Annotated in this window: 56 protein-coding genes, 2 tRNA genes and 1 pseudogene (1 of these 59 cut by a window edge); 28 read left to right on the forward strand and 31 right to left on the reverse strand. The window is 72.2% G+C overall.

All coding sequences use genetic code 11. The annotated features are described in order from the left end of the window. The first annotated feature begins 144 nt into the window (after positions 1-144). Positions 145-1368 carry a LanC-like protein gene (locus tag G5B56_RS18720; protein ID WP_164964221.1) on the forward strand — a complete coding sequence of 408 codons (1224 nt, stop codon included), beginning with the start codon at positions 145-147 and terminating at the stop codon, positions 1366-1368. Between the two features lies 1 nt (position 1369). Here G5B56_RS18720 and G5B56_RS18725 read toward each other — a convergent pair whose 3' ends face one another. After that, the gene (locus G5B56_RS18725) at positions 1370-2410 is read right to left on the reverse strand and encodes a quinone-dependent dihydroorotate dehydrogenase (protein WP_164964222.1); all 1041 of its coding nucleotides are present in this window, start codon (positions 2408-2410) and stop codon (positions 1370-1372) included. A gap of 56 nt (positions 2411-2466) precedes the next feature. On the opposite strand from G5B56_RS18725, the gene rpiA reads away from it, so the two are divergent. Both rpiA and G5B56_RS18735 read left to right on the forward strand, forming a co-directional pair. After that, positions 2467-3129 (forward strand): ribose-5-phosphate isomerase RpiA, encoded by a 663-nt coding sequence (rpiA, locus tag G5B56_RS18730; protein WP_164964223.1) that lies wholly within the window; start codon positions 2467-2469, stop codon positions 3127-3129. A gap of 114 nt (positions 3130-3243) precedes the next feature. Continuing rightward, positions 3244-3432, forward strand: coding sequence for a hypothetical protein (locus G5B56_RS18735; RefSeq protein WP_009855328.1), 189 nt, complete (start codon positions 3244-3246; stop codon positions 3430-3432). Here G5B56_RS18735 and mnmC read toward each other — a convergent pair whose 3' ends face one another. The 3 genes from mnmC to earP all read right to left on the reverse strand — a co-directional run bounded on the left by mnmC (position 3433) and on the right by earP (position 7191). Beyond that, positions 3433-5352, reverse strand: coding sequence for an FAD-dependent 5-carboxymethylaminomethyl-2-thiouridine(34) oxidoreductase MnmC (gene mnmC, locus G5B56_RS18740; RefSeq protein ID WP_164964224.1), 1920 nt, complete (start codon positions 5350-5352; stop codon positions 3433-3435). 141 nt (positions 5353-5493) lie between these two features. Continuing rightward, positions 5494-6048 (reverse strand): elongation factor P, encoded by a 555-nt coding sequence (gene efp / locus G5B56_RS18745; protein WP_009855330.1) that lies wholly within the window; start codon positions 6046-6048, stop codon positions 5494-5496. 123 nt (positions 6049-6171) lie between these two features. Next, entirely contained in the window at positions 6172-7191 is a 1020-nt protein-coding gene (earP, locus tag G5B56_RS18750) for an elongation factor P maturation arginine rhamnosyltransferase EarP (protein WP_164964225.1), read from the reverse strand. Between the two features lie 35 nt (positions 7192-7226). Between earP and uvrC the strand changes: the two genes are divergently transcribed. The 9 genes and pseudogenes from uvrC to G5B56_RS18795 all read left to right on the forward strand — a co-directional run bounded on the left by uvrC (position 7227) and on the right by G5B56_RS18795 (position 15610). Then, the gene (gene uvrC, locus G5B56_RS18755; RefSeq protein ID WP_206023554.1) at positions 7227-9254 is read left to right on the forward strand and encodes an excinuclease ABC subunit UvrC; all 2028 of its coding nucleotides are present in this window, start codon (positions 7227-7229) and stop codon (positions 9252-9254) included. Then, complete coding sequence (locus tag G5B56_RS18760; protein ID WP_009855333.1) at positions 9241-9720, forward strand: hypothetical protein; 480 nt, start codon at positions 9241-9243, stop codon at positions 9718-9720. Before uvrC ends, G5B56_RS18760 begins: the two co-directional genes overlap by 14 nt. A 44-nt stretch (positions 9721-9764) precedes the next feature. After that, on the forward strand, positions 9765-10328 hold the full coding sequence (gene pgsA / locus G5B56_RS18765) for a CDP-diacylglycerol--glycerol-3-phosphate 3-phosphatidyltransferase (protein ID WP_009855334.1): 564 nt from the start codon (positions 9765-9767) through the stop codon (positions 10326-10328). Positions 10329-10439: 111 nt separating this feature from the next. Then, positions 10440-10727, forward strand: a pseudogene (locus tag G5B56_RS18770) (HU family DNA-binding protein); the annotation flags it as partial. A gap of 9 nt (positions 10728-10736) precedes the next feature. After that, positions 10737-10812, forward strand: a tRNA-Val gene (locus tag G5B56_RS18775). Between the two features lie 127 nt (positions 10813-10939). Next, a complete protein-coding gene (locus G5B56_RS18780) occupies positions 10940-12847 on the forward strand; it encodes a SurA N-terminal domain-containing protein (RefSeq protein ID WP_009855336.1) in 1908 nt (635 codons plus the stop codon). A gap of 40 nt (positions 12848-12887) precedes the next feature. Beyond that, a tRNA-His gene (locus G5B56_RS18785) sits at positions 12888-12963 on the forward strand. A 455-nt stretch (positions 12964-13418) separates the two neighbouring features. Beyond that, positions 13419-13991, forward strand: a complete 573-nt coding sequence (locus G5B56_RS18790) for a mechanosensitive ion channel domain-containing protein (RefSeq protein ID WP_009855337.1) — start codon at positions 13419-13421, stop codon at positions 13989-13991. A 272-nt stretch (positions 13992-14263) separates the two neighbouring features. Further along, a complete protein-coding gene (locus G5B56_RS18795; protein WP_009855338.1) occupies positions 14264-15610 on the forward strand; it encodes an anaerobic C4-dicarboxylate transporter in 1347 nt (448 codons plus the stop codon). A 115-nt stretch (positions 15611-15725) separates the two neighbouring features. On the opposite strand, the gene G5B56_RS18800 is transcribed toward G5B56_RS18795, so the two are convergent. Continuing rightward, a complete protein-coding gene (locus G5B56_RS18800) occupies positions 15726-16145 on the reverse strand; it encodes a hypothetical protein (protein ID WP_164964226.1) in 420 nt (139 codons plus the stop codon). Positions 16146-16417: 272 nt separating this feature from the next. Between G5B56_RS18800 and G5B56_RS18805 the strand changes: the two genes are divergently transcribed. Genes G5B56_RS18805 through G5B56_RS18820 form a run of 4 tightly spaced genes read left to right on the forward strand, consistent with a single transcriptional unit; the run spans position 16418 to position 22327 of the window. Then, the gene (locus G5B56_RS18805) at positions 16418-18598 is read left to right on the forward strand and encodes a TonB-dependent receptor domain-containing protein (RefSeq protein ID WP_164964227.1); all 2181 of its coding nucleotides are present in this window, start codon (positions 16418-16420) and stop codon (positions 18596-18598) included. Between the two features lie 19 nt (positions 18599-18617). Further along, entirely contained in the window at positions 18618-19643 is a 1026-nt protein-coding gene (locus G5B56_RS18810) for a Fe(3+) ABC transporter substrate-binding protein (protein ID WP_009855341.1), read from the forward strand. Then, positions 19630-21312 carry an iron ABC transporter permease gene (locus G5B56_RS18815; RefSeq protein ID WP_206023555.1) on the forward strand — a complete coding sequence of 561 codons (1683 nt, stop codon included), beginning with the start codon at positions 19630-19632 and terminating at the stop codon, positions 21310-21312. The genes G5B56_RS18810 and G5B56_RS18815 overlap by 14 nt, the downstream gene beginning before the upstream one ends. A gap of 10 nt (positions 21313-21322) precedes the next feature. After that, positions 21323-22327, forward strand: coding sequence for an ABC transporter ATP-binding protein (locus tag G5B56_RS18820; protein ID WP_164964228.1), 1005 nt, complete (start codon positions 21323-21325; stop codon positions 22325-22327). On the opposite strand, the gene G5B56_RS18825 is transcribed toward G5B56_RS18820, so the two are convergent. Beyond that, positions 22328-22702, reverse strand: coding sequence for a hypothetical protein (locus G5B56_RS18825; protein ID WP_009855344.1), 375 nt, complete (start codon positions 22700-22702; stop codon positions 22328-22330). A 167-nt stretch (positions 22703-22869) separates the two neighbouring features. Between G5B56_RS18825 and G5B56_RS18830 the strand changes: the two genes are divergently transcribed. Further along, the gene (locus tag G5B56_RS18830) at positions 22870-23238 is read left to right on the forward strand and encodes a translation initiation factor Sui1 (RefSeq protein WP_164964229.1); all 369 of its coding nucleotides are present in this window, start codon (positions 22870-22872) and stop codon (positions 23236-23238) included. Between the two features lie 96 nt (positions 23239-23334). Here G5B56_RS18830 and G5B56_RS18835 read toward each other — a convergent pair whose 3' ends face one another. Beyond that, positions 23335-23595: a hypothetical protein gene (locus G5B56_RS18835; RefSeq protein WP_138938741.1), complete on the reverse strand. Its 261-nt coding sequence runs from the start codon at positions 23593-23595 to the stop codon at positions 23335-23337. A gap of 142 nt (positions 23596-23737) precedes the next feature. Between G5B56_RS18835 and G5B56_RS18840 the strand changes: the two genes are divergently transcribed. The 6 genes from G5B56_RS18840 to G5B56_RS18865 are packed head-to-tail and all read left to right on the forward strand — an operon-like array spanning position 23738 to position 31193. Continuing rightward, the gene (locus tag G5B56_RS18840; protein WP_009855347.1) at positions 23738-25027 is read left to right on the forward strand and encodes a DUF3422 family protein; all 1290 of its coding nucleotides are present in this window, start codon (positions 23738-23740) and stop codon (positions 25025-25027) included. Between the two features lie 33 nt (positions 25028-25060). Next, complete coding sequence (bchI, locus tag G5B56_RS18845; RefSeq protein ID WP_009855348.1) at positions 25061-26056, forward strand: magnesium chelatase ATPase subunit I; 996 nt, start codon at positions 25061-25063, stop codon at positions 26054-26056. Further along, a complete protein-coding gene (locus G5B56_RS18850) occupies positions 26056-27804 on the forward strand; it encodes a magnesium chelatase subunit D (RefSeq protein WP_164964230.1) in 1749 nt (582 codons plus the stop codon). Before bchI ends, G5B56_RS18850 begins: the two co-directional genes overlap by 1 nt. Beyond that, complete coding sequence (gene bchO / locus G5B56_RS18855) at positions 27797-28630, forward strand: alpha/beta fold hydrolase BchO (protein ID WP_164964231.1); 834 nt, start codon at positions 27797-27799, stop codon at positions 28628-28630. The genes G5B56_RS18850 and bchO overlap by 8 nt, the downstream gene beginning before the upstream one ends. A 29-nt stretch (positions 28631-28659) precedes the next feature. After that, positions 28660-30189, forward strand: coding sequence for an acyl--CoA ligase (locus G5B56_RS18860; RefSeq protein WP_164964232.1), 1530 nt, complete (start codon positions 28660-28662; stop codon positions 30187-30189). Then, complete coding sequence (locus tag G5B56_RS18865) at positions 30186-31193, forward strand: 2-dehydropantoate 2-reductase (RefSeq protein WP_164964233.1); 1008 nt, start codon at positions 30186-30188, stop codon at positions 31191-31193. Before G5B56_RS18860 ends, G5B56_RS18865 begins: the two co-directional genes overlap by 4 nt. A gap of 60 nt (positions 31194-31253) precedes the next feature. Here the strand turns inward: G5B56_RS18865 and G5B56_RS18870 are convergent, their stop codons facing one another. The 4 genes from G5B56_RS18870 to G5B56_RS18885 all read right to left on the reverse strand — a co-directional run bounded on the left by G5B56_RS18870 (position 31254) and on the right by G5B56_RS18885 (position 34621). Then, positions 31254-31688, reverse strand: a complete 435-nt coding sequence (locus G5B56_RS18870) for a universal stress protein (protein ID WP_009855353.1) — start codon at positions 31686-31688, stop codon at positions 31254-31256. 77 nt (positions 31689-31765) lie between these two features. Then, a complete protein-coding gene (locus G5B56_RS18875) occupies positions 31766-32602 on the reverse strand; it encodes a sulfurtransferase (protein ID WP_164964234.1) in 837 nt (278 codons plus the stop codon). Between the two features lies 1 nt (position 32603). Continuing rightward, the gene (locus G5B56_RS18880; RefSeq protein WP_009855355.1) at positions 32604-33512 is read right to left on the reverse strand and encodes a DMT family transporter; all 909 of its coding nucleotides are present in this window, start codon (positions 33510-33512) and stop codon (positions 32604-32606) included. After that, on the reverse strand, positions 33509-34621 hold the full coding sequence (locus tag G5B56_RS18885; RefSeq protein WP_164964235.1) for an aromatic ring-hydroxylating dioxygenase subunit alpha: 1113 nt from the start codon (positions 34619-34621) through the stop codon (positions 33509-33511). The genes G5B56_RS18880 and G5B56_RS18885 overlap by 4 nt, the downstream gene beginning before the upstream one ends. A gap of 225 nt (positions 34622-34846) precedes the next feature. Between G5B56_RS18885 and xseB the strand changes: the two genes are divergently transcribed. The 4 genes from xseB to folE2 all read left to right on the forward strand — a co-directional run bounded on the left by xseB (position 34847) and on the right by folE2 (position 38863). Beyond that, positions 34847-35077: an exodeoxyribonuclease VII small subunit gene (gene xseB, locus G5B56_RS18890; protein ID WP_009855357.1), complete on the forward strand. Its 231-nt coding sequence runs from the start codon at positions 34847-34849 to the stop codon at positions 35075-35077. Continuing rightward, positions 35062-35952, forward strand: coding sequence for a polyprenyl synthetase family protein (locus G5B56_RS18895; RefSeq protein ID WP_164964236.1), 891 nt, complete (start codon positions 35062-35064; stop codon positions 35950-35952). Before xseB ends, G5B56_RS18895 begins: the two co-directional genes overlap by 16 nt. A gap of 108 nt (positions 35953-36060) precedes the next feature. Continuing rightward, the gene (dxs, locus tag G5B56_RS18900) at positions 36061-37947 is read left to right on the forward strand and encodes a 1-deoxy-D-xylulose-5-phosphate synthase (protein WP_164964237.1); all 1887 of its coding nucleotides are present in this window, start codon (positions 36061-36063) and stop codon (positions 37945-37947) included. A 115-nt stretch (positions 37948-38062) separates the two neighbouring features. Next, positions 38063-38863, forward strand: coding sequence for a GTP cyclohydrolase FolE2 (gene folE2, locus G5B56_RS18905; protein WP_009855360.1), 801 nt, complete (start codon positions 38063-38065; stop codon positions 38861-38863). A 91-nt stretch (positions 38864-38954) separates the two neighbouring features. On the opposite strand, the gene fliR is transcribed toward folE2, so the two are convergent. From fliR to fliF, 13 genes are all read right to left on the reverse strand, one after another. After that, the gene (gene fliR, locus G5B56_RS18910; protein WP_164964238.1) at positions 38955-39716 is read right to left on the reverse strand and encodes a flagellar biosynthetic protein FliR; all 762 of its coding nucleotides are present in this window, start codon (positions 39714-39716) and stop codon (positions 38955-38957) included. Positions 39717-39750: 34 nt separating this feature from the next. Further along, positions 39751-40020: a flagellar biosynthesis protein FliQ gene (gene fliQ / locus G5B56_RS18915; RefSeq protein WP_029718837.1), complete on the reverse strand. Its 270-nt coding sequence runs from the start codon at positions 40018-40020 to the stop codon at positions 39751-39753. Between the two features lie 11 nt (positions 40021-40031). After that, positions 40032-40790 carry a flagellar type III secretion system pore protein FliP gene (gene fliP / locus G5B56_RS18920; RefSeq protein WP_009855363.1) on the reverse strand — a complete coding sequence of 253 codons (759 nt, stop codon included), beginning with the start codon at positions 40788-40790 and terminating at the stop codon, positions 40032-40034. Further along, the gene (locus G5B56_RS18925) at positions 40780-41133 is read right to left on the reverse strand and encodes a flagellar biosynthetic protein FliO (protein ID WP_009855364.1); all 354 of its coding nucleotides are present in this window, start codon (positions 41131-41133) and stop codon (positions 40780-40782) included. Before G5B56_RS18925 ends, fliP begins: the two co-directional genes overlap by 11 nt. A gap of 10 nt (positions 41134-41143) precedes the next feature. Further along, positions 41144-41578 (reverse strand): flagellar motor switch protein FliN, encoded by a 435-nt coding sequence (gene fliN, locus G5B56_RS18930; protein WP_009855365.1) that lies wholly within the window; start codon positions 41576-41578, stop codon positions 41144-41146. Next, on the reverse strand, positions 41571-42575 hold the full coding sequence (gene fliM / locus G5B56_RS18935; protein WP_009855366.1) for a flagellar motor switch protein FliM: 1005 nt from the start codon (positions 42573-42575) through the stop codon (positions 41571-41573). Before fliM ends, fliN begins: the two co-directional genes overlap by 8 nt. A 10-nt stretch (positions 42576-42585) precedes the next feature. Further along, positions 42586-43179 carry a flagellar basal body-associated protein FliL gene (gene fliL, locus G5B56_RS18940; protein WP_009855367.1) on the reverse strand — a complete coding sequence of 198 codons (594 nt, stop codon included), beginning with the start codon at positions 43177-43179 and terminating at the stop codon, positions 42586-42588. Between the two features lie 159 nt (positions 43180-43338). Beyond that, on the reverse strand, positions 43339-44460 hold the full coding sequence (locus tag G5B56_RS18945; protein WP_164964239.1) for a flagellar hook-length control protein FliK: 1122 nt from the start codon (positions 44458-44460) through the stop codon (positions 43339-43341). A 15-nt stretch (positions 44461-44475) separates the two neighbouring features. Further along, a complete protein-coding gene (fliJ, locus tag G5B56_RS18950; protein ID WP_164964240.1) occupies positions 44476-44928 on the reverse strand; it encodes a flagellar export protein FliJ in 453 nt (150 codons plus the stop codon). Positions 44929-44930: 2 nt separating this feature from the next. After that, positions 44931-46340 (reverse strand): flagellar protein export ATPase FliI, encoded by a 1410-nt coding sequence (fliI, locus tag G5B56_RS18955; RefSeq protein WP_009857935.1) that lies wholly within the window; start codon positions 46338-46340, stop codon positions 44931-44933. After that, the gene (locus tag G5B56_RS18960; protein ID WP_164964241.1) at positions 46337-47062 is read right to left on the reverse strand and encodes a FliH/SctL family protein; all 726 of its coding nucleotides are present in this window, start codon (positions 47060-47062) and stop codon (positions 46337-46339) included. The genes fliI and G5B56_RS18960 overlap by 4 nt, the downstream gene beginning before the upstream one ends. Beyond that, positions 47046-48041 carry a flagellar motor switch protein FliG gene (fliG, locus tag G5B56_RS18965; protein WP_009857937.1) on the reverse strand — a complete coding sequence of 332 codons (996 nt, stop codon included), beginning with the start codon at positions 48039-48041 and terminating at the stop codon, positions 47046-47048. Before fliG ends, G5B56_RS18960 begins: the two co-directional genes overlap by 17 nt. A gap of 24 nt (positions 48042-48065) precedes the next feature. After that, a complete protein-coding gene (gene fliF / locus G5B56_RS18970; RefSeq protein ID WP_009857938.1) occupies positions 48066-49730 on the reverse strand; it encodes a flagellar basal-body MS-ring/collar protein FliF in 1665 nt (554 codons plus the stop codon). A gap of 116 nt (positions 49731-49846) precedes the next feature. Here fliF and fliE point away from each other — a divergent pair, with 116 nt between their 5' ends. Next, positions 49847-50176 carry a flagellar hook-basal body complex protein FliE gene (gene fliE, locus G5B56_RS18975; RefSeq protein ID WP_009857939.1) on the forward strand — a complete coding sequence of 110 codons (330 nt, stop codon included), beginning with the start codon at positions 49847-49849 and terminating at the stop codon, positions 50174-50176. 172 nt (positions 50177-50348) lie between these two features. Here the strand turns inward: fliE and G5B56_RS18980 are convergent, their stop codons facing one another. The 7 genes from G5B56_RS18980 to fliD form a co-directional block, all read right to left on the reverse strand. Next, positions 50349-52277 carry a bifunctional diguanylate cyclase/phosphodiesterase gene (locus tag G5B56_RS18980; RefSeq protein ID WP_029718835.1) on the reverse strand — a complete coding sequence of 643 codons (1929 nt, stop codon included), beginning with the start codon at positions 52275-52277 and terminating at the stop codon, positions 50349-50351. Next, positions 52271-52765 (reverse strand): GspH/FimT family pseudopilin, encoded by a 495-nt coding sequence (locus tag G5B56_RS18985; RefSeq protein ID WP_009857941.1) that lies wholly within the window; start codon positions 52763-52765, stop codon positions 52271-52273. The genes G5B56_RS18980 and G5B56_RS18985 overlap by 7 nt, the downstream gene beginning before the upstream one ends. After that, a complete protein-coding gene (locus tag G5B56_RS18990) occupies positions 52762-53184 on the reverse strand; it encodes a type IV pilin protein (protein WP_164964242.1) in 423 nt (140 codons plus the stop codon). Before G5B56_RS18990 ends, G5B56_RS18985 begins: the two co-directional genes overlap by 4 nt. Beyond that, positions 53181-53939: a flagellar brake protein gene (locus G5B56_RS18995; RefSeq protein ID WP_029718834.1), complete on the reverse strand. Its 759-nt coding sequence runs from the start codon at positions 53937-53939 to the stop codon at positions 53181-53183. Before G5B56_RS18995 ends, G5B56_RS18990 begins: the two co-directional genes overlap by 4 nt. 57 nt (positions 53940-53996) lie before the next feature. Then, a complete protein-coding gene (locus G5B56_RS19000; RefSeq protein ID WP_009857944.1) occupies positions 53997-54296 on the reverse strand; it encodes a flagellar protein FliT in 300 nt (99 codons plus the stop codon). 25 nt (positions 54297-54321) lie between these two features. Beyond that, positions 54322-54756 (reverse strand): flagellar export chaperone FliS, encoded by a 435-nt coding sequence (gene fliS / locus G5B56_RS19005; RefSeq protein WP_009857945.1) that lies wholly within the window; start codon positions 54754-54756, stop codon positions 54322-54324. A gap of 200 nt (positions 54757-54956) precedes the next feature. Continuing rightward, positions 54957-55006, reverse strand: partial view of a flagellar filament capping protein FliD gene (gene fliD, locus G5B56_RS19010; protein WP_009857946.1) — the 3' portion only. It continues 1387 nt past the right edge of the window; 50 of the gene's 1437 nt are visible here — the last part of the coding sequence; the start codon falls outside the window, past its right edge; its stop codon occupies positions 54957-54959.

Consider the following 55006-nt stretch of genomic DNA (forward strand, 5'->3'; position numbering starts at 1 on the left):
GTGAGCCCTCAGGACTTGTCCGGGGCTCATTCCCGCCTGGCGGGACCGGCCGCCAGGCCGTAGGGTGCCCCAGTGAGCCCTCAGGACTTGTCCGGGGCTCATTCCCGCCTGGCGGGACCGGCCGCCAGGCCGTAGGGTGCTCCAGTGAGCGTGGTTCTTCTCGACCCTTCGCGCCACGAGCCGCTGGCGGCGGCCTGGTCCGAGGCCGCGGCCCGCCAGTCGCTGGCGCGCATCGTCGCCTCGGCGCTGGACGAGGCCGACGCGCTAGGCTGGCCCGCCCACCCGCTGGACGACCCGGAGTCGCCCGACGACCACCGCCACGCGCTCTACGACGGCGCCGGCGGCGTGCTGTGGACATTGCGCCGGCTGGTGCAGGACGGCGCGATCGCCGATTCGCCGCAGCGCCGGGCGCTGGAAGACCGCCTGCTCGACGGCCTCGTCGAACGCAACGCCGCGACGCGCAAGCCCGACGAACGCGGCTCGTTCTGGCTCGGCGACACCGGGCTGGAACTGCTGGCCTGGCAGGTGACGAAAGACGCCGCGACGCTGGACCGGCTGGAGGCGCTGCTGACGGCGCAGCTCGACCACCCGTCGCTGGAATCGCTGTGGAGCTTTCCGGGCAGCGCGCTGGCCGCGGTGCACCTGGCCGAGCAGGAGGGCAGCGCACGCTGGCGCTCGCTGGCCGAAGCGGCGGTCGCGAAGCTGCTGGCGACCCGGATCTCCGACCCGGAGACCGGCACGCCGATCTGGGAACAGGACCTCTACGGCCGCCGTGTGCGCTGGCTGGGTGCCGGTCACGGGCTGGCCGGCAACGTCTACCTGGCGCTGCGTGCGCGCCGCCTGGTGCCCGAGGCCGCGGTTGCGTCGCTGCTGGACGGCGCGTACACGACGCTGGCGGCGACCGCGCTGCATGGCGAAGGCGAGCAGGCCGGCGCCTGGAACTGGCACCCGATGATCGACGCCGCGCGGGTCGCCGGCCGGCTGCCGCTGCTGCAGGACTGCCACGGTTCGCCCGGCATCCTGGCCCGGCTGGCCGACGCGCCGCGCACGTCCGAGTGGGACGGACTGCTGCTCGCCGCCGGCGAAGCGGTCTGGCTCGCCGGCCCGCTGAACAAGGGCCCGAGCCTGTGCCATGGCACCGCCGGCAACGCGCTCGCGCTGCTGCGCCTGGCCGAGCGCAGCGGCGACGATCGCTGGTGCGAACGTGGCCTGGCGATGCTGGCCCACGCCGCGGCGCAGGTGGAAGCGGCACGCGAGCACTACGGCCGCGGCCGGCCGTCGCTGTGGACCGGCGACCTGGGCGTCGCCTGGGGGCTGGCCGAGGCGCTGGCCGGGCGCGCCCGGCTGCCGCTGCTCGACGTGTTCTGAATCAGCGGCGCGCCAGCGCGCGCGCCGCTTCGCCGACCAGCGCGGAGCCGCGGTAGATCAGCCCGGTGTAGATCTGCACCAGATCGGCGCCGGCGTCGAGCTTGGCGCGTGCGTCCTCGGCGGCCATCACGCCGCCGACGCCGATGATCGGGAAACCCGCGCCCAGCGCCGCACGCAGGCGGCGGATGACGCGGTTGCTCGCTTCGGCCACCGGCCGGCCGGACAGGCCGCCGGTTTCCTCGGCGTGGCGCAGGCCCTGCACGGCTTCGCGCGAGATCGTCGTGTTGGTGGCGATGACACCGTCCAGCCCGTGCCGGCGCAGCGTCGCGGCGACGACGTCGACCTGGGCTTCGTCGAGGTCGGGCGCGATCTTCACGAACATCGGCACGCGCCGGCCCAGCGTCCCGGCGAGTGCGTCGCGGCGCGCGGCGAGTGCGCCCAGCAGCGCGTCCAGCGCCTCGTCGCTCTGCAGCGCACGCAGGTTCTTCGTGTTCGGGCTGGAGATGTTGACGGCCACGTAGTCGGCGTGCGGCGCGACGCCGTCCAGGCCGATCAGGTAGTCGTCGACGGCGCGCTCGATCGGCGTCGCGGCGTTCTTGCCGATATTCAGGCCCAGGATGCCGCCGCCGGCGCGGAAGGACTTCGCCCGCTGCACGTTGGCGACGAAGGCCGCCAGGCCGTCGTTGTTGAAGCCCATGCGGTTGATCAGCGCCTCGGCCTCCGGCAGGCGGAACATGCGCGGCTTCGGGTTGCCCGGCTGAGGCTTCGGCGTGACGGTGCCGACCTCGATGAAGCCGAAGCCCATCGCGCCCAGCGCGTCGATGCAGCGGCCGTTCTTGTCCAGCCCGGCGGCCAGGCCGACGCGGTTGGGGAAACGCAGGCCGGCGACGGTGACCGGGTCGTCGATGCGCGTCTCGCTCCAGGCGCAGCGCAGCGGCGTGTCCTGCAGCCGGGCCAGGCCGGAGATCGTCAGGTCGTGGGCGGCTTCGGGGTCGAGGCCGAAGAGGAAGCGGCGGGCCAGGCCGTAGGGCAGCAGGGACATGGGCGGCGATTGTCGCAAACGGTGTCGCGCCCGGCCGGCGCGGATAATCGGCGCCCATGACACAGGACGAACTCAAGGCCCTGGTCGCCCAAGCGGCGATCGAGCACGTCGTCCCGGGCGCGCTGGTCGGCGTGGGCACGGGATCGACGGTCAACCACTTCATCGACGCGCTCGCGAAGATCAAGGACCGCATCGCCGGCGCGGTGTCGAGCTCGGTGCAGAGCACCGAACGGCTGCGCCGCCACGGCGTCCCGGTCGTCGAGGCCGCGGCGCTGGACCGGCCGCTGCCGGTCTACGTCGACGGCGCCGACGAGATCGACCACCACGGCTACATGATCAAGGGCGGCGGCGCGGCGCTGACGCGCGAGAAGATCGTCGCCGACCTGGCCGAACGTTTCGTCTGCATCGCCGACGAGAGCAAGCTCGTCGACACGCTGGGGCGCTTCCCGCTGCCGGTCGAGGTGATCCCGATGGCCGCGCCGCAGATCGCGCGTCGCTTCGAGGCGATGGGCGCCACCGCGACGCTGCGCCTGGGCGTGACGACCGACAACGGCCAGCCGATCCTCGACGTGCGCGGCCTGAAGATCGCCGACCCGCTGGCGATGGAGACCGAGATCAACCAGTGGCCGGGCGTCGTGACGGTGGGCATCTTCGCTCGCCACAAGGCCAGCCTGTGCCTGCTGGGCACCGCCGAAGGCGTGCGCACGCTGCGTTTCTGACCGTTCCCGAGGGCGGCCGGGCGTCGAGCTTGGCCCTTCTCAAACCCGCGCCATTGCGGAGCCCGCGCCCGGTGCGCGGCTCCATAATGGCGCCCCCTGATCAAAGGACCGCCCGTGGCCAAACCCAATTACGCCTTCGAAAAGCGCCAGCGAGAACTCGCGAAGAAGCGCAAGAAGGAAGAGAAGGCCTCGCGCAAGGCCAGCCCGTCGCAGCACGACGACGCGCCTGACAACCAGGCCCAGACGGGCGAAGGCTCCGCCGACACCCCGCCGCCGGCCGCCGAAGGCCAGCGCGAAGACTGATCAGCCCCGGCGCCGCAGCGCGCGCGCCGCGAAACGCGCCGGGTCGACGGCGTCCACCAGGTCCTGCTCCAGCGGCCACGGCGCGCCGGTGGCCATCGCCGCCACCAGCCGGCCGGCCAGCGGCGCCAGCGTGATGCCGCGGCTGCCCAGCGCGGTGCAGACCATCAGCCCCTCGTGCCGCGGCCAGCGCCGCGGCTGCTCGGCACGATGCGCCGGCAGCACCGCCGGCAGCGCGCCGACGATCGGCATCCTGTCCTCCGCCACCAGACGCCAGCCGACCCGGCCGGGCCAGGGTCGTGCGTCGGCCGGCGGCTCCAGCCCGGTCAGGCGCTTCAGCTTGGCGAGGTTCTCGGCGTGGTCGGAGGCTCGCTGTGCCGGGTCTTCGTCGCCGGCCTGGCTGCTGGCGCCGAAGACGACGCCGCCGTCCGGCCCGGGCAGCGCGTAGCCGCCGCCGGCCACCGGCAGCGCCAGCGGCGCGCGTGGGCCCGTCCAGGCGCTGACCTGGCCGCGCACCCGCTGCAGCGGCCAGGCGCAGGCTTCGGGCATCCACGGCGCTGCCAGGCGCGCGGCGTCTGAAGCATTGGCCAGCACGACGATCGCCGTCTCGGCCAGCGTGCCGCCGGCGGCGTCCAGCAGGCGCCAGCGGTCGGCGCGGCGTTCCAGGCGCGCGACCTCGGTGCCGCCGACGAAGCGCACGCCGGGTGTCGTCATCCAGTGCGCCGCCAGCGCTGCCGGCGAACACCAGCCGGCCCCCGGATAGAACCAGGCCGGTGACGGCAGCGCAAGGCCGGCGAGCGCCGAGGCCTCGTCGGTGTCGAGTGCCTGCACCCAGTCGGCCGGCAGCCCGGCGCGTGCGGCTAGTGCCTGCATCGCGTCCACCGGCCCGCTGTCCAGCCGCAGCAGGCCACGCGTCGAGCCCGGCACCCGGCCGGCGTCGAACAGCGGCGAGTAAGTGCGCGTGGCCAGCAGCGCGCCGGCGCGCAGCAGCCGCGCATGCGGGCCGTCGTCGGCGTGCACCGTGCCGTGGAAGATGCCGGCCGGGTTGCCCGAGGTCTCGGCGCCCGGCGTGGCGCGGCGCTCGAAGACCGTCACCACCAACCCTTCGGCGGCCAGCGCCTGCGCGACCGCGGCGCCGGCCAGCCCGGCGCCGACGACGACCGCGTCGGCCGCCGTCGGCACGGCCGCGGCGTCGCGCGGCGGCGGAGGAGGCAGGTAACGCGGCGCGTAGCGTGCGACGCTGATCTCGCGTTTGCCGCCGATGCCGGCGCGGCGTTCGAGCTCGAAGCCGACCGCTGCCAGCCCGTCGCGCACCGCGCGTGCGACGCTCCAGGTGGCCGCCGTCGTGCCCGGCGCCGACAGCCGCGCCAGCGCCTGGAACACCGTCGCCGACCACATCGCGGCGTTGCGGCCGGGCGCAAATCCGTCGAGGTAGATCGCGTCGGCCACCAGGCGCAGCTCGGGCAGCAGCGCCGCGGCGTCGCCGTAACCCAGCAGCAGGCGCACGCGGCCGCCGTCGAAGTCGATCGGGTGCAGGCTGGGTGTCGCCGGCGGCCAGGCGGCGACGAGTTCGGCGGCGAGTTCCGGCCGCGGCGAGCCGCGCAGCGCGCGCGCGAGGTCGGCGCGTGTCGGCGGATGGCGTTCGACGCTGACGAAGACCAGCTGCGCGCAGCGCGCCGGGTCGTCGCGCCATTCGGCCCAGGTCGCGAGGAAGTTGTTGCCCAGGCCGAAGCCGGTCTCGGCGATGACGAAACGCCGCTGCCCGGCCCAGCGCCCGGGCAGGCCGTTGCCGGCCAGGAACACGTGCCGCGCCTGCTCGAAGGCGCCGACCTGGGCGTGGTAGACGTCGCCGAAGTCCGGCGCGTGCGGCAGGCCGGCGGTGTCGAACTCGATGCGCGCCGGGACGACGGGTTCGGTCTTCATGCGTGTCTGGACAACCCGGCCTGCCGCGTCATGCGCGACGGCGCCGAGACCGCCGCGTCGAAGTCGAAGGCCATGCGTCGATGATGCCCCAGCAACGACAAAGGGCACCTCGCGGTGCCCTCGGTCAGGAGCGAATACGCGTCAGACGCGCTTGCGGTACTCGTGGGTGCGGGTGTCGATTTCGACCTTGTCGCCGTTTTCGACGAACAGCGGCACCGAGATCTCGAAGCCCGTGCCGACGATCTTGGCCGGCTTCATGACCTTGCCCGAGGTGTCGCCCTTGACGGCCGGCTCGGTGATGATCTCGCGCACGACGGTGGTCGGCAGTTCGACCGAGATCGCCTTGCCGTCGTAGAAGACGACTTCCACCGGCATGTTGTCTTCGAGGTAGCTGATGGCGTCACCCATGTTCTCGGCTTCCACCTCGAACTGGTTGTATTCCGGGTCCATGAACACGTACATCGGATCGGCGAAGTACGTGTACGTGCACTCCTTCTTGTCCAGGATGATCTGGTCCATCTTGTCGTCGGCCTTGAAGACGACTTCGGCCCCGCCGCCGTTCAGCAGGTTCTTCATCTTCATGCGGACCGTGGCGGCACCGCGGCCACCGCGGCTGTATTCGGTCTTCAGCACGACCATCGGGTCCTTGCCCTGCATGATGACGTTGCCGGCGCGGATTTCCTGAGCGAGTTTCATGGCGTCGAGCGGGGCGTGCCCCCGCGGCTGGTTGATCCCCGGCGAGCGCTGCCGGGCAGCCGCTCCATCACCGGTGTAGAACTGGGCGAGCCCGACGGGCCCGTTTGCGCAAAGCCCTTGATTCTAGCATTCGGGGCCGGCTTTGCCTCGTGCGAACTGCCACAGAGCGCCGGTCAGATCAAGTCGCGACGCTTGTCCGTCGCGGAATGCGGCCATCGCGGCGGCCCAGACGCCGGCCTCGGGCAGTGGCGCCCAGGGCCCGAGACCGTTCCAGCCGCGCCAGAACTCGGCCAGCCCCGGCACCGCGGGCATGCGCGCCAGCAAGGCGTCCAGCTTGTCGGCGTGCACGCCGTCCTCTTGCGGGTAGATGTGCCAGACGAAGGGCCGGCCGGCCCAGAGCGCGCGCACCAGCGAGTCTTCGCCGCGCACGAAGTTCAGGTCCGAGGCGCGCAACAGGCGGTCGAACTCGGGCTGCGGCAGGTGGGGCAGGGCGGCGCTGCGCAAGCCGGGCGGCGTCGTGCTCACCAGCCGCTGGGCGTGGCCGGGTGTCAGCAGCAGCAGCGTCGGCTCGGCGGCCAGCGCGTCCAGCAGCGCCGGCACCGCCGGGTTGTCGTAGCAGAACAGCGTCACGACCCGTTCGCCGTCGCGCCGCGCCAGGCCGTGGGCCGCGAGCCAGGCGTCGCCGTCGAACGCGGCGTGCTCGGCCAGCAGCCCGGGCTCGCGTAGCAGGCCGCCGGTGGCCGACGTGAAGCCGGGGTGGAAGAACCACTTCGTCAGCCCCGACCGGTGCGGCGAACGCAGGCCGTGCACACGTTCGACCCAGGGCTCGGCGCTCAGGTACTCGAGGTTGATCCACACCGGCGCCGGCGTGCGCACGGCCATGCGTTCGACGAAGGCCGGCGGCGGGTCGCAGGCGAAGGCCTCGACGACGACGTCGCCGGGTTCAGCTGCGGCGTCGAAGGCGCCGACCTCGACACCGCCGGTGCCGGCGGGCGCCATCCACGCCAGCGCGCTGGCGTCGTCGATCCACAGCCGCACGCGTGCACCGCGTGCGGCGAGGTCACGCGCCAGGCGCCAGCAGACGCCGACGTCGCCCCAGTTGTCGATGACGCGGCAGAACAGGTCCCAGGTCCAGGCTCGCATCGGCCGGATTATCGGCAGCCGCGACAATAGGGCCCGTGATCCCCGAGCCCGAGTCTCCCGCCGTTCCTGATGCCGCCCCGGCCGCCGCGCCCGATGCCGTCCGCGAGCGCCTGCTGGCCGAAGTGTCCGCGCTGCCCGGCCTGCCCGGCGTCTACCGCTATTTCGACGCCGCCGGCGGCGTGCTCTACGTCGGCAAGGCGCGCAACCTGAAGAAGCGCGTCTCCAGCTACTTCCACAAGGACCACGGCGGCACGCGCATCGGCGCGATGGTCACGCGCATCGCGCGGCTGGAAACGACGGTGGTCCGCACCGAGGCCGAGGCGCTGCTGCTCGAGAACAACCTGATCAAGACGTTGAACCCGAAGTTCAACATCCTGTTCCGGGACGACAAGAGCTACCCCTACCTGAAGATCACCGGCACGCGTTCCGCCGACGGGGCGGGGGCGCTGACGGCCGCCAGCTGCGCGCGTGTCGCCTACTTCCGCGGCGCCGTCGACCGCAAGCACCGCTACTTCGGGCCGTACCCGAACGCCTGGGCCGTCAAGGAGACGATCCAGCTGATCCAGAAGGTCTTCCGCCTGCGCACCTGCGAGGACACGGTGTTCGCCAACCGCTCGCGGCCCTGCCTGCTCTACCAGATCCAGCGCTGCTCGGGCCCCTGCGTCGGCCTCGTCTCCAAGGACGACTACGCCCGCGACGTGCACGACGCCGAGCGCTTCCTGCTCGGCGAGCAGCAGGAGGTCGTCGCCGACCTGCAGGCGCAGATGATGGCCTTCGCCGAGGCCTACGAGTACGAGAAGGCGGCCGCGGTGCGCGACCGCATCGGCTCGCTGTCGCGCGTGCTGCACCAGCAGGCGATGGAAGCCAGCAGCCTGTCGGCCGGCGACAAGGACGTCGACATCCTCGCCGTGCGCGTGGCCGGAGGCCGCGCCTGCGTCAACCTGGCGATGGTGCGCGGCAGCCGCCACCTCGGCGACCGCGCCTACTTCCCGACCCACGTCGACGACGGCGCCGCGCTCAGCGCCACCGAGGCCGACGAACGCGCCGATGCGCCCAGCCCCGAGACCGCGGTGCTCGAGGCCTTCATCGCCCAGCACTACCTCGGCCAGGCGGTGCCGCCGCAGCTCGTCACCAGCCATCCGGTGGACCCGGAACTGATCGAGACGCTGTCCGAGGCCGCCGGCGTGCGTGTGCGCGCCACGCAGCAGCCGCGCGAGCAGAAGCGCATCTGGCTGGAGCTGGCCGAGAAGGGCGCCGAACTGGCGCTGGCGCGCCTGCTGGCCGAGGAAGGTTCGCAGCGCGAGCGCACACGCGCGCTGGTCGAGGCACTGGAGCTCGACGTCGAGCCCGATGCGCTGCGCATCGAGTGCTTCGACATCAGCCACACCGCCGGCGAGGCGACGCAGGCTTCCTGCGTGGTCTACGAGGCCCACGCGATGCAGAGCGCGCAGTACCGGCGCTTCAACATCGAGGGCGTGACCGGCGGCGACGACTACGCGGCGATGCGCCAGGTGCTGACGCGGCGCTACGCCCGGCTGGCCGAGGCCCGCCGCCAGGACGCCCAGGACGGCGCCGCCGACGAGGCCGCCGCGCCGGCGAAGAAGGGCACGGCGCGCCTGCCCGACCTGGTGCTGGTCGACGGCGGCCGCGGCCAGGTGTCGATGGCGCGCGAGGTCTTCACCGAGCTCGGCCTGCCGCTGTCCATCATCGTCGGCGTCGAGAAGGGCGAAGGCCGCAAGGTCGGCCTCGAAGAGCTCGTCTTCGCCGATGGCCGCGAGAAGGTGTACCTCGGCCACGACTCGGCGGCGCTGATGCTCGTCGCGCAGATCCGCGACGAGGCCCACCGCTTCGCGATCACCGGCATGCGGGCGCGCCGCGCCAGCGTGCGCACCGGCGGCAGCAAGCTCGAGGACATTCCCGGCGTCGGGCCGCGCAAGCGCTCGCGCCTGTTGCAACGTTTCGGGGGCGTGCGCGGCGTGGCCGCGGCCAGCGTCGAGGACCTGGCCTCGGTCGACGGCATCTCGCACGACCTCGCGGAGGAGATCTACCGTGCGCTTCACTGATTCCCGTGGCTGGCTGGCGAGCGTCATCGCGGCGGCCGCGGCGCTGGCCGGCTGCGCGTCCAAGCCGACGCCGAAGCCGGCGCTGCAACCCGTGCCGCCGAGCTCGGCGGCGGCGCCTGGCACGATGCCGCTGCCGCCGGCGCGCAGCTGGGACGAGTACCGGCGTCGCGCTGCCGAGCGCCTGGTCGCCGCCAACCCCGAGCGCAGCTACCTCGGCCCGGTGTCGCAGCCGCTGCTGGCGATCCCGGTGCTCGAGGTCGAGCTGGAGCACGACGGCCGCGTGCGCCAGATCCACGTGCGGCGCGTGCCCTCGCAGGCCAAGGACACGACGCAGCTCGCGATCGACGCGGTGCGCCGTGCCGCGCCCTTCGGCGACGTCTCGCACCTGCCCCGGCCGTGGGCCTTCACCGAGGTGTTCCTGTTCGACGACGAGCGGCGCTTCAAGCCCCGCACGCTGGACGACTGAACCGCCGTCAAGTCCGCGTCCGCCGCTTTCGGTACGATCCACCGATGTTCTTCACGGTCCCCACGCTGCTGACCTGGGCGCGCATCGCCGCGATCCCGCTGATCATCGGCGTGTACTACCTGCCTCTCGAATGGGGCACACGCAACCTCGCGGCCACCGTGATGTTCGTGTTCTTCGCCGCCACCGACTGGCTCGACGGCTTCCTGGCGCGCAAGCTCAACCAGACCTCGGCCTTCGGCGCCTTCCTCGACCCGGTGGCCGACAAGTTCCTGGTCTGCGCCTCGCTGCTGATCCTGGTGCACCTGGGCCGCGCCGACGTCTTCGTCGCGCTGATCATCATCGGCCGCGAGATCGCGATCTCGGCATTGCGCGAGTGGATGGCGCAGATCGGCGCGTCGCGCAGCGTCGCCGTGCACATGCTCGGCAAGCTGAAGACCACGGCGCAGATGGTCGCGATCCCGTTCCTGCTCTACGACGGCCGCGTGTTCGGCCTGGACACGCGTGTCTGGGGCTCGTGGCTGATGTGGATCGCCGCGGTGCTGACGGTCTGGTCGATGGTCTACTACCTGCAGCGTGCGATCCCCGAGATCCGTGCCAAGGTGCGCTGAAGACCGCGCCGGGTGTCGGCGCTTGGACGGCGTCCGGCGCGCCTGAACCATAATCCGCGGCCTTGCCGCTCGCCCGTCCCACGAGGCCGGGCCGGCGACCCGAACGAAACACACGAGGAAAACGACGTGAACAAGACGGATCTGATCGCCCACATCGCCCAGCAGGCGGACCTGTCCAAGGCCTCGGCCACGCGCGCCCTGGAAGCCGCGCTCGAAGGCGTGCAGACCGCGCTGAAGAACGGCGACAGCGTCGCGATCGCCGGCTTCGGCACCTTCGAGGTCTCGGAGCGCGCCGCGCGCACCGGCCGCAACCCGCGCACCGGCGAGGCCATCGAGGTCAAGGCCGCCAAGGTTCCGAAGTTCCGTCCGGGCAAGGCCCTGAAGGACCTGCTCGGCTGAAGTCCAGCCGGGTGCTTAGCTCAGTCGGTAGAGCGGCGCCCTTACAAGGCGTAGGTCGGCGGTTCGAACCCGTCAGCACCCACCAGAAAACGGCCATGGCCGCGGCATAGAATCCCGCGGCTTGCGCCGGCCCCGGAAGGCGAACCGCGGTTCGCCTTCTTTTGCTTCAGGGCTCCGGCTCCCGCCGTCCACGGCCCCCACCCCACACAACGATGTTCGATTTCGTCCGCAACCACTCGCGCCTGGTGCTGGGCATCCTGGTGCTGCTGATCTTCCCGTCGTTCATCTTCTTCGGGGTCCAGGGCTACAGCCGCTTCACCGAAGGCGGCGCGGTGACGGTGGCAGAGGTCGGCGGCCAGGCGATCTCGCGCGCCGAGTGGGACGCCGCCCACCAGAACAACATCGAGCGCCTGCGCCGCCAGCGCCCCGAGCTCGACCCCAAGCTGCTCGAGACCCCCGAACTGAAGCGCGAGACGCTGGACGGCCTGGTGCGTGACCGCGTGCTGATGGCCACCGCGCGCCAGTACCACCTCGTGCCCGACGACGCGCGCCTGCAGCGGCTGTTCGTCACCGACCCGCAGTTCGCCGGCCTGCGCAACCCCGACGGCAGCGTCAACCGCGAGATCCTGGCCGCCCAGGGGATGAGCGTCGAGGCTTTCGAGCAGCAGCTGCGCCAGGAGTTCGGCATGCAGCAGGTGCTGGGCGCCGTGGCCCAGTCCTCGTTCACGCCGCCGGCCGTCGCCGCGACGTCGCTGGACGCGCTGCTGCAGCGCCGCGAGGTGCAGATCCAGCGTTTCGACGCGGCCGCCTACCGTGCCCAGGCGACGCCGGGCGATGCCGACCTGCAGGCCTACTACGAGGCCCATTCGGGCGAGTTCCGCGCGCCCGAGCAGGCGCAGATCGAGTACGTCGTGCTCGACCTGGCCGCGCTCGCCAAGGACGTCGCGGTGCCCGAGGAAGACCTGCGCCGCTACTACGAGGAAAACGCCAGCCGCTACACGCAGGCCGAGGAGCGCCGCGCCAGCCACATCCTGATCCGTGTCGACCCGTCGGCGCCGGCCGACGAGAAGAAGGCCGCCAAGGCGCGTGCCGAGCAGCTGCTGGCCGAGGTGCGCCGGTCGCCGAACTCGTTCGCCGAGGTCGCGCGCAAGAACTCGCAGGACCCGGGCTCCGCGTCGCGCGGCGGTGATCTCGACTTCTTCGGCCGCGGCATGATGGCCAAGCCCTTCGAGGACGCCGTCTACGCGATGAAGACCGGCGAGATCAGCAACGTCATCGAGACCGACTTCGGCTATCACGTCATCACGCTGACCGGCCTGCGCGGCGGCCAGAAGAAGGCCTTCGACACGGTGCGCGCCGAGATCGAGCAGGAGGTTCGCCGCTCGCTGGCGCAGAAGCGCTACGCCGAGGCCGCCGAGACCTTCACGAACACCGTCTACGAGCAGTCCGACAGCCTGCAGCCGGTGATCGACAAGCTGAAGCTGCAGAAGCAGACCGCCACCGTGCTGCGCCAGCCGGCGCCGGGCGCCAGCGGCGCGCTGGCCTCGGCCAAGCTGCTCGACGCCGTGTTCTCCGACGACGTGGTGCGCAACAAGCGCAACACCGACGCCGTCGAGATCGGCCAGAACCAGCTCGTGTCGGCACGCATCGTCACGCACTCGCCGGCGCGCACGCTGCCGCTGGCCGAGGTGCGCGACCAGGTGCGTGAGGCGGTCGTCGCGCAGAAGTCCGCCGCGCTGGCCAAGGCCGAGGGCGCCAAGCGCCTGGAGGCGCTGAAGAAGTCGCCGAACGAGGCGCTGCCGATCTCGCTGACGCTGTCGCGTGCGCAGCCGCAGGGCGCGCCGCGTGCGGTCATCGACGCCGTGCTGCGTGCCGACACCAAGCAGCTGCCGGCCATCGTCGGTGTCGACCTGGGCAGCCAGGGCTACGCCGTCGTGCGCGTCTCCAAGGTGCTGCAGCGCGAGGCCGATCCGGCCACCGACGCGATGCTGCAGCAGCAGCTCGCCCAGACCTGGGCCACCGCCGAGGCGCTGGCCTACCTGGACGCGCTGAAGCGCCGCACCAAGGCCGAGATCAAGGAAGCGGCAGTTCAGGCTGCGGCCAAGTCGACTACGCCTTGAAACCGGCGCTTTCGCGCTATACTCTCTTTTCTTTGCTGCGGTGGCTGTAGCTCAGTTGGTAGAGTCCCAGATTGTGATTCTGGTCGTCGTGGGTTCGAGTCCCATCAGCCACCCCAAAAAAATGTTCGAGAAAGAAGGCCCTTCGGGGCCTTTTTTCCTTTCCGCGGGCAGAACGGCCGCTGGCTGTTCCGGACCTGGCTCGCCACCAGCCTCGACGAGCACGACGCCCCCGGCGGACGTGGCGTGCCCGCGCACCGCTGTTCCAGCGGGCTTGCATCAGCTTCGGCCCGAAGACCGGCCACGGGACCGCGACGATGGCAGGCCACGATGGCCCCGGTCTCTCCCGACTACGGGCCGACCGGCAACGCGTTCAACGGCACGGTCAGGGGTGTCCCGCTCGCGATCGCCGAGGATGCGGAGGCCGTCGATCACCTGATCGATCCCCGGCAGGCGCTGCGCATCGCCTCGCCTCGGTGCGCCTCGGCGCGGCGCCGACGAGGCGGCCAGCGTCCCCTGTTCCGGTCGGGCCATGCGTCGACGGTCGAGACGGGGTCGCCATCATCGCGGCCCTATGGACAAGTATCTTTCGATGTTTTTCGCGCGGCTGCCGGCCTGGGCCGGTGGCGGCCTCGAGACGCTGGTGCTCGGCACGCAGGTGGCGGCCATCCTGCTGGCGGCGTGGCTGCTGATGCGCTTGTTGCGCCGCCTGCTGCGCCGGCTGGCGCAGGCCTACGCGCTGCCGACGACGCTGCTCGTGCCGGCGCGCCGGGTGATCGCGCTGCTCGTCTACACCGGCGCGCTGCTGTGGTCGCTGGAACGCATGGGCGTGTCCGGCAGCGTGCTGTGGACGGCCTTCACCGGTTTCGCGGCGGTGGGAGCCGTGGCCTTCTTTGCCGCGTGGAGCGTGTTGTCCAACCTGTTCTGCGCGCTGCTGATCTTCACCACGCGCGCCTTTCGCCCCGGCGACCTGGTGGAACTGGTCGAAGCCGGCGACAAGCCCGGCTTCAAGGGCCAGGTCGACGACATCAACCTCGTCTACACGACGCTGATCGAAACGGCCGCGGACGGCAGCCACGCCCGGCTGCAGTTGCCCAACAGCCTGTTCTTTCAGCGCGCGCTGCGGCGCTGGCCACCTGCCGGCTGAGCGGCACCCGGCGCAGCGCGTGCTCCAGAGCGCCACGGAGCCGCCGCTGTTGGCGGCGCGCTCCGTCTCGACCTGAACCGCTCCAAGGACGTCAGCGACTCCGGGGATCACGCTGCAGGGCGCGCTGGGCCTGCGCCCGGCGGCCGAGGGCGTCGCCGTCAAGCGCGCTCAATCCGGTGTCGAGTCCAGTGGGTAATCGGTGGCAACCCGCAGTTCGCGCTTATCGTCGTTCAAGTCATCTTCCAGGCGCCGCTCGCCTCGGTGCCCTGCCCATGGACCTCTCGTTTGTGCTTCAGCTGGCGCTGATCCTCGTCTGCCTCTTCTACGGCGCGCGTCGCGGCGGGCTGGCGCTGGGCCTGCTCGGCGGGATCGGTGTCGTGGTGCTGGTCTTCGGCTTCGGCCTGAAGCCCGGAAAGCCGCCGGTCGACGTGATGCTGACCATCGTCGCCGTCGTCGCCGCATCGGCGACGCTGCAGGCCTCCGGCGGGCTGGACGTGCTGTTGCAGGCCGCCGAGAAGCTGCTGCGCCGCAACCCTCGCTACGTGTCCGTCGTCGCGCCGCTGACCACCGCGGCGCTGACCATGCTGTGCGGCACCGGCCACGTGGTCTACACGATGCTGCCGATCATCTACGACGTCGCGATCAAGAACGGCGTGCGCCCGGAACGGCCGATGGCCGCGGCCTCGGTGGCCAGCCAGATGGGCATCATCGCCAGCCCGGTGTCGGTGGCGGTGGTCTCGCTGGTGGCCTTCATGGCCGCGGTGCCGGTGGCCGGCCACGCCATCGACTTCGCGACGCTGCTGTCGATCACCATCCCGTCGACGCTGGCCGGCGTGCTCGCGATCGGCGCCTTCAGCTGGTTCCGCGGCAAGGACCTCGAGCGCGACCCCGAGTTCCAGGCGCTGATCGCCACGCCCGAGGGTCGTGCGCGGGTCTACGGCGAAGGCACGACGCTGATCGGCAAGACGCTCGAGCGCGGACAGTGGGTCGCGATGTGGATCTTCGTCGGTGCCATCGCCGTCGTCGCGCTGCTCGGGGCGGTGGAGTCGCTGAGGCCGGTGGTTGGCGGCAAACCGCTGTCAATGGTGCTGACGATCCAGATGTTCATGCTGCTGGCCGGCGCGTTGATCCTGCTCGCCACCCGCACCGACGCCTCGCAGGTGTCCAAGAACGAGGTCTTCCGCGCCGGCATGGTGGCCGTCGTCGCGGTTTTCGGCATCGCGTGGATGGCCGACACGATGTTCGACGCGCACATCGACTCGCTGAAGGAAGGCCTGGCCGGCATGGTGCGCGAGCATCCTTGGACCTATGCCATCGCGCTGCTGCTCGTCAGCAAGCTCGTCAACTCGCAGGCCGCGGCGATCAGCGCGCTGGTGCCGGTGGCGCTGTCGGTCGGCGTGCCTCCCGGCTACGTCGTGGCCTTTGCGGCCGCCTGCTACGGCTACTACATCCTGCCGACCTACCCGAGCGACCTCGCGGCGATCCAGTTCGACCGCTCGGGCACGACACGCATCGGCCGCTTCGTCGTCAACCACAGCTTCATCCTGCCGGGGCTGATCGGCGTGGGTACCAGTTGCGTGGCCGGCTGGTTGCTGGCCGAGGCGCGCGGGCTGCTCTGACGGCCGTGCGCGGCGCCGAGCAGGTCGCCGGCGGCCGCGCCCAGGATGCCGACGGCGGCCGCGAGCAGGCGGTCGGTGTCGGCGATGACGATCGTGAACTGCGTGCCGTTGACGGTCAGCGCCACCGACGGCGCATGGGCCGCCCGCAGCGGCGAGCTGGCGCGGTAGCGCAGCAGGAAGAGGTTCTCCGCCGCCCGCGCAGCGAGCCGAGCGCGGCGACGATGAGCGCGTAGGCGGGCCGTTTGCGCTCCTTCAGCAGCAGCAACTCCTGCTGCCGCCGCCGCGCCACGTCGGCCTGGGCGAACCGCCCCCCCGCCTGCTCGGCCATCGCGTCCGGCTTGACGATGAGCTGCGCGCGCTGCGGCGGCGTCAGCTCGCGCGCGTCGCGGGCGTAGGCGGCATAGAAGGGCTCGTCGCGGGATGGCGAAGCCGCCTGGCGGGGGCGTGGCGGGCTGGTCCGGCGTCCGTCGGCCGGCACCGCGGTGGCCCAGACGCATGCCGCCAGCATGAACGCGATCCGGGCCTGCTTCGTCATCCTCGTCCTCCGGCTGGCAGCGGCGCCGCAGCCTGCATTGCCTCCCGCCGCTGCCAGTGTGGTGTGTCGACGTGGTCCGCGGCCGTCGCCTCCCCGGATCGAGGCTGCCGGTGGTGGCTGGCGCGCGCATTACACGGCCAACCGTCTGCTGGCAAGTGGCACGACGAAGCGAAAGGCGAATGATTCTCAACAACATTCAATAGGGATAATCCGCACAAGCTTCCAGTCGGGCATCGGCTCGACGTCAACACCACGCCACAGGAAACAAGCGCATGTCCCAGGTCTCCGTCAAACGCTGCTGCCGGCACCGCCTGACCGCCGCCGCTGCCATCGCCGCCTGCGCGGCCGCCGCACACGCCCAGGCCTCCCCCGAGACCGGCTCGCTGCCGACGCTGGTCGTCACCGCCTCGGGCTTCGAGCAGGAGCTGCGCCAGGCGCCGGCGTCGATCACGGTGATCACGCGCGAGGATCTGCAGACGCGCCAGTTCCGCGACCTGGCCGAGGCGCTGCAGGACGTCGAAGGCGTCGACGTGCGCGGCGGCACCGGCAAGACCGGCGGTCTGGACATCAGCATCCGCGGCCTGCCCAGCGAGTACACGCTGGTGCTGATCGACGGCCGGCGCCAGAACGTCGCCGGCGACGTCACGCCCAACGGCTTCGGCGCGGCGCTCAACAGCTTCATGCCGCCGGTGGCGGCGATCGAGCGCATCGAGATCATCCGCGGCCCGATGTCCACGCTGTACGGCTCGGACGCGCTGGGCGGCGTCGTCAACATCATCACGCGCAAGGTCGGCCGCCAATGGGTGGGCAGCGCCGGCGTCACCTTCGGCGTGCCCGAGGCCGGTGACGAAGGCCTGCAGCGCAAGGCCGACGTCTACCTCAGCGGCCCGCTGGTGGCCGACACGCTGGGGCTGCAGTTGCGCGGCAACGTCTACGACCGCAACGCCTCGGAGCGCATCTGGAGCCGCGGCAATGCCCGCGACCCGCGCCCCGGCGAGAGCCTGCAGACCGGCGTCGGCGCCAAGCTGACGCTGACTCCCGGCGCCGGCCACGACGTCTGGCTGGACCTGGACCAGGCGCGCACGCGCTACGACAACGCCGATTGCCGCCTCGGCGGCGTCGACTACCTGAACTGCGCCACCGGCGCGGCCACCACCACCGCCGTCGGCTACCGCGACGAGCTGCGTTTCAACCGCGACCAGGTCGCGCTGGGCCACACCAGCCGCCTGCCTGTCGGCCTGCTCAAGTCGAGCCTGACCCGCAGCGTCACCGAGACCCTGGGACGCACGATCCCCAGCGCCTCGCGCCCGGCGGGCAGCCCCGAGATCGGCCAGGACCGCGAGCTCGAGACCACCAACGTCGTGCTCGACTCCAAGCTCGTCAGCCCGCTCGGCGAGCGCCACGTGCTGAGCACCGGCCTGCAGTGGTGGAAGGCCGAGTTCCACGACAGCCTGCTGCCCGAGGACCACGAGCAGACGATGTGGGCCGTCTTCGCCGAGGACGAGTGGCAGCTCGCCGACGGCCTGACGACGACGCTGGGCGGACGCTACAACCGCCACGACGCCTTCGGCGGCGAGTTCAGCCCGCGCGCCTACCTCGTCTGGGACGCGGCGCCGGGCTGGACGCTCAAGGGCGGCATCAGCGGCGGCTTCAAGGCGCCGCGCCTGAACCAGCTGATCGACGGCGTCTCCGGCATCGGCGGCCAGGGCACGGTGCTGGCGATCGGCAACCCGAACCTCAAGCCCGAGGTCAGCCGCAGCGCCGAACTCGCCGCGCTCTACGACGGCGGCAAGGCCTGGGGCGGCTCGGTGACGCTGTTCCGCAACAAGATCAAGGACCGCATCAGCAGCGGCGGCGGCAGCTGCAGCGTCGACTGGATCTCCAGCTGCAGCGCCAACCCCGGCGCCACCTACGCGATCAACATCGACGAAGGCAAGACCTGGGGCGTCGAGCTCGCCGGCCGGCTGGCGCTGGCCGAACGCTGGGCGCTGACCGCCAACTACACCTGGACCGACAGCGAGGCCATCGTCAACGGTGTCGAGAGCGGCAAGCTCAGCGACACCGCCGAGCACGTCGCCAACGTCCAGCTGCGCTGGAACGCCAGCGATCGCTGGAGCGCCTGGCTGCGCGGCGAGTACCGCGGCGACAGCCGCCGCTTCGACGGCAAGACCTCGGCACTGGCCGGCAACGACGCGCTCGAGTACGCCGCGCTCGGCGACCTGAAGGGCTACTCGCTGTGGCACCTGGGCGGCAGCTACCAGCCGACCAAGACGCTGACGCTGAGCGCCAGCGTGCACAACCTGCTCGACAAGGACTTCGACGAGTTCCGCGCCTGGACCAACACCAGCGGCCAGGAGGTGCTCGGCAGCCCCTACTACAAGTCGACCAGCTCGGTGCGCGGCACCGCGCCCGCGGGCCGCACCTTCTGGGTCGGCGCCAACCTGACGTTCTGATCCCCCACCAGGAGAAACGATGAAGAACTGGAAGACGACGCTGGCCGTCGGCGCCGTCGCGCTCGCCGCGGCCGGCCAGGCCCTGGCGCAGGCCGCGCCGCAGCCGGTGACGGTCTACTCGTCGCGCATCGAGCAGCTGCTCAAGCCGACGCTGGACCGCTACACGCAGGAGACCGGCGTGCGCATCAACCTGCTGACCGACCGCGGCGGCTCGCTCACCGAGCGCCTGGCCGCCGAAGGCGCCAGCTCGCCGGCCGACGTGCTGATCACCGTCGACATGGGCAACCTGTGGAACGCCGCCGAACGCGGCCTGCTGCGCAAGCTGCAGTCGCCGACGCTGGACGCCAACGTGCCGGCCAGCTTCCGCGACCCCGGCAGCCGCTGGTGGGGGCTGTCGCAGCGCGAACGCACGATCTTCTACGCCGCCGGCAAGGTGCAGCCGGCGCAGCTGTCGACCTACGAGGACCTGGCGCTGCCGAAGTGGAAGGGCAAGCTCTGCCTGCGCACCGGCAAGCAGACCTACACCCAGTCGTTGGTGGCGATGATGATCGCCAAGCACGGCGAGGCCCGCGCCGAGGAGATCGCGCGCGGCTGGGTCGCCAACCTCGCGACCGACGTCTTCACCAACGACAACAGCCTGCTGAAGGCGATCGAGGCCGGGCAGTGCGAGGTCGGCATCGCCAACACCTACTACTACGGCCGCATCCTGGCGCGCGAGCCCGAGTTCAACGCCAAGGTCAAGCTGTTCTGGGCCAACCAGGGCGCAGGCGAGGGCGGGGCGCACGTCAACCTGTCCGGCGGCGGCGTGACCACGCACGCGCGCAACCCCGAGGGCGGGCGCAAGCTGCTCGAGTGGCTGTCCTCGCAGGGCGTGCAGCGCGACTACACGCACGGCACCTTCGAGAGCCCGATCAACCCGAAGGCCGAGGCCGACCCGATCGTGCAGGCCTGGGGCACGTTCAAGGCGAGCCCGCTGAACGCAGCCGACATCGGCTCGCGCCAGGCCGCGGCGATCCGCCTGCTCGACCGCGTTGGCTACCGCTGAACGCGGCCTGAACCCGCCGGCCTTCGCGCCGGCGGCGCACCGCACGCGGCATCTGCCCTGGCGCGGCGCGCTCGCCGCGCTGCCGATCGCGCTGCTGACGCTGCTGCCGCTGGGCGCGGTGCTGGTGCTGGCGCTCGCGCCGCAGGCCGACACCTGGGCCCATCTGTGGCAGCACGTGCTGCCGCGCGTGCTGGCCAACACCGCGCTGCTGATGGCGCTGGTGGCCGTCGGCGTGCTCGCCGTCGGCGTGCCGCTGGCCTGGCTGACGGCGATGTGCGAGTTCCCCGGCCGGCGCGTTTTCGCCTGGGCGCTGGTGCTGCCGCTGGCCTTCCCGGCCTACGTGCTGGCCTTCGTGCAGATGGGCCTGTTCGAGTACGCCGGCCCGGTGCAGACGGCGCTGCGCGAGCTCTTCGGCAGCAGCCGCTGGTTCCCCGAGATCCGCGGCAGCTTCTGGGGGCTGACGCTGGTGCTGGTGCTGGCCTTCTACCCCTACGTCTACCTGCTGGCGCGCGGCGCCTTCCTGACCCAGGGCCGGCGTGCGCTGGAGGCGGCGCAGACGCTGGGCTGCTCGCCGGCCGGCGCGCTGTGGCGCGTGGCGCTGCCGATGGCGCGGCCCTGGATCGGCGCCGGCCTGGCGCTGGTGCTGATGGAGACGCTGGCCGACTTCGGCGCCGTCGCGGTGTTCAACGTCGACACCTTCACGACCGCGCTCTACAAGGCCTGGTTCGACCTGCACGACCTGGGTGCGGCGGCGCAACTGGCCTCGCTGCTGGTGCTCGTCGTGCTGGTGCTGGTCGCCGCCGAGCAGCGCTCGCGGCAGGCGCAGCGTTTCGACGCCGCGGCCGGCGGCGATGCGCGGCGCGCGCTCGGGCCGCGCGCGCGCTGGCTGGCCACCGCGTTCTGCGCGGCGGTGCTCGGTGCGGCCTTCGTCGTGCCGATGCTGCAGATCGTCGCCTGGTCGCTGCAAGTCTGGCGCGAGGACCTGGACGCGCGCTACTGGGGCTTCGCCTGGAACACGCTGCGCCTGGCCGGCGCCACCGCGCTGGCCGTCACGGTGCTGGCGCTGCTGCTGTCGTGGATCCGCCGCCGCCATGCCGACGCCGCCACCGCCTGGCTGGTGCGGCTGGCGGTCGTCGGCTACGCCTTCCCCGGCGTGGTGCTGGCGGTCGGCGTGTTCGTGCCGATCGCCTGGCTCGACGAGCAGCTGCTGGCGCTGCTGAAACCCTTCGGCGTCGAGCCGCTGGCGCTGCTCAAGGGCAGCCTGGCGACGATGCTGCTGGCGCTGGCGGCGCGTTTCATGGCCGTGGGCTTCCACGCCACCGACAGCGCGATGCAGCGCGTCAGCCGCCACCAGGAGGAGGCCTGCGCCTCGCTGGGCCAGACGCCTTGGCAGACGCTGCGCCGGCTGCACCTGCCGCTGCTGCGCGGCGGCCTGCTCGCGGCCTTCCTGATGGTGCTGGTCGACGTCATGAAGGAGATGCCGATCACGCTGATGACGCGCAGCTTCGGCTGGGACACGCTGGCCGTGCGCGTGTTCCAGCTGACCTCCGAGTCGATGTGGCAGCAGGCGGCGCTGCCGGCGCTGGCCATCGTGCTCGTCGGCCTGCTGCCGGTGGCGCTGCTGGTCATGCAGACCGAACGCCGGCCCTCGTCCCGAACCCCGTCCTGAGTCGCTCACGATGCTCGAAGTCGAACACCTCACCCTGGGTTATGGCGCGACGGACGTCGTGCAGCGGGCCTCGCTGGCCCTGGCGCGCGGCGAGATCGGCTGCCTGCTGGGGCCCTCGGGCTGCGGCAAGACGACGCTGCTGCGCGCCATCGCCGGCTTCGAGGCGCCGCGTGCCGGCCGCATCCTGCTCGACGGGCGCGTCGTCGCGACGGCCGAACGCCAGCTGCCGGCGCGTGAACGCGGCGTCGGCATGGTCTTCCAGGAGCACGCGCTGTTCCCGCATCTGGACGTCGAGGGCAACGTCGCCTTCGGGCTGCGCGGGCTGGCGGCCGCCGAGCGCCGCGCGCGCGTTGCCGAGATGCTGGCGCTGGTCGGCCTGGACGGGATGCGGCAGCGCTGGCCGCACGAGCTGTCCGGCGGCCAGCAGCAGCGTGTCGCGATCGCCCGCGCGCTGGCGCCGCGGCCGGCGCTGCTGCTGCTCGACGAGCCGTTCTCCAGCCTGGACACCGGGCTGCGCGAGTCGATCGCGCGCGAGCTGCGCAGCATCCTGCGCCAGGCCGGCGCCACCGCGCTGATGGTCACGCACGACCAGCCCGAGGCCTTCGCGATGGCCGATCGCATCGGCGTCATGGCCGGCGGCCGGCTGTGCCAGTGGGCCGACGCCTTCGAGCTGTACCGGCGTCCGGCGACGCCCGAGGTCGCGGCGCTGGTCGGCAGCGGCGTGCTGCTGCCGGCGCGGCGTGTCGCCGAGGGCTGGCAGACCGTGCTGGGCCGGCACGACGCGGCGACGCCGGCCTTCGGCGACGGAGACGGCACCCGCGTGCTGCTGCGCCCGCAGGCGCTGCGCCTGGTCGACGACGGCGGGGTGCCGGCGACGGTGGCCGTGCGCATGTTCCGCGGCAGCCACTTCGAGTACGAGCTCGTGCTCGCCGACACGACGCGGGTGCTGGTGCACGGCGACACCGGGCGCGCGCACGAGGTCGGCACCGTCGTCGGCCTCGTGCCGGCGGGCTGATCAGGTCTCTTCGTCGGCCTCGATGACGAGGCGCAGGCGCTCGGCGCCGCCGCATTCGACGAAGGCCTGCAGCCGCAGCTCGCGCCCGACCGGCACGCTGCGGCGGAAGCGGAAGTCCAGGCCGTCGTAGCGGCCCGCGGGGTCGGTGGCGATGCGCCGCGACCACTGCAGCTCGCCGTCGGCGAGCACACGCAGCGCGTGCCAGGGCTCGTGCGCGTCGGCGCGCGGACGCACGCTCATCGCCACCGAGATCTCGAAGCGGCGTTCGCGGCGCGCGTCGGCGGGCACGACGAGCAGCGCGTCGGCGCGGTCGCCCGCGTCCAGGTGCCAGCGTTCGGGGCGGGCGGGATCGGCGGGGCGGGCGGTGCTGCTCAAGGCGGTGACGTGTCGGAGGCGGCGAGGGCCGCGAGCGTAGCGCAGCCCGCGCCGGCGGCGCATGGCCGTGCCCGGCGCGCGCTTATGCTCGCGGCCGTGATGAACACGATCCCGATGAACCGCCGCCGTGCCGCGGCGCGGCCGTCGCGGCACGCAGCATGGGCGCGATGAACGATCGCCGCCGTGCCGGCTCCGGCGGCCTGGTCTATTCCACCGAGGGCGGGCGCATGTGCCCGGCCTGCCGCCGGCCGCTGGCCGAGTGCGCCTGTGCTGCGCCGAAGGCGGCGCCGGCCGGTGACGGCATCGTGCGCGTCGGGCGCGAGACCGCCGGCCGTGGCGGCAAGGGTGTCACCGTCGTGCGCGGGCTGGCGCTCGACGAGGCCGCGCTGGCCGCCCTGGCCAAACGCCTGAAGGCGCACTGCGGCAGCGGCGGCACGGCCAAGGACGGCGTCATCGAGATCCAGGGCGAGCACCGCGACAAGGTGCTGGCCTTCCTACAGCAGCAGGGCTGGACGGTGCGGCGCAGCGGCGGCTGAGCCGGCGCGGTCAGCCCGCCCGGGAGCGAGCCGACGCGACAAGACGCCAGCCACGGCATGGCGCCGTGGCCGGACGGGGCAGGCGTCGACGCCGGCTCAGGTCGCCGGGGTGGTGATGCCCAGGCAGTTGTTGCAACGGCCCAGCCCGCGCAGGCGCGGGTCGGGCTTGCCGTCGCCCGTCTTGAAGTTGGCGTGGCACTTGATGCACACGTACATCTTCGAGCTGGACATCATCGGCTTGACGCCGGGTTCGGCATTGGGACGGGCGGCGGTGTACTCGGCCTGGGTCTGGCGGAGTTTCGGGCCGGGCGGGGTGGTCGGGGTCGACGGAGGTGCTGCGGAACGGCGGGTGGCCATGGCGCTATGTAGGAGGCTGCGAGAGCCTTTCGTATCGCGAACCCCTTATTGTCCCTTGAAATGAGGTCGTCTCGCTGCTTGATCCGTGTCGCCTCGACCGATCAGGGGGGATGCCATACTTCAGGCCCTCAGGTCACGACTGATGCCGCAGCTGCCTCCCGACTTTCCCGGTCGTTTCGAACTCGCCGACGAGGTCCACGCGCGCCCCCCCGAGCCGCTGGAGCTGCCGTCGAGAGCGACCTATGTCGCGGTGATGGTCGACCCGACCGACCGCGAGAGCGAGCGCGCCCACATCGTGCGCCTGTTCGAGGCCTTCGGCGCCGAGCCGCCGGACGCCTCGCTGACGCAGTTCAGCGCCTCGATCGGGCCGCTGCGCATCAAGTGGGAGCGCCATGGCGAGTTCTCCGGCTACGTCTTCCTGCTGCCCGGGCTGAGCCCGGCGCCGTTCTCCGAGCCGGCGACGACGCGGCTGCCTGCCGGCTGGCTGGAGGCCATTCCCGGCCAGACCATCGTCGCCGCGCACGCCAAGCTCGTCGGTGGCGCCGAGCCGGTGCCCGACCCGCAGGCGCTTGCCGACCACTTCGGCGGCAACATCGTCGTCGGCTCGTCGATCGGCGAGGGCGCGGGCTACGCCTTCACCGACTTCAAGATCCACGCCGACGGCTGCGCGCGTTTCGTGCTGATGGACCGCGGCCTGACGCCGCGCCAGGCCGGCCGCATGCTGCAGCGCCTGCTCGAGATCGAGGCCTACCGCATGCTCGCGCTGCTGGCGCTGCCGATGGCGCGCGAGCAGCTGCCGCGCATCGTGCAGATCGAACGTTCGCTCGAGACGCTGACCGGCGAGATCGCCCGTGAAGGCGCCGACGAGGAGCGCTTGCTGCAGGAGCTGACGCGCACCGCCGCCGAGATCGAGCACGAGCTCACCGCGACCCAGTACCGCTTCGGCGCCACGCGTGCCTACGCCGAGCTGGTGCGCACCCGCATCGCCGAGCTGCGCGAGGTGCGCATCCCCGGCACGCAGACCATCGAGGAGTTCATGGCGCGGCGCTTCACGCCGGCCGTGGCCACCTGCAACACCGTCTCGCAGCGCCTGCACGAGCTGGCCGACCGCGTCGCCCAGGCCAGCGGCCTGCTGGCCACGCGCGTGGGCATCGTGCGCGAGAAGCAGAACCAGGCGCTGCTGGCGTCGATGAACCGGCGCGCGCAGCTGCAGCTGCGGCTGCAGAAGGCCGTCGAAGGGCTGTCGATGGCGGCCATCGTCTACTACGCCGCCGGCCTCGTCGGCTACGTCGTCAAGGGCGGCAAGGCCGCCGGGCTGCCGCTGGACCCCGAGCTGATCGTCGGCCTGTCGATCCCGCTGCTGGCCGGCGTCGCCTACCTCGTGCTGCGGCGCGCCCGCCGCCACCTCGCCACCAGCGAGCGTGATTCCTGAAGATCCCCGACCCTCCTGAAAGCCCGTTTCCTCATGAAGTTGACGTATCCCTTCTCGGCCATCGTCGGCCAGGACGAGATGAAGCTCGCCATCCTCATCGCCGCGGTGGACCCGAGCGTGGGCGGGGTGCTGGTCTTCGGCGACCGCGGCACCGGCAAGTCGACCGCCGTGCGTGCGCTGGCGGCGCTGCTGCCCAAGATGAAGGCCGTCGTCGGCTGCCCCTACAACCGTGACCCGGCGCTCGAACCCGCCGGCGCGCCCAAGCCCAAGACCCACCTCGTGCCGGTGCCGGTCGTCGACCTGCCGCTGGGCGCCACCGAAGACCGCGTCGTCGGCGCGCTCGACCTCGAACGTGCGCTGTCGCAAGGCGTCAAGGCCTTCGAGCCCGGCCTGCTGGCGCGTGCCAACCGCGGCTTCCTGTACATCGACGAAGTCAACCTGCTCGAAGACCACCTCGTCGACCTGCTGATCGACGTCGCCGCCTCGGGCGAGAACGTCGTCGAACGCGAAGGCCTGTCGGTGCGCCACCCCGCGCGCTTCGTGCTCGTCGGCTCGGGCAACCCGGAAGAAGGCGAGCTGCGGCCGCAGCTGCTCGACCGTTTCGGCCTGTCGGTCGAGGTCAAGACGCCGACCGACATCCCGGTGCGCATCGAGATCGTGCGCCGCCGCGACGCCTTCGAGCGCGACCCCGAGGGCTTCACCGAGAAGTGGAAGGCCGAGGACGACAAGATCCGCCGCCGCATCCTGGCCGCACGCAAGCGCCTGGAAGACGTGCAGGTGCCCGACGCCGCGCTGGAGCGCGCCGCCCAGCTGTGCATGAAGCTCGGCACCGACGGCCTGCGCGGCGAGCTGACGCTGATGCGCGCCGCGCGCGCGCTGGCCGCGATCGACGGCGACAAGGCCGTCGGCGACAGCCAGCTCAAGCGCATCGCCGCGCCGGCGCTGCGCCACCGCCTGCGCCGCAACGTGCTCGACGACGCCGGTTCCACGGTGCGCGTGGACCGCGCAGTGCAGGAACTGTTCGCCTGATGTCCTCCAAGGCCTGGGAAGACGCCACGCTGGCGGCGGCGGTGTTCGCCGTCGACCCGGCGGGCATCGGCGGCGTGCACGTGCGCTCGCCGGCCGGCCCGGTGCGCGACCGCTGGCTGGCGGCGCTGACGCGCGCGCTGCCGACGCCGCCGCGGCGCATGCCGGTGGGCATCGCCGACGACCGCCTGCTCGGCGGCCTGGACTTGGCCGGCACGCTGCAGGCCGGGCGTCCGGTCGCGCAGCGTGGCCTGCTCGCCGACGCCGACGGCGGCGTCGTGCTCGCGGTGATGGCCGAGCGCCTGCCGCCGGGCACCGCGGCGAAGATGGCCGCGGTCATCGACCGCCACGAGGTCGTCGTCGAACGCGACGGCGTCGCGCTGTCGCACCCGACCCGGTTCGGTGTCGTCGCCTTCGACGAAGGCGGCCCCGACGACGACCCGGTGCCGGTCGCGCTGACCGACCGCCTGGGGCTCAAGCTCGACTTCACGCAGATCCCGCCGCGCGAGGCGCCCGAGATCGACTTCGGCGACGTCGCCGACGCGCGCGCGCTGCTGCCGCGTGTGCGCTGCGGCGACGAGGCGCTGCAGGCGCTGGTGCAGGCCGCCGTCGCGCTGGGCATCGCCTCGCTGCGCGCACCGCTGCACGCCTTGCGCGTGGCCTGCGCGCACGCCGCGCTGAACGGCCGCGACACGGTCGAGGCCGAGGATGCCGCGGCCGCCGCACGCCTGGTGTTCGCGCCGCGCGCGACGCAGCTGCCGGCGCCGCCCGAGCAGGAACAGGAAGCCCCGCCCGAGGAGCCGCCTCCGCCGCCGGATCAGCAGGACCCGAACCAGGACCCGCCGCCGCCGGACAACGAGCAGCAGGCCGAGGAGCTGAAGGGCCCGATGGAAGACCAGGTGCTCGACGCCGTGCTCGCGTCGCTGCCGCCGGCGCTGCTGGCGCAGATGCAGGCCGACTACGCGTCGCGCGAACGCGCGCGTTCGTCGGGCAAGTCGGGTGCGCTGCACAAGGGCGGCCACCGCGGCCGGCCGTCGGGCATCCGCCGCGGCGAACCCAAGGCCGGCCAGCGCCTGAACCTGATCGCGACGCTGCGTGCCGCCGCGCCCTGGCAACGGGTGCGCGGCGCCATCAAGCCGCGGGTGCAGGTGCGGCCCGACGACTTCCACGTCACGCACTACCGCCAGCGGCGCGAGACGACGACGATCTTCGTCGTCGACGCCTCGGGCTCGTCGGCGCTGAACCGCATGGCCGAGGCCAAGGGCGCGGTCGAGCTGCTGCTGGCCGACTGCTACGTGCGCCGCGACAAGGTGGCGGTGATCGCCTTCCGCGGCAAGGCCGCCGAGCTGCTGCTGCCGCCGACGCGTTCGCTGGTGCGCGCCAAGCGCAGCCTGGCCGGCCTGCCCGGCGGCGGCGGCACGCCACTGGCGGCGGCCGTCGACGCCGCCGGCGCGCTGGCCGAGTCGATCCGCCGCCGCGGCGACACGCCGCTGGTGGTCTTCCTGACCGACGGCCGCGCCAATGTCGCGCTCGACGGCACCGGCGGCCGGCCCAAGGCCGAGGCCGATGCGCTGGACGCCGCCAAGCGCATGCTGGCCAGCGGCGCGGCGACGATGCTGATCGACACCTCGCCGCAGCCGGCGGCGCAGGCGCGCAAGATCGCCGGTGCGATGCAGGCGACCTACATGCCGCTGCCTTACGCCGGCGCGCAGACCCTGTCGCAGGTGGTGCGCGCCCGCGCCGGTGGCTGAAGACCGCCGCTTCGTCAACGCCGCCGGCCTGCGCTGGCACGTCGAACGTTCCGGGCGCGGCCCGGGCACGATGCTGCTGCTGCACGGCACCGGCGCGTCGGCGCACAGCATGGCGGCGCTGGGCGAACGACTGGCCTGGCGCTGGCGCCTCGTCGCGCCCGACCTGCCGGGCCACGGCGAGACCAGCCGGCCGACGCCCGAGCAGCTGACGCTGCCCGGCATGGCCGCCGCCGTCGGCGCGCTGCTGGCCGAGATGAAGATCGCGCCCGACGTCGTCGTCGGCCACTCGGCCGGCGCCGCGGTCGCGGTGCGCATGGTGCTCGACGGGCTGGTGAAGCCCTCGGTCGTCGTGTCGATCAACGGCGCCTTCCTGCCGTTCGGCGGCCGCGCGGCGGCGCTGCTGTCGCCGCTGGCGCGGCTCTTGTACGCGCAGCGCTGGGTCTCGCACCTGTTCGCGCGCCGCGCCGAGGATCCGGCGGTCGTGCGCCGATTGATCGAAGGCACCGGCTCGCGCCTCGACCAGGACGGGCTGGACGCCTACCGGGCGCTGATGACACGCCCCGGCCACGCCGAGGCGGCGCTGGGCATGATGGCCCACTGGGACCTGAGCACGATGGAGCAGGACCTGCGGCGTTTTCCGGTGCCGCTGTGGCTGGTCACCGGGCTGCGCGACCGCGCGGTGCGGCCGTCGCAGGCGCGGCGCGTGGCGGCGCTGTGCCCGCGGGCGCTGGTCCTGCCGCTGCCCGGCGTCGGCCATCTCGCGCACGAGGAAGCCCCCGACGCCGTCGCGCGCCTGCTCGGGACGCTGCCGGCGCCGGCGGTATAACGCCGCGGTCCGTCCGCAAGGAGTACCCGATGCACCAGACCCTGGAGGCGCTGCTGCGAGCCGGCGCCGAAGACGCCGTCGCGCTGGCCGCGCCCGGCCGCGCGCCGCTGAACTACCGCGGCCTGCGCGCGCAGATCGCCGGCACCGTCTCGACGCTGAACACGCTGGGTGTCGGCCGCGGCGACCGCGTCGCCATCGTGCTCGCCAACGGCCCCGAGATGGCGAACTGCTTCGTCGCCTGCGCCAGCGGCGTCGCCAGCGCGCCGCTGAACCCGGCCTACCGCGCCGAGGAGTTCGAGTTCTACCTCTCGGACCTGCGCGCCAAGGCGCTGATCGTCGAACGCGGCAGCGCCTCGCCGGCGGTGGCGGTCGCCGAACGCCTGGGCGTGCGTGTGCTCGACCTCGTCGTCGCCGACGGCGCGCCGGCCGGCAGCTTCACGCTGGTGCCGCGCGATGGCAGCGCCGCCAGCACGCCGGCGGCCGACGGCGGCCCGGCCCAGCCCGGCGACGTCTCGATGGTGCTGCACACCTCGGGCACGACCTCGCGGCCGAAGATCGTGCCGCTGTCGCAGGCCAACCTGGCTGCGTCGGCGCAGCACATCCGCGACACGCTGCAGCTGACGCCGGCCGACGGCGGCCTGAACGTGATGCCGCTGTTCCACATCCACGGCCTGATCGCCGGCGTGCTGGCGCCGCTGGCCGCGGGCTCGCGCATCTTCTGCACGCCGGGTTTCGACGCGCTGAAGTTCTTCGGCTGGATGGACGAGGCCGCGCCCACCTGGTACACGGCGGTGCCGACGATGCACCAGGCGATCCTGGGCCGCGCGCGGCGCAACGCCGAGGTCATCGCGCGGCATCCGCTGCGTTTCCTGCGTTCGTCGTCGTCGTCGATGCCGCCGCAGGTGATCCGCGAACTCGAAGAGGTGTTCGGCGCGCCGCTGATCGAGGCCTACGGCATGACCGAGGCCACGCACCAGATGGCCTGCAACCCGCTGCCGCCGGCCGTGCGCAAGCCCGGCAGCGTCGGCCCGGCGGCGGGGCCCGAGATCGCGATCATGGACGAGCACGGCGCGCTGCTGCCGCGCGGCGCCGTCGGCGAGATCGTCATCCGCGGCCCCAACGTCACCGCCGGCTACGAGTCCAACCCCAAGGCCAACGCCGAGGCGTTCACGAACGGCTGGTTCCGCACCGGCGACCAGGGCACGCTGGACGCCGACGGCTACGTCACGATCACCGGCCGCCTGAAGGAGATCATCAACCGCGGCGGCGAGAAGATCAGCCCGCGCGAGATCGACGAGATCCTGATGGACCACCCGGCCGTCGCCCAGGTCGTCTGCTTCGGCATGCCGCACCCCAAGCTCGGCGAGGAGGTCGCCGCCGCCGTCGTGCCGCGTGAAGGCCAGCAGCCGAGCGAACGCGAACTGCAGGACTTCGTCGCCGCGCGTGTCGCCGACTTCAAGGTGCCCAGGCGCATCCTGTTCATGGCCGAGATCCCCAAGGGCGCGACCGGCAAGCTGCAGCGCATCGGCATGGCCGCCAAGCTGGGGCTGGGCGGATGAGGATCACGATCGTCGGCGCCGGCGCGATCGGCGGTTATCTCGGCGCGCGGCTGTCGGCCGCCGGCGAGCAGGTCAGCTTCATCGCGCGTGGCCGCAACCTGGAGGCGATCCGCGCGCGCGGCTTCCGCCTGATCCTCGAAGACGGCAGCGAGCTGGCGGCGCCCGAAGCCCGGGCCTTCGAGCGCATGGACGAGGCCGGGCCGCAGGACGTCGTCATCCTCGCCGTCAAGGCGCACCAGGTCGCCGACCTGCTGCCCGGGCTGCCGGCGCTGCTGGCGCCGCACACCAGCGTCGTCACGATGATCAACGGCGTGCCCTGGTGGTACTTCCACCAGCTCGCCGGCCCCTACGAAGGGCGGCAGCTGCAGAGCGTGGACCCGGGCGGGCGCATCGCCGCGGCGATCGCGCCGGAGCGCGTCATCGGCGGCATCGTCTACCCGGCGGCCGAGCTCGTCGAGCCGGGGCTGGTGCGTGTCGTCGAAGGCAACCGCTTCACGATCGGCGAGCCCGACGGAAGCCGCAGCGAGCGGGCCGAGGCGCTGTCGCAGGCACTGATGAAGGCCGGCTTCAAGGCGCCGGTGGCGCGCGACATCCGCGCCGAGCTCTGGGTCAAGCTCTGGGGCAACCTGTGCTTCAACCCGATCAGCGCGCTGACGCAGGCGACGCTCGAGGACATCACGCGCTTCGGCCCGACACGCGCGCTGGCCGCCGCGGCGATGGCCGAGGCCCAGGCGGTGGCCGAGGCGCTGGGCGTGCGATTCCGCATCACGCTGGAGCAGCGCCTGGCCGGTGCCGAGGCGGTGGGCGCGCACAAGACCTCGATGCTGCAGGACGTCGAACACGGCCGCGCGCTGGAGCTGGAGGCGCTGGTCGGCGCGGTGGCCGAACTCGGCCGCATCGTCGGCCGGCCGACGCCGACGGTGGATGCGCTGTACGCGCTGGCCTCGCTGCTGGCGCGCACGCTGGCCGCGCAGAACGGGCGGCTGGCGCTGCAGCCGGCCTGAGGCGGCGCCAAGAAAAACCCCGCCGGGCGGCGGGGTTCAACGCGAGACCGGAGCGTGCGTTCAGCGCACGACCAGCACCGGCAGCGTGCTGTGCGTCAGCACCTTCTGCGTCTCGCTGCCGAGCAGCAGCGCGCTGACGCCGCGGCGGCCGTGCGAGGCCATGACGATCAGGTCGCATTCCTGGTTCTTGGCGTGGTCGATGATCGCCTCCCAGGGATGCAGGGCCTCGACGGTGTGGCCGCTGCAGGCCACGCCGACAGCGCTGGCGGCTTCGATGACGGCCTTCACGCGCGACGACGCGATGCGTTCCTGCGCGTCGTAGAACTCCTGCGGCGGCACCGGCTGCATCTCGGAGATCGCGCTGTACGGGAAGGGCTCCTTGACGCCGATGACGAACATTTCGGCGCCGGCGAGCCGGGCCAGTTCCAGAGCCGTCTGGACCGCCTTGGCCGTGATCTCGGAGCCGTCGGTGGGGACCAGGATGCGCTTGTACATGGAGACTCCTTTGGGTTCGATGTTTCGAGTGTTCTGCAGGGCCGGGGTTCCTGCAAGCGGGGTTGGATTGATGGAAGTCAGCCGCGAGCGATGGGGCGCGCGGGGTCGCGGCACCACTCGCTCCACGAGCCCGGGTACAGCCGCATGCCCTCGAAACCGGCATGCGCCATCGCCAGCAGGTTGTGGCAGGCGGTGACGCCGCTGCCGCACTGCAACACCACCTGCTCGGCCGGCGTCGCCCAGCGCTCGAACTCGGCGCGCAGCGTGGCGGCGGGCTTGAAGCGGCCGTCGGCCTGCAGGTTGTCCTTGAAGCAGCGGTTCGTCGCGCCGGGAATGTGGCCGCCGACTGGGTCGATCGGCTCGACCTCGCCGCGGAAACGTTCGCCGGCGCGCGCGTCGACGAGGCGCACGTGGCCCAGCGCGGCGAGCAGCGACTCGGCGGTGATCGTCGGCATCGCCGGCTCGGGGCTCAGCGGGTAGGGCGCGCCGGCGGCCGGCGCGGTGGCCGAGCTCACGAGTTCGCCGCCGGCGGCGGTCCAGGCGGCCGGGCCGCCGTCGAGCACCGCGACCTTCTCGTGGCCCAGCCACTTCAGCATCCACCACGCGCGCGCCGCGTACGGCCCGCCCTGGGCGTCGCAGCAGACGACCTGGGTCTCGGGCGTGATGCCCCAGGCGCCGACGGTGGCGGCGAAGGCCTCGCGCGTGGGCAGCGGGTGGCGGCCGCGCCGGCCGTCGCCCTTGGGGCCGGACAGATCACGTTCGAGGTGGGCGTAGATCGCGCCCGGCAGGTGGCCGGCGGCGAAGGCACGTTCGCCGGCGGCCGGGTCGCCGAGGTCGAAACCGCAGTCGAGCACGACGACGCCGGCCGGCGCGGTGCGCAGGTCCTCGGCGCTGACAAGGGTGGTGAAGCTCATCTCAGGTCTCCGTGGAAGGGGTGAGGCGGGGCGTGCGGGCGAGCCAGGTGGCGGCGATGCCGGCGGCGACGATCAGCGCCATGCCGGCCAGCGCCGACAGCGTGACCGGGTCGTCGAACAGCCAGACGCCGAAGCCGAAGGAATAGACGATGCCCAGGTACTGCAGCACCGCGTTCGTCATCGGCTGGCCGATGGCGTAGGCGCGCGTCATCATCAGCTGCGCCACCGAGGCCAGCACGCCGGTGGCCAGCAGCAGCGCGACGCCGCGTGCGCTGTGCGCGCTGGGGCCGCCTGACGCGAACATCAGCAGCGCGCCGGCCGCCACGCCACCGGCAGCGAAATAGAAGACGATGCGCTGCTCGGGCTCACCGGCCTGGCCCAGCGAGCGCACGTGCAGCAGCGCCTGGGCCGACAGCAGCCCCGACACCAGCCCGGCCAGCCCGTGCAAAAGCTGGCTCGATTCGATCGTCGGCTTGAGCACCAGCGCGACGCCGGCGAAGCCGGCCAGCACCGCGGCCAGCAGCCGGGCGTCGAGACGCTGGCCGCCGCGCCAGGCGGCGCCGACGAGGAAGGCGGCGATCCACACCGACGAGGTGTAGTTCAGCGTCATCGCCGTGGCCAGCGGCAGCGTGCCCAGCGCGTAGAACCACAGGCAGATCGCGCCGACGCCGGCGGCGCTGCGCTTGAAGTGCAGCCCCGGCACGCGTGTGGCCAGCGGCGTGCCGCTGGCGCGCAGCAGCACGGCCATCAGCACGACGCTGACGGCCGAGCGGTACATGACGATCTCGCCGGCGCCGTACTGCGCCGACGCGAGCTTGACGCACAGCCCCATCGCCGCGAACAGGAACGCGGCGCCGGCGATCAGCAAGGGGGCACGCAGCGGGCCCGGGGCCGGCTGCGCGCGGCTCACCGCGACAGGTTCATCTGCCGCCGGTACCACTCGTGGAACTGTTGCATGCCGTCTTCCATCGGGCTCTGGTAGGGCCCGACCTCGTTGTCGCCGCGCACCATCAGCGCGTGGCGGCCGGCGTCCATTCTCTCCGCGATCTCGTCGTCCTCGATGCAGGTCTCCATGTAGGCGGCCTGCTGGGCCTCGACGAACTCGCGCTCGAACAGCGCGATCTCCTCGGGGTAGAAGAACTCGACCAGGTTCAGCGTCTTGCGCGGGCCCCTGGGGAACAGCGAGGACACGACGAGCACGTGCGGATACCACTCGACCATGATCGTCGGGTAGATCGTCAGCCACACCGCGCCCTGCGCCGGCGGCTGGCCGGCGCGGTAGGCGAGCAGCGCGTCGTGCCAGCGGCGGTAGACCGGCGAGCCCGGCCGCGCCAGCGCCTGGTGCACGCCCACCGTCTGCACCGAGTGGTGCGCGCCGAACTCCCAGCGCAAGTCGTTGCAGGTGACGAACGAACCCAGCCCCGGGTGGAACGGGCCGACGTGGTAGTCCTCGAGGTAGACCTCGATGAAGGTCTTCCAGTTGTAGTCGCACTCGTGCACGACGGCGCGGTCGAAGACGTAGCCCGAGAAGTCGAGCAGCGGCTGCGGCGCCATGCCGGCCAGGTCGGCGGCGAGGTCGCGCCCGTTGTCCTCGAACAACAGCCCGTTCCACGCGCGCAGCGGGTACTGCTTCAGGTTCAGGCAGGGGTCTTCGGCGAAGTGCGGCGCGCCGACCAACTGGCCTTGCAGGTCGTAGGTCCAGCGGTGCAGCGGGCAGACGATGCCGCCCTGGGTGCGGCCGCGGCCCTTGAGCATGATCGCCTGGCGGTGGCGGCAGACGTTGGAGACGAGTTCGATGCCGCGTTCGTGGCGCACGAGCGCGCGCCCCTCGCCTTCGTGCACGAGGGCGTGATAGTCGCCAGTGGCGGGAACGGCGAGCTCGTGCCCGACGTAGCGCGGGCCGGACTCGAAGATGAGTTTCTGTTCCTGCTGGAACAGACCCTCGTCGAAATAGTGGGTGACGGGAAGCTGAGACGTGCTTCGATCGAGAGCTTCGAGACGGATGCTCAGGTCAGACATGATCCGAGGGGATCCTCCGTGACGGATGTCCAAACCCCCGCCCGGTGGCCCCGCGGGCGGGCATGGTGACTGACGAATGCGCCCCTCGGTGGCGTCGCATGGGTTTCGTCAGGCGAACCGACCATTGTACCGGCCGGGTGGGTGGCGCAGCGGGGCAGGCGGAGTGTCCGAGCGCCGCACTGCCGTGTGTCTAGAATGCCCGGCTTGCTGTCACGTTCCCACCGAATGTCGTCCGTCCCCGCCCCGCAGGAGCCCGCCAGCTACGAGCAGGCCGTCGCCGAACTGGACCGTCTGGTCCAGCAGATGGAGACCGGCCAGATGCCGCTGGACCAGTTGCTCGACGGCTACAGGCGCGGCAGCGAACTGCTGACCTTTTGTCGCAACCGGCTGCAGGCGGTCGAGGAACAGGTCAAGCTACTTGACGATGGACAGCTGAAGACATGGAGCGCACCCTGAATTTCGATCAATGGGCGCGACGCCAGCTCGACGCGGTGGAAGCCGCGCTCGAAGCCTGGGTTCCCGACAATGCTCCCGCCGGCCTCGGCGAAGCGATGCGCTACGGCGTGCTCGACGGCGGCAAGCGGCTGCGGCCGCTGCTGGTGATGGCCGCCTGCGAGGCGCTGGGCGGCTCGCGTGAAGCCGCGCTGCGCAGTGCCTGCGCGGTGGAACTGATCCACGCCTACTCGCTGGTGCACGACGACATGCCGTGCATGGACAACGACGTGCTGCGCCGCGGCAAGCCGACGGTGCACGTGAAGTACGGCGAGGCCCAGGCGATGCTGGCCGGCGACGCGATGCAGGCGCTGGCCTTCGAGATCCTGACCCCCGACGAGGGCGTCGAGCCGGCGCTGCAGGCCAGCCTGGTGCGCCTGCTGGCGCGTGCCGCGGGCCACGCCGGCATGGCCGGCGGCCAGGCCATCGACCTGGCCAACACCGGGCGTTTGCTCGACGAGGCCACGCTGCGCGAGATGCACCGCAAGAAGACCGGCGCGCTGCTGCTGGTCAGCGTGCAGATGGGCGCGGCCTGCGGCTCGCCGGCGCCGGCCACCTGGCAGGCGCTGTCCGAGTACGGCGAGGCCATCGGCCTGGCCTTCCAGGTCGTCGACGACATCCTCGACTGCACCCAGGCCTCCGACAAGCTCGGCAAGACCGCCGGCAAGGACCTGGAGGCCAACAAGCCGACCTACGTCTCGGTGCTCGGCCTGGAGCCTGCCCGCCGTTACGCGCAGGAACTGCGCACGCAGGCGCATGCGGCACTGGCGCGTGCCGGTCTGGCCGATGTCGCGGCGCTGGCCGCGATCGCCGACAAGGTGGTGGAACGCGAGAACTGAACTGACGGCTTCATCCCCGTTGCCGGCCGTTGGGAGGCGGGCGACTTCGGGAGCGGTTCGTGGTGCCGTCACCGGCGCCGCGGCTCGTCCAGCGCGGTGGAAACTGACATGAGCAAAATCCTCGATTCGATCCAGACGCCGGCCGACCTGCGCCGCATGTCGCGCAGCGACCTGCCCGGGCTCGCGCGCGAAGTGCGCGAGTTCGTGCTGAACACCGTCAGCCAGACCGGGGGGCACCTCGGCAGCAACCTGGGCACGGTGGAGCTGACGGTGGCGCTGCACTACGTGTTCAACACGCCGCACGACCGCATCGTCTGGGACGTCGGCCACCAGACCTATCCGCACAAGGTGCTGACCGGCCGGCGCGAGCGCATGCACACGCTGCGCCAGCTCGGCGGCATCGCCGGCTTCCCGCGCCGCGACGAGAGCGAGTACGACACCTTCGCTACCGGCCACAGCTCGACCAGCATCAGCGCCGCGCTGGGCATGGCGCTGGCGGCCAAGCAGAAGGGCGAGGACCGCAAGGCGATCGCCGTCATCGGCGACGGCTCGATGACCGCCGGCATGGCCTTCGAGGCGCTGAACAACGCCGGCGTGCCGCATGCCGGCGTCAACGCCGACATCCTCGTCATCCTCAACGACAACGACATGTCGATCAGCCCGCCGGTGGGCGCGCTGAACAAGCACCTGGCGCGGCTGATGAGCGGCAACTTCTACGCCGCCGCGCGCGAGGGCGTGAAGGGCGTGCTGAAGGCTGCGCCGCCGCTGTTCGAGCTGGCGCGCCGTTTCGAGGAGCACGCCAAGGGCATGGTCGTGCCGGGCACGATCTTCGAGGAGTTCGGCTTCAACTACGTCGGCCCGATCGACGGCCACGACCTCGACGCGCTGATCCCGACGCTGGAGAACCTGCGCAACAAGAAGGGCCCGCAGTTCCTGCACGTGGTCACGAAGAAGGGCTACGGCTACAAGATGGCCGAGGCCGACCCGGTCAAGTACCACGCCGCCAGCGGCCGCTTCAACCCGGCCGAAGGTTTCCCGAAGAGCAGCGGCGGCAAGCCGACCTTCACCCAGGTCTTCGGCCAGTGGCTGTGCGACATGGCCGAGGCCGACGAGCGCCTGGTCGGCATCACGCCGGCGATGCGCGAAGGCTCGGGCATGGTCGAGTTCCACAAGCGCTTCCCGCGCCGCTACCACGACGTCGGCATCGCCGAGCAGCATGCGGTGACCTTCGCCGCCGGCCTGGCCTGCGAAGGGCTGAAGCCGGTCGTCGCGATCTACAGCACCTTCCTGCAGCGTGCCTACGACCAGCTGGTGCACGACGTCGCGCTGCAGAACCTGCCGGTGGTCTTCGCGCTGGACCGCGCCGGCATCGTCGGCGCCGACGGCCCGACGCACGCCGGCGTCTACGACATCGCCTTCATCCGCTGCATCCCGAACTGCGCGCTGCTGGCGCCCAGCGACGAGAACGAATGCCGCCAGGCGCTGACCACGGCCTATCGCCGAGACCAGCCGGTGGCCGTGCGCTACCCGCGCGGCAGCGGCTGCGGCGCCGAGATCGAGACCGGCCTCAGCGAATGGGAATGGGGCAAGGGCGTCGTGCGCCGCGAAGGCCAGCGCATCGCGATCCTGGCCTTCGGCACGCTGCTGCACCCGGCGCTGGCCGCCGCCGAGAAGCTCGGCGCGACGGTCGTCGACATGCGTTTCGTGAAGCCGATGGACGAGGCGCTGGTGCTCGAGATGGCGCGCCGCCACGAGGCCATCGTCACCGTCGAGGAAGGCTGCGTGATGGGCGGTGCCGGCAGCGCGGTGCTCGAGTGCCTGGCCGCCGCCGGCGTGACGACGCCGGTGCTGCAGCTGGGCATTCCCGACCGCTTCACCGAACACGGCGACCCGAACAAGCTGCTGTCGATGATGGGCCTGGACGCCGAGGGCATCGAAGCCTCGATCGTCAAGCGTTTCGCCAGCCGCCCGGCGCTGGCCGCGGTCAACGGCTGAGCCGGCTGCGCCCGCACCCGAAGGCCGCCTGCGGGCGGCCTTCGCCTTGATTGAACGCTGCGTGGAAACCCTTGCACCGTCCGCGCTGCCGAACGCAGGCATCATTCAGCCCGACATGACGAACCTGACCGACGCCCTCCACATCCCCGACACCCAGAGCGCGCGCGACGAGCGCCACGTCGCGATCCAGCGCGTGGGCGTCAAGGACGTTCGCTACCCGCTGCAGCTGCGTGTGGCCGGCGCGGTGCAGGCGACGGCGGCGTCGTGGACGCTGGACGTCGCGCTGCCGGCCGAGCAGAAGGGCACGCACATGTCGCGCTTCGTCGCGTGGCTGGACGCGCTCGACGAACCGCTGGACGCCGCCGCGCTGGCCCGCCGCCACGCCGCGATGCTCGACAAGCTCGGCGCGCGCGAAGGCCGTGTCGAGGCTTCGTTCTCGTTCTTCCTGAGAAAGCGCGCGCCAGTTTCCGGCCTGCAGAGCCTGCTCGACTACCAGGGCCGCTGGATTGCCGAGACGCGGCTGGACGGCGACACGCCGAAGACCACGCTGTGGGCCGAGGTCGCGGTGCCGGTGAAGAGCCTGTGCCCGTGCTCCAAGGAGATCTCCGACTACGGCGCGCACAACCAGCGCTCGATCGTCACGATCCGCGTCGAACTGCTGCAGCCCGTCGAGTGGCACGAACTCGTGCGTTTCGCCGAGGACGAGGCCTCCAGCGAGATCTGGCCGATGTTGAAGCGCACCGACGAGAAGTGGGTCACCGAGCGCGCCTACGAGAACCCGAAGTTCGTCGAGGACCTGGTGCGCGACGTTGCGCTGCGCCTGAACCGCGAGCCGCGCATCGGCCGCTACGTCGTCGACGTCGAGAACTTCGAGTCCATTCACAACCATTCCGCCTGGGCGCGCATCGAGCGCTGAGGCGAAATACTCGAAATACCGGGGTCAGGTACCAAGGTACCTGACCCCGGCGTCCGAGGTGCCTGACCCCGGCGTCCTGACCCCGGCGTCCTTACTGGAACAAGGCCAGCAGCCGCTCCAGCGCGACGGTGAACGGCCCCTGCATCGCCGGCAGCGTCAGCAGGATGCCGACGAGGCCGACGCCCAGCGTGATCGGGAAGCCGACCGAGAACACGTTCATCTGCGGCGCCACGCGCGACACCGCGCCGAGCACGATGTTGACGAACAGCAGCATCGCCAGCAGCGGCAGCGCGATCCAGACGCCGGTCGAGAAGATCTCCGCCGCCCACAGATGCGGCCGCGCCTCCTTCAGGAAGCCGAACGGCTCGGGCCCGACCGGGAAGGCGGTGAAGCTCTGCACCAGCGCGGCGATGACCAGCAGGTGGCCGTTGATGACGATGAACAGCCACGCGATCGTCGTGCCGTAGAAGCGGCTCGTCGCGGTGGCGGTGCCGCCGCGGATCGGGTCGAAGAAGGCGGCGAAGTTCAGCCCCATCTGCAGGCCGACGATCTCGCCGGCGAACTCGATGGCGGCGAAGACGATGCGCACCGCGAAGCCCAGCGACAGCCCGATCACGACCTGCTGCACGACGAGCACGAAGGCCTGCGGCGAGTCCAGCGGCACCGGCTCGACGGCCGGCAGCGAGGGCTGCGCGGCGAACGCGATCAGCCCGGCCAGGCCGATGCGCACGCGCGTGGGCACGCTGCGCGTGCCCAGCACCGGCATCGCGGTGAACAGCGCCAGCGCGCGCAGGAAGGGCCAGATCAGCGGCGTGATCCAGCCCAGGATCTGGGCCTCGTCGAAGCTGATCACGGCCGGCGCGTTTGGGTGCGGGGGCGGGCGACGTTCAGCCGACGACGCTCGGGATCGCCTGCAGCGTGCGCTGCAGGTACTCGACCAGCGTCGTGATCATCCACGGCCCGGCGAAGCCGAGCACGGCGACGGCGGCGACGATCTTGGGCACGAAGCTCAGCGTCGCCTCGTTGATCTGCGTGGCCGCCTGCAGCACGCTGACGATCAGGCCGATGGCCATCACGACCAGCAGGATCGGCGCCGACACCAGCAGCAGCAGGTACAGGCCCTGCTGGCCCATCGAGAGGACTTGTTGTGCGTCCATGGCGGCGGCTTTCAGGTGACGAAGGAGGCGGCGAGCGAACCGAGCAGCAGGTTCCAGCCGTCGGCGAGCACGAACAGCATCAGCTTGAAGGGCAGCGCCACCAGCACCGGCGACAGCATCATCATGCCCAGGCTCATCAGCACGCTCGCGACGATCATGTCGATGATCAGGAACGGGATGAAGATCATGAAGCCGATCTGGAACGCGCTCTTCAACTCGCTGGTGACGAAGGCGGGAACGAGCACGCGCAGCGGCACGTCCTCGCTCTTGACCTCGGCCGGCAGCTTGGCCAGCTTGGCGAACAGCTGCACGTCGCTCTGGCGCGTCTGCTTGAGCATGAACTCGCGCATCGGCACCTCGCCGCGCTTCAAGGCCTCGTCGAAGGCGATCTGGTTCTCGGCGAAGGGCTTGTAGGCCTGGTCGTAGACCCGGTCGAAGGTCGGCGACATGACGAAGAAGGTCAGGAACAGGCTCATGCCGATGATGACCTGGTTCGGCGGCGCGGCCTGCGTGCCCAGCGCCTGGCGCAGCAGCGACAGCACGATGACGATGCGCGTGAAGCCGGTCATCAGCAGCAGCAGCGCCGGGATGAACGACAGCGCCGTGAAGAACAGCAGCGTCTGGATCGGCACCGAGTAGCTGGTGCCGCCGGCGCCCTGGCCGACGAGCAGCGGCAGCCCGCCACCCGGCGCCTGCTGGGCGAAGGCGGCCGCCGGCAGCGCCAGCAGCGCGGCCGTGCCGAGCCCGCGCAGCAGACGGTCAGCGCGCATCGTGGTCCCCGCGGCGCTGCAGCCGGCCGAGCATCTGGCCGAAAGGCGTGCCGGTGCCGGTGGCCGGCGCCGGGGCCTCGTCCTGCGGCGCCATCGTGTGCAGCGTGCTGATCGCGCCCGGTGTCACGCCGAGCACCAGCCAGCGGCGCTCCTCGCCGCTGCCGACCTCGACGGTGACGATGCGCTGGGTGTTCGACAGCGGCAGCGCGGCGACGGTGCGCATCCCGGCCGACGAGGCGTTGCGGCCCATCGGCGTGCGCCGCAGCAGCCACAGCGCCACCGGGATCAGCGCGATGACGACGGCGAAGGAGAAGAGGGCGCCGAAACCGGCGGAAGCGTCCACGCGGGGCTCCTCAGGTGCGCGACAGCCGGCGCATGCGCTCGCTGGGCGTGACGATGTCGGTGAGCCGGATGCCGAACTTGTCGTTGACGACGACGACCTCGCCCTGGGCGATCAGGTAGCCGTTGACGAGCACGTCCATCGGCTCGCCGGCCAGCGCGTCGAGCTCGACGACCGACCCTTGCGCGAGCTGCAGGATGTGCTTGATCGGGATGCGCGTGCGGCCGAGTTCGACGGTGAGCTGGACAGGGATGTCCAGGATCATGTTGATGTCGTTGCCCGAGCCGGAAGCCGGCACCGACGCGCCGAAGTTGGTGAACGCCGCCGGCGCCACCGTCTCGGCCGGTGCCCGCACCTCCGAGGCGACCTCGGGTTCCTTGCTCTCGGCGAGCGCGGCGGCCCATTCCGCGGCCATGCGGTCCTCTTCGGACATGTTGGTGTCAGCCATGGTGGTGGTCTCCGAGCCAGCCCACGTTGGAGCTGGTCAGCAGTCGGTCGATCTTGATCGCGTAGCGGCCGTTGGTCGTGCCGTAGTGGCAGTCGAAGACGGGCACGCCGTCCACCTTCGCCTGGATCATCGGGTCGAGGTCGAGCTCGATGAAGTCGCCCGGCTTGAACGACAGCAGCTGCTCCACGGTGGCCGGGGCGTGGCCGAGCTCGGCGACGAGGTCGACCTCGGCGGCCTGGATCTGGTGCTTGAGCAGGTTGACCCAGCGCCGGTCGGGCTCGGCCGAGTCGCCCTGGATCGTCGAGTACAGGACGTCGCGGATCGGCTCCAGCGTCGAGTACGGGATGCAGAAGTGCACCGCGCCCGAGGTGTCGCCGATCTCCAGCGTGAACGCGGTGGAGACGACGATCTCGCTGGGCGTGGCGATGTTCGCGAACTGCGGCTGCATCTCCGAGCGCTGGTACTCCAGCTCGAGCGGGTAGATGCCGTGCCAGGCCTTCTTGTACTCGGCGATGATGCACTCGACGAGGCGCAGGATGACGCGCAGCTCGGTCGGCGAGAAGTCGCGCCCTTCGATGCGGGTGTGGAACTTGCCGGCACCGCCGAACAGCGCGTCGATGACGGCGAAGACGACGTTCGGGTCGCAGACGATCAGCCCGGAGCCGCGCAGCGGCTTCACCGACACGAGGTTGAAGTTCGTCGGCACGACGATCTCGCGCAGGAAGGCGCTGAACTTCTGCACCTTGATGCCGCCGATCGACACCTCGGGCGACTTGCGGATCAGGTTGAACAGGCCGATGCGGATGTTGCGGGCGAAGCGCTCGTTGATCACCTCCATCGTCGGCATGCGTCCGCGGACGATGCGCTCCTGGGAGGAGAGGTCGTAGTCGCGGATGCCGCCGGCGGTCTGCTCCTCCTGCTCGAGCTTCTGGCTCTCGCCGGTGATGCCCTGCAGCAGTGCGTCGACTTCGTCCTGCGAAAGGATCTGCTGGTTCATCGAGCGGGTGTCACTGGATGATGAAGTTGGAGAAGTGCACGGCGGAGATCGGGAGCTCCTCGGTCTTCTTCTTTTTCTTCTTCGGCTTGTCCTCGGCGGCGGCCTCGTCGTCGGGCTCCTCGACCTCGTAGCCCATCGCGCGTGCGGTCTCGCGGCGCACCTGCTCGGCGAGCTTGGCCTTGCCTTCGCGGTCGGACAGATCGGCGGCGGTCTTGTCGGCCAGCGCCATCAGGATGTTGTTGCGGATCGCCGGCATGTAGGCCTTGATGGTGTCGCCCATCTTGGCGTCGCGGACCTCCAGCGTGATGCCGACCTGGGCGTAGCGCTCGGCATCGCGGTCGGCGAGGTTCACGGTGAACGGGTCCAGCGGCACGAAGGTCGGCGCCGACTTCGGGTCGTGCTTGACCTCGGCCTTCGCCGGCTCGGCGTCCTCGGCCCCTTCCTCGGTGTCGGCGTGCGGCTTCTTCAGCAGGAACACCGCGGCGCCGCCGCCGATCGCGAGCACGGCAACGAGCGCGCCGACGATGATCAGCAGCTTCTTCTTGCCTTTTTTCGGCGCGACCGCATCGGTTGCAGCGGCTGCGGCGGGGGCGGCGGTGGCCATCGGGCGGACTCCTTCCTGTCGGGATCCCCGTCGTGGCCGATGACCGGCCATCGACGGGCTTGGAAGGAATTATTCGGGGCGCGCCGCCGGCGAAAGCGCCGATAAGCGGCCCGAAAGCCCGTCTAAAGCCCGTGGCGGCGGTGCCGCCGTCGCGGGTGATCAGGCGTAGGTGTCGAGCATGCCGCGCGTGCGCGCGCGGGCCGGCGCGGCCGCCGCGACGGACTCGTCGCCGCCGCCGTCGCCGCGTGTGCGTCCCGCGTCGGCCGTGCCGCGGCCGCCTTCGGTGTCGTCGCGGGCGGGGCCCTGGTGCTGCTCGAAGACGCCGCCGCCGGTCAGCGTCAGCCCGGCCTCCTGCAGCGCGCCGGCCAGCGTCGGCAGCGCCTGCTCCAGCGCCTGGCGCGTGTCGGCCTGCTGCGCCGCCATGACGACCTGCGCGCTGCTGCCCTCGACCTGGATGCGCACCGTGATCGGGCCCATCTCGGCCGGGTTGAGCTGCAGCCGGGCCTCCTGCAGGCCTTCGCGCAGCATCACGCTGACCTGGGCCGACAGCCCCGGCGCGAAGTCCGGCGAGCCGACCGGCGCGGCGATCTGCGCGGCATACGGCGTGGCGGTGGCCGCCGCCCGGGCTTCGGGCGTGGCCGCCTGCTGCGCCGGGCTCGTCTGGGCCGGGTTGCCGGCAGCGGCCAGCTCGGCGCGGAAGTCCGGGCGACGTTCGCCGCCGACGGCCTCGGCCACCGCGCCGCGGGCCTCGGTGGCGCCGGCCTGCAGCGCGGCGGTGGGGTCGGCCTTGCCGGCGCCGGCGCCGCCGCGGGCGCGGCCGGTGGCGGCTGCGGCATCGGCTTCGGCCTCGCCTCGGGCGCTGCCGGCGCGGGCGGCCCCTGCACGGGCGGCCGCGGCGGCGGCGCGTGCCGCCGGGTTCAGCAGCCCGGCCAGCAGCGACGAGACGTCGCCGCTCCCGCCGGCGTCCTCGTCCGCGTCGCCGCGCGTCGTGCGCTCGCCGGCCTCGGCGGTGGCCGACGCGGCATCGTCGGCGGCGTCGGTGTCCGACGCCTTGCGTGCCGCCTTGTCCGGGCCGCGCTCGGCGCGGTCGCGTTCGGCACGGTCGTTCCGTTCGGCCTTGTCGGCCTGGCGCGAGGTCTCGGCCTTGCGTGCACCCTGGCCGTCCTCGGCGGCGCGCCCGAGTTCACGGGCGAAGGCGCCGGGCTCCTTCTGCCGCGCGGCGTTCGACGGCGTCGGTGCGGCGGGGCTCGGGTTGACAGTGGCGATGGCGGCAGTCGTCATGGCAGTGGCGGATGTCTAGTGCCGGGCGGCTTCGGCCTGGCTGGCGCGCCAGCGGATCTGCTGCGCGGTCTCGTCGGTCTGGCGCTGGTCGCGGCGGGCCTGCACACGCTGCTGCTCGAGCTCGCGGCGCTCGATCAGCTTGCGCACCGAGGCGACGCGCATCTCGGCGGCGACGAGCCGCTGGCGCAGCCGCTCGACGTTGGCCTTCGCGGTCTCGATCTGCTGCTGCTGCTGCACCAGGGCCTCGTCGATGCGGTCGCCGAAGCTGCGGTAGCAGTGCAGGATCTCGACCGCGCCGAGCTGGCGGAACTGGCTCGCCCAGCGCTGCTGGTACTCGCCGCGGTAGCCGTCGAGCTGGTCGGCCTGGGCCTGGGCGCGGCGCGCGTGCTCCTCGGCGCGCTGGACCGCGGCCTGGATCTGGTCGCGCTCGGACTCGGCGTGTTCGAGCAGGGTGGGCAGGGCGCTCATGGTCAGGTCCCGACGAGGTGGAGGAGTTCCTGGCGGCTGGACTCGAGGTCGGCGCGTTCGCGCATGTCCTGCTGCAGCAGCGCGACGATCTGGCCGTGCAGGCGCACCGCGGTGTCGAGCTCGGCGTCGTGGCCGGGGGCGTAGGCGCCGAGCTGGATCAGGTCGCGCGCCTTGTTGTACTTGGCCAGCAGCTGGCGCAGCTTGCGCGCGGCGAGCAGGTGCTCCTTCGGCGCCACCGAGCTCATCACGCGCGAGACCGAACGCTCGACGTCGATCGCCGGGTAGTGGCCCGACTCGGCGAGCTCGCGCGACAGCACGATGTGGCCGTCGAGGATGCCGCGCGCCGCGTCGGCGATCGGGTCCTGCGGGTCGTCGCCCTCGGTCAGCACGGTGTAGAAGGCGGTGATCGAGCCGACGCCGTTGAGGCCGTTGCCGCTGCGCTCGACGAGCTGCGGCAGCTTGGCGAAGACGCTGGGCGGGTAGCCCTTGGTGGCCGGCGGCTCGCCGATGGCCAGCGCGATCTCGCGCTGCGCCATCGCGTAGCGCGTCAGGCTGTCCATCAGCAGCAGCACGTGCTGGCCGCGGTCGCGGAAGTGCTCGGCGATCGCGGTGGCGTAGCTCGCGCCCTGCATGCGCACCAGCGGCGGCGCGTCGGCCGGCGCGGCGACGACGACGCTGCGGCGCAGGCCGTCCTCGCCGAGGATGTCCTCGATGAACTCCTTGACCTCGCGGCCGCGCTCGCCGATCAGGCCGACGACGATGACGTCGGCGGCGGTGTAGCGCGCCATCATGCCCAGCAGCACCGACTTGCCGACGCCGGTGCCGGCGAACAGGCCCAGCCGCTGGCCGCGGCCGACGGTCAGCAGCGCGTTGATCGAGCGCACGCCGGTGTCCAGCGCGCGCCGCACCGGGTCGCGGTCCATGGCGTTGATCGGGCGGCGGATCATCGGCTGCGCGTGGGCGTCGGCGATCGGGCCGCCGCGGTCCATCGGATGGCCGTGCGAGTCGACGACGCGGCCGAGCAGGCCGTCGCCCATCGGCAGGTGCAGGCCGCGGTCCTCGCTGCGCCGCCAGGGGTGGTTCTCGACGCCGAAACGCGGCGGCACGCGCGGCGCCGGGCGCGGGATGACACGCGCGCCGCTGGCCAGGCCGTGCAGGTCGCCGGTGGGCATCAGGAAGGCGCGGTCGCCGTTGAAGCCGACGACCTCGGCCAGCACCGGCGGCTGCCCGGGCTGGCGGATCTCGCAGATCGAGCCGACCGGCACGCGCACGCCGGCGGCCTCGAGCACCAGGCCGGTGACACGCAGCAGCGTGCCCACGGCCTCCAGCGGCTGCGGCGCGCTGGCGTAGTCCTGGATGTCCTGCAGGAAGCGCGACCACTTGCGCGCGCGGGTGTCGGCCACCGGGGTCACGGCGTCGGCTCCCAGGGCTCGTCGCTGCCCATCGCCGCGGCGGCCTGCGCCCAGCGCGAGGCGATGCGCGCGTCGATCGAGCCGACGTCGGAGTCGACGAGCACGCCGCCGCGCTCGATGCCGTCGTCGGCCAGCAGCCGCGCGCCGCGCGCGGTCAGCGCCTCCTCGGCGCCCTCGGCGACCAGCGGCAGGTCGTTCGGGTGCACGCGCACGGTGATGTGGCGCGCGCTCAGCAGCACGTTGTTGACGGCCTCGGCGGCGACACGCGCCACCAGCGACGGGTCGGCCTGCAGCTCGCTGCGCAGCACCTGGCGCGCCAGCTGCACCGCGGTGCGCGCGACGGCCGTCGCGATCTCGGCGTCGAGCCGGTCGAACTGGGCGTTGAAGCTGTCGACGACGGCGCCCACCTGGGCCGTGGCCTGCGAGGCGAAGCTCTGCTTGAATCCCTCGAGCGCGACCAGGCCGTCGCGGTAGCCGTCCTGGTAGCCGGCCTGGCGCGCGGCGGCGATCTTCGCCAGCCACTCCTCGGGCGTCGGCTCGGGCGGGGCGGCCGGCTCGGGCGGCGGCGCCTCGGGTTCGGGTTCGCCGTGGAACGAGCCGGGCTTCCAGGCGGCGAAGTCGCCGAGCTCCTCGCGCGGGATGAAACGCGTGTAGGCGCTCGCCGGCTTGCTGCCCTGCGGCGGCGGGACGTTGCGGAAACCGTGTTTAGAGGAACTGCTCATCGCCACCCGTGCTCAGCATGATCTGCCCTTCGTCGGCCAGGCGGCGGACGGTCTTGAGCATCTCCTTCTGTTCGGCCTCGACCTCGGACAGGCGCACCGGGCCGCGGGACTCGAGGTCCTCGCGCAGCGTCTCGGCGGCGCGCGTGGACATGTTCTTGAAGATCTTCTCGCGCAGGCCCGGCGTGGCGCCCTTGAGCGCGACGATCAGCGACTCCGACTGCACCTCGCGCAGCAGCGCCTGGATGCCCTTGTCGTCGATCTTCTCCAGGTCGTCGAAGGTGAACATGTTGTCCATGATCTTCTGCGCCAGCTCGTTGTCGGTCTCGCGCACGAAGTCCAGCACCGAGGTCTCGGCCGAGCTGCCCAGCATGTTCAGGATCTCGGCGGCGGCCTTGACGCCGCCGAGCGTGCTCTTCTTCATGCGGTCGCCGCCGGCGAGCACCTTGCTCATGACCTCGTTGAGGTCCTTCAGCGCCGCCGGCTGGATGCCGTCGAGTGTCGCGATGCGCACCAGCACCTCGTTCCTCTGGCGCTCGACGAACTGCTTGAGCACCTCGGCGGCCTGGTCGAACTCCAGGTGCACCAGGATCGCGGCGACGATCTGCGGGTGCTCGTGGCGCAGCAGCTCGGCCACCGAGCTGGCGTCCATCCACTTCAGGCTCTCGATGCCGGTGACGTCGCTGCCCTGCAGGATGCGGTCGATCAGCAGCGCCGCCTTGTCCTCGCCGAGCGCCTTGCGCAGCACCGACTTCACGTACTCGTCGGTGTCGGGCACGAGGATGTGCTCGCGCTCGGCAACCTCGGTGAACTTCTCCAGGATGGTGTCGACACGCTCGCGCGGCACGGCCTTCATCTTGGCGATCGTCTCGCCCAGGCGCTGCACTTCCTTCGGGGCGAGGTGCTTGAAGACCTCGGCGGCCTCCTCCTCGCCCAGCGACATCAGCAGGATCGCGGCGTCTTCCAGCCCTTCGTCGTCCATCGGCGCGGCCATCGGATCCTCCCGTCAGGCGGCTTCGCCGCTGACCCAGCCGCGCACGATGTTCGCGACGGCGGCCGGGTTCTCGCGCGCCAGCTTGCGCGCGGCTTCGAGCTTGTCGTTGGAGCGCGGGGCCTCCAGCGCCGGCAGCTGGTCGGGGCCGGGCAGCGCCGCGCCGCCGTCGACGAGCTCGTCGACGGTCTCGCCCTTGATCGGCTCGGGCTTGGCCGCGGCGGCCTTGATCGCCGGGCGGATCAGCGTGAAGACGACGATCAGCGCGACGAGCACCAGCGCCGCCGGCGTCGCGCCGCTGCGCAGCAGGTCCAGCACCCAAGGCTGCTGCCAGATCGGCACTTCCTCGGCCTCGGGCGCCTTCTCGACGCGGAACGGGGCGTTGACGACCCGCACCGAGTCGCCGCGCTCCTTGCTGAAGCCGATGCCCTGCTCGACCAGCGCGGTGAGCTTGTCCAGCTCCTCCTGCGACAGCGGCGTGCTCGTCGGCTTGCCCTTGGCGTCGACGCCGTTGCGGTGGTTGACGACGACGGCGGCGTTGATCCGGCGCACCGTGCCGGTGGCGCCGCGGATCACGCGCACCGTCTTGTCGACCTCGTAGCGCGTCTCGGCGTCGCGCTGGGCGTTGCCGCCGGCGGCGCCGCCGTTGGCCGCCTGCAGGGCCTGCGCCGGGCCGTTGATCGGCGCCGAGGCCGGCACCGGCGGCTGGTTGCTGACCGCGCCGGGCACGCCGCTGGGCACGTTGGCGCCCGGGCGGGTGGATTCGGACACGCGTGAGGCACGCACCGCGGCCGGGTTGTCGCCCTGGTTGGGCTTGAACTCCTCGGAGGTCTGCTCGGTCTGCGAGAAGTCGACCTCGGCGGTGACGGTGGCGCGCAGGTTGTCGCGGCCGAGCACCGGCTCGAGCAGGTCGTTGACGCGGCGCAGGTAGGTCGCCTCGACCTCGCGCACGTACTGCAGCTGCTGGGTGTCCAGGCCCTGCGAGGCGTTGTCCTGGCTGGACAGCAGGCTGCCGTCGCCGTCGAGCACGCTGACCGCCTTGGCGCTCAGCTCGGGCACGCTGGAGGACACCAGGTGCACGATGCCGGCGAGCTGGGCGCGGTCCAGCGTGTGGCCCGGGCGCAGCGTCAGCACGACCGAGGCCGAGGGCTTCTGCTGCTCGCGGAAGAAACCGTTCTGGTTGGGCAGCGCCAGGTGCACGCGCGCCGTCTCCACCGACGACAGGGTCTGGATGGTGCGCGTGAGCTCGCCTTCGAGCGCACGCTGCAGGTTGATGCGTTCCTGGCCCTGGGTCTGGCCGAAGGCCGTCTTGTCGAGCAGCTCGTAGCCGGTGATCGAGCCCTTGGGCAGGCCGGCGGCGCTGAGCTTCAGGCGCAGGTCGTAGACCTGGCTGGCCGGCACCATGATCGTGCCGCCGCCTTCGCTGAAGCGGTAGGGCACGTTCATCTGCGCCAGCTTCTCGACGATGGCGCCGCCGTCCTTCTCGCCGACGTTGGCGAAGAGCACGCGGTAGTCGTCCTGCTTCAGCGACAGCGCCAGCACGACGACGATCGCCAGCAGCGCGGCGAGGCCGGCCCCGGCCATCACCTTGGTCTTCATCGGCAGCGCCGTCAGGCGCGCCACGAATCCGGGCGGCGTCTCGGGCACGAGCGGGGGTTGCGCAACGACGGCAGTCTCCATGGCTGGGCATTCTTCGCTGCCGCCGGGCTTTCCGGTGGCACAAGAAAACCGGCAAACACTCGCCTGTTCGCGCCTTAGGACCGGGGACGCCGCCTCTACAGTGCGTCATCGGCACCATGGAACTCAAACTCAAGCCCTTCGACTTCAACCAGGCGGTGGCCCGCGCAGGGCTGCGGCCCGACGGCACGCCCCTGGTCGGCAAGACCGAGGCGCCGGCCCAGGGCGGCAGCTTCCGCTCGGCGATGGCCGAGGCGCTGCAGGACGCGAGCCGCAACCAGCTGGAGGCGCAACGCCTGCAGCGCGAGGTGGCGCTGGACAACCCGACCGTCAGCCTCGAGGAGACGATGGTCGCGATGCAGAAGGCGCAGCTGGGTTTCCAGGCGACGGTGCAGGTGCGCAACCGGCTGGTCAGCGCCTACACCGAAATCATGAACATGCAGGTGTAGGGCCCCCCCGGAGCGCTCGCGCGCTCCCCCCCCGAGGGGGGGGCGACGCCAGCGGACCGGCGGAGCCGGATCCGCGGCGTCCGCTGGGTGGGCCTTGTGCGTGCGTCGGGCGGAGCCCGGCCGTGGCGTCAGCTTGACGCGGCCGGCCGGGCCGCTTTTCTTTGTTCGCGGGTCAGACCAGTGCTGTGTCTGCGCTCTGGTGGGGCAGGCGGTCGGCGGGCTGGGGGCGGCCGAGCAGGAAGCCTTGCAGGACGTCGCAGCCGTGGGCGGCCAGGGCCTGGCGCTGGGCTTCGGTCTCGACGCCTTCGGCCGTGACGTGCATGCCCAGGGCGTGGGCCATCGAGACGACCGAGCCGACGATGACGCCGACCTTGGCGTCGTCGGCCAGGCTGTGGGTGAACTCGCGGTCGAGCTTGACGCGGTCCAGCGGGAAGCGCCACAGGTGCGCCAGGCTGGAATAGCCGGTGCCGAAGTCGTCCATCGCGATGCTCACGCCCAGGCCGCGCAGCTCGCGCAGCGCGCGCAGCACGGGCTCGGTGCGCGCCATCAGCAGCGACTCGGTGATCTCCAGCTCCAGCCGCTCGGGCGCCAGGCCCGAGTCGCGCAGCGCCTCGGCGACGACCTCGGCGATGCCGCCGTCGCGGCGGAACTGCGCCGGACTCAGGTTGACGGCCACCGACAGCGGTGCCGGCCAGCGTGCGGCTTCGCGGCAGGCCGCGCGCAGCACCCAGGCGCCGAGATCCTCGATCAGCCCGGTCTGCTCGGCCAGCGGAATGAAGCTCGCCGGCGGCACCCAGCCGCGCTCGGCGTGCGGCCAGCGCGCCAGCGCCTCGTAGCCGACGATGCGGCCGCTGGCGGCATCCATCAGCGGCTGGAAGTGCAGCACCAGCGCGTCGGCGGCGAGCGCGTCGCGCAGCTCGGCGCCCAGGCGTCGGCGGCGCTGCAGCTCGTCGTCCAGCCGCGCGTCGTAGAAGCGGAAGGTGCCGCGCCCGTCGGCCTTGGCGCGTGCCAGCGCCAGGTCGGCCTGCTGCAGCAGCCGGTCGGCCTCGCGGCTGTCGACGCCGTGCAGCGCGATGCCGATGCTCGCGCCGATCTCGCAGCGCCGGCCGCCGACGTCGTAGGGCTGGCGCAGCGCCTCGACGATGCGCTGGGCCAGCGTCGCCAGCGCCTCGGCGTCGCCGGTGTCGGCGAGCACCGCGAACTCGTCGCTGCCCAGGCGTGCGACGAGGTCGCCGCTGCGCACCGTGGCGCGCAGCCGCGCGGCCACCTGGCGCAGCAGCGAGTCGCCGGCACCGCGGCCCAGCCACTCGTTGAATTCGCGGAAGCGGTCCAGGTCCATGCACAGCACGGCGCTGTGGCCGGCGCGGCGGGCGGCGGCGCGGCGCAGCGCGGCGACGAAGCTCTCGCGGTTGAGCGCGCCGGTCAGCGGGTCGTGCTGGTCGAGGTAGTCGATGCGCGCGCGGGCGCTGCGTTCGGCGCGTGCGTAGGCGCGCCACAGCAGCAGGCCGGCCAGGCCCACGCCCAGCAGCCCGGCGAAGGTGGCGCTGGCGGCGCGCACGGCCGAGCGGGTCGTCACCGCGGCGCTCTCGTCGAGGTCGACGCGGACCTGGGCCACGCCCAGCAGCACGCCGTCGCCCTGCACCGGCAGCCAGACGTCGGCATGCACGGCCGAGCGCGTGTCGGGCTGGCGCTGGAGCTCGACGACGTGGGTGCTGCGGCCGGTCACCAGGTCGAGCACACGGGCCGTGGCCAGCGCCGCCGGCGCCGCCGGCAGGCCCTCGGAGGCCAGCGTGACGCGGCCGTCGGGGGCGTGCAGGCGGAAGGCGTAGACGGCGGTCGTGCCGCGCAGGCCGGCCAGCGGCAGCAGCGCACGCGGCGCCGGCGCCGGCCCGAACAGGCTGGCCGGCTGCGGCACGACGCGGCCGACCTGCAGCGCCCAGCCGCGCGCGGTGCGCAGCGCCTCCTCCTCGAGGTGGCGTTCGGCGACCTCGTGCAGCCGCAGCGCCACGAGCACGATCGCCGCCAGGATCACCGCGCCCCAGATCACCAGGGCCCGGGCGAGCGAGAAGCGGACGCCGGCCGGGCGCTGCGGCGTCAGCATGCGGCGTAGCCGGACACGACACCCGCCGGTGCGCAGATGCGGGCCCGGCCCAGCGGCGACAGCGAGACCTGCAGCCGCTCGCCGCGCGAGGACTCGAACACCGCCGGCCGGGGCTGGGCCTGGGCCTCGCCGTCGGCTTCCAGCCGCGCCGGCGCGGCGTCCAGCAGCCGGATGCCGCGGTGGTCGGCGGCCCGCTCGGTCTTGAGCTGGCAGCCGCGCTCGCTGCCGCAGCCGCAGCCGCTGTCGGTGGCGATGGCCCAGCACCAGTCGGCGCCGGCGTGCACGTCCAGGTGCAGCGGCTGGCCGCGGCGCGCGGCCTCGAAACGGGCTTCGCCGAGGTCGGCGGCCAGCGTCTCGGCGGCCATGCGCAGGCGGGCGCGCTCGGCGGCGCTGCCGAAGGACGGCACGGCCAGCGAGGCGAGCAGCGCCACGATCGCCAGCGCGATCATCGCTTCGAGCAGCGTGAGGCCGAGGGCGGGGCGCTTCATCGGTTCCAGCAGCGGCGGGTCGGGCCCTGGCGGGCAAAGCCGCTGTCCACGGCCAGCGTCAGCGCCGGGCAGTCGTGATCGCCGGCCTGCGGGCCGCCGGCCACCGGCGTGGCGCTGGCGAGGTAGCGGCCGTCGGCCTCGCGCTCGAGCGCCAGCGCGTAGTGGCCGGCCTCGCTGACGCCGGGCAGGCGCAGCGCCGCGACGTCGTCGGCGTAACGGCCGTGGCGGTCGCGGTAGCCCTCCTGCGCGGCCTGCAGCCGCGTCAGCGCCTGCACCGCGTCGGCGCGGCGCGTCTTCACCAGGCTGCCCTGCCAGCTCGGCACCGCCAGGCCGGCGACGATGGCCGTCACGGCGCAGGCGGACATCACGTCGACGAGGCTGAAGCCGCGCGCGCGGCGGCCGGTGGCGGGCGGGTTCACAGCGACATCAGCCGGCGGCGGCGCTGCGAGAGGTCGATCCAGCGCTGCAGCAGGCGTTCTCCGCCGGCCGGCAGCGACAGCCATTCGCAGCCCAGGCGCAGGCCCTGGCCGTCGGCGGGCAGGGCGGTGACGTGGCGCAGCGACAGCTTGGTGACGAAGCGGGTCTCGAGATCGAGCTCGATCTGCACGCCGGCCAGCTCGATGCCCGGCGGCATCGGCGGGACGTCGTGCGGCAGCAGCAGCGCGCAGCCGCCGGCGCTGATGTCGATCAGGCGCAGCGCCAGCGACATCTCGGGGATGGCCGGATGGCGCAGCCGTGCCGTGGGCGCCTGGCGGCCGTGCGGCCGCACGCGGTAGGCGCCGCGGCGCTGGAAGCGGTAGAGCGCGCGCGGCATCTGGGCCTGCAGCGCGCAGGCGCGCGGGCCGCGCACCAGCAGCAGGCCCTGCAGCTCGAACTGCAGCTTGACGCTGTCGAGATAGGCCACGGCCGTCGCCTCGTCGGCGTCGACCAGCGCCTGCAGCCCCGGCAGGCCTTCGTCGGCGCTGAACGACAGCCGCCCCGAGGCCGCGTCCACCGACCACAGCGTGGTCGTCAGCCCGATGCCGTCGGGCGCGTTCAGGTGCACCGTGGCGCTGCTCTCGCAGATCTGGCGCAGCAGCGCCTGCAGCTCGCGCGGGTGATCGACGCGGAACTCGGCCCAGCGGTCGATCGTGCCGCCGGCGTCCAGGTCGGCGGGGCGGGTGTCCTCGAACATGGCCATGGCTCTTTCGTGAACGGCGAACGCCGCCCGAGGGCGGCGTCGGCCGGACGGCTAGTGCAGGGTTTTCTGGCGCCCTGCCAGCGTGTCGTCGAGATCCTGCAGCCAGGGCTCGGCGAGGTGCCGGATCTCGGCGTCGTTGATCAGGATGCGCTGCATGATGCGCGACTTGGCCTTGGCCGCCTCGGCGTCCAGGCTGGCCTCGCGTGCGGCGTGCTTGAGCTGGCTGATCAGCAGCACGCAGGCGCCCTCGAGCTTGACGACCTCGTCCCAGTTGCCGGCCTTGGCCGCCGACAGCATGTCGGCGCTGGCCTGCTCGATGGCCTCGTAGTACTTCAGGAGGTCGGTGTTCATCGCGGGTCCTCGTGGTGGCGCCGGTTCAGCCTCGTCCGGGCTGGCCGCCGACCTTGTCGCCGATGGCGTTCCAGGCGTCCTGCAGCGGCTGCATCAGGCGCTGGCATTCGTCGAGCACGGCTTCGTCGTTGCGCAGGTTGGCGTGGGTCAGGCGCAGCTCGATGTAGCCGTACAGCGCGTGCAGATCCTTGGCCAGCTGGCCGCCGGACTCGAGGTCCAGGCAGGCGCGCAGGCCTTCGTCGACGATGGACAGCGCATGCTTGATCGCGCGGTTCTTGCGCTCGATCTCGCCGGCGCGCATCGCGCCGCGGGCCTGGGCGATCGCGTCCTGGAAACCCTGGTACAGCAGCGCGACGAGCTGGTGCGGCGAGGCCGTGCTGATCGCCGTCTCGGCGCCGACACGGTGGTAGGCGTGGGCGAACTGCTGCGGGCGGGCGAACGCGGAGGCGGAGGCGAACATGGTGGGGATGTGCGTCGATTCAGCGGAAAGTGATGGATTTATCGGCGTGGGCTGGCGGGACTTGAGCCGGAAACGGCGGTCCTGACCCGGCTTTTCCGGCGACCGCCGGCGCCGGCATCGCCCCCTGAAAGGACATCGGCCCCAGGCCCCGCGGTCGCGGGCGCCTGGGGCCGTGGCGCGGGTGCGGCGGCGGCGGCCGCTCAGCTGCTCGACTTGTTCAGCGCGGCGAGCTGCTGCGTGACGTAGCTCG

Source organism: Rubrivivax sp. JA1026 (genome assembly GCF_011065555.1).
Taxonomy (GTDB): Bacteria; Pseudomonadota; Gammaproteobacteria; order Burkholderiales; family Burkholderiaceae_C; genus Rubrivivax; species Rubrivivax benzoatilyticus.

Bases quoted from the DNA above. Each gene is read 5' to 3' on its own strand.
- G5B56_RS18725 (WP_164964222.1), bottom strand. From the start codon at position 2,410: ATGTCCCTGCTGCCCTACGGCCTGGCCCGCCGCTTCCTCTTCGGCCTC.
- rpiA (WP_164964223.1), top strand. From the start codon at position 2,467: ATGACACAGGACGAACTCAAGGCCCTGGTCGCCCAAGCGGCGATCGAG.
- mnmC (WP_164964224.1), bottom strand. From the start codon at position 5,352: ATGAAGACCGAACCCGTCGTCCCGGCGCGCATCGAGTTCGACACCGCC.
- efp (WP_009855330.1), bottom strand. From the start codon at position 6,048: ATGAAACTCGCTCAGGAAATCCGCGCCGGCAACGTCATCATGCAGGGC.
- earP (WP_164964225.1), bottom strand. From the start codon at position 7,191: ATGCGAGCCTGGACCTGGGACCTGTTCTGCCGCGTCATCGACAACTGG.
- pgsA (WP_009855334.1), top strand. From the start codon at position 9,765: ATGTTCTTCACGGTCCCCACGCTGCTGACCTGGGCGCGCATCGCCGCG.
- G5B56_RS18780 (WP_009855336.1), top strand. From the start codon at position 10,940: ATGTTCGATTTCGTCCGCAACCACTCGCGCCTGGTGCTGGGCATCCTG.
- G5B56_RS18790 (WP_009855337.1), top strand. From the start codon at position 13,419: ATGGACAAGTATCTTTCGATGTTTTTCGCGCGGCTGCCGGCCTGGGCC.
- G5B56_RS18795 (WP_009855338.1), top strand. From the start codon at position 14,264: ATGGACCTCTCGTTTGTGCTTCAGCTGGCGCTGATCCTCGTCTGCCTC.
- G5B56_RS18800 (WP_164964226.1), bottom strand. From the start codon at position 16,145: ATGACGAAGCAGGCCCGGATCGCGTTCATGCTGGCGGCATGCGTCTGG.
- G5B56_RS18805 (WP_164964227.1), top strand. From the start codon at position 16,418: ATGTCCCAGGTCTCCGTCAAACGCTGCTGCCGGCACCGCCTGACCGCC.
- G5B56_RS18810 (WP_009855341.1), top strand. From the start codon at position 18,618: ATGAAGAACTGGAAGACGACGCTGGCCGTCGGCGCCGTCGCGCTCGCC.
- G5B56_RS18820 (WP_164964228.1), top strand. From the start codon at position 21,323: ATGCTCGAAGTCGAACACCTCACCCTGGGTTATGGCGCGACGGACGTC.
- G5B56_RS18830 (WP_164964229.1), top strand. From the start codon at position 22,870: ATGAACGATCGCCGCCGTGCCGGCTCCGGCGGCCTGGTCTATTCCACC.
- G5B56_RS18835 (WP_138938741.1), bottom strand. From the start codon at position 23,595: ATGGCCACCCGCCGTTCCGCAGCACCTCCGTCGACCCCGACCACCCCG.
- G5B56_RS18840 (WP_009855347.1), top strand. From the start codon at position 23,738: ATGCCGCAGCTGCCTCCCGACTTTCCCGGTCGTTTCGAACTCGCCGAC.
- bchI (WP_009855348.1), top strand. From the start codon at position 25,061: ATGAAGTTGACGTATCCCTTCTCGGCCATCGTCGGCCAGGACGAGATG.
- G5B56_RS18850 (WP_164964230.1), top strand. From the start codon at position 26,056: ATGTCCTCCAAGGCCTGGGAAGACGCCACGCTGGCGGCGGCGGTGTTC.
- G5B56_RS18860 (WP_164964232.1), top strand. From the start codon at position 28,660: ATGCACCAGACCCTGGAGGCGCTGCTGCGAGCCGGCGCCGAAGACGCC.
- G5B56_RS18865 (WP_164964233.1), top strand. From the start codon at position 30,186: ATGAGGATCACGATCGTCGGCGCCGGCGCGATCGGCGGTTATCTCGGC.
- G5B56_RS18870 (WP_009855353.1), bottom strand. From the start codon at position 31,688: ATGTACAAGCGCATCCTGGTCCCCACCGACGGCTCCGAGATCACGGCC.
- G5B56_RS18875 (WP_164964234.1), bottom strand. From the start codon at position 32,602: ATGAGCTTCACCACCCTTGTCAGCGCCGAGGACCTGCGCACCGCGCCG.
- G5B56_RS18885 (WP_164964235.1), bottom strand. From the start codon at position 34,621: ATGTCTGACCTGAGCATCCGTCTCGAAGCTCTCGATCGAAGCACGTCT.
- xseB (WP_009855357.1), top strand. From the start codon at position 34,847: ATGTCGTCCGTCCCCGCCCCGCAGGAGCCCGCCAGCTACGAGCAGGCC.
- G5B56_RS18895 (WP_164964236.1), top strand. From the start codon at position 35,062: ATGGAGCGCACCCTGAATTTCGATCAATGGGCGCGACGCCAGCTCGAC.
- dxs (WP_164964237.1), top strand. From the start codon at position 36,061: ATGAGCAAAATCCTCGATTCGATCCAGACGCCGGCCGACCTGCGCCGC.
- folE2 (WP_009855360.1), top strand. From the start codon at position 38,063: ATGACGAACCTGACCGACGCCCTCCACATCCCCGACACCCAGAGCGCG.
- fliQ (WP_029718837.1), bottom strand. From the start codon at position 40,020: ATGGACGCACAACAAGTCCTCTCGATGGGCCAGCAGGGCCTGTACCTG.
- fliP (WP_009855363.1), bottom strand. From the start codon at position 40,790: ATGCGCGCTGACCGTCTGCTGCGCGGGCTCGGCACGGCCGCGCTGCTG.
- fliN (WP_009855365.1), bottom strand. From the start codon at position 41,578: ATGGCTGACACCAACATGTCCGAAGAGGACCGCATGGCCGCGGAATGG.
- fliM (WP_009855366.1), bottom strand. From the start codon at position 42,575: ATGAACCAGCAGATCCTTTCGCAGGACGAAGTCGACGCACTGCTGCAG.
- fliL (WP_009855367.1), bottom strand. From the start codon at position 43,179: ATGGCCACCGCCGCCCCCGCCGCAGCCGCTGCAACCGATGCGGTCGCG.
- G5B56_RS18945 (WP_164964239.1), bottom strand. From the start codon at position 44,460: ATGACGACTGCCGCCATCGCCACTGTCAACCCGAGCCCCGCCGCACCG.
- fliJ (WP_164964240.1), bottom strand. From the start codon at position 44,928: ATGAGCGCCCTGCCCACCCTGCTCGAACACGCCGAGTCCGAGCGCGAC.
- G5B56_RS18960 (WP_164964241.1), bottom strand. From the start codon at position 47,062: ATGAGCAGTTCCTCTAAACACGGTTTCCGCAACGTCCCGCCGCCGCAG.
- fliG (WP_009857937.1), bottom strand. From the start codon at position 48,041: ATGGACGACGAAGGGCTGGAAGACGCCGCGATCCTGCTGATGTCGCTG.
- fliF (WP_009857938.1), bottom strand. From the start codon at position 49,730: ATGGAGACTGCCGTCGTTGCGCAACCCCCGCTCGTGCCCGAGACGCCG.
- fliE (WP_009857939.1), top strand. From the start codon at position 49,847: ATGGAACTCAAACTCAAGCCCTTCGACTTCAACCAGGCGGTGGCCCGC.
- G5B56_RS18980 (WP_029718835.1), bottom strand. From the start codon at position 52,277: ATGCTGACGCCGCAGCGCCCGGCCGGCGTCCGCTTCTCGCTCGCCCGG.
- G5B56_RS18985 (WP_009857941.1), bottom strand. From the start codon at position 52,765: ATGAAGCGCCCCGCCCTCGGCCTCACGCTGCTCGAAGCGATGATCGCG.
- G5B56_RS18995 (WP_029718834.1), bottom strand. From the start codon at position 53,939: ATGTTCGAGGACACCCGCCCCGCCGACCTGGACGCCGGCGGCACGATC.
- G5B56_RS19000 (WP_009857944.1), bottom strand. From the start codon at position 54,296: ATGAACACCGACCTCCTGAAGTACTACGAGGCCATCGAGCAGGCCAGC.
- fliS (WP_009857945.1), bottom strand. From the start codon at position 54,756: ATGTTCGCCTCCGCCTCCGCGTTCGCCCGCCCGCAGCAGTTCGCCCAC.